Origin of the sequence: Pseudomonas sp. ATCC PTA-122608 (assembly GCF_001952855.1) — a bacterium.
Classification (GTDB): domain Bacteria; phylum Pseudomonadota; class Gammaproteobacteria; order Pseudomonadales; family Pseudomonadaceae; genus Aquipseudomonas.
The window spans coordinates 1-56,446 of the sequence record NZ_LPNO01000005.1 but is presented as its reverse complement, the minus strand read 5'-3'; the positions used below and the strand labels follow the sequence as shown (position 1 = coordinate 56,446).

General features: G+C 59.3%; 51 protein-coding genes and 4 tRNA genes. 37 read left to right on the top strand and 18 right to left on the bottom strand.

The window, feature by feature from the left end; translation table 11 throughout:
* Positions 1-3 precede the first annotated feature (3 nt).
* Positions 4-780 (top strand): ferredoxin--NADP reductase, encoded by a 777-nt coding sequence (locus AU074_RS06565; RefSeq protein WP_076014034.1) that lies wholly within the window; start codon positions 4-6, stop codon positions 778-780.
* 42 nt (positions 781-822) lie between these two features.
* Here the strand turns inward: AU074_RS06565 and mscL are convergent, their stop codons facing one another.
* A complete protein-coding gene (gene mscL, locus AU074_RS06560; protein WP_003215816.1) occupies positions 823-1,239 on the bottom strand; it encodes a large-conductance mechanosensitive channel protein MscL in 417 nt (138 codons plus the stop codon).
* A 286-nt stretch (positions 1,240-1,525) separates the two neighbouring features.
* On the opposite strand from mscL, the gene katB reads away from it, so the two are divergent.
* The 3 genes from katB to radA are packed head-to-tail and all read left to right on the top strand — an operon-like array spanning position 1,526 to position 5,070.
* Positions 1,526-3,067, top strand: a complete 1,542-nt coding sequence (gene katB / locus AU074_RS06555) for a catalase KatB (RefSeq protein ID WP_076014033.1) — start codon at positions 1,526-1,528, stop codon at positions 3,065-3,067.
* Positions 3,068-3,127: 60 nt separating this feature from the next.
* Positions 3,128-3,667 carry an ankyrin repeat domain-containing protein gene (locus tag AU074_RS06550; RefSeq protein ID WP_076014032.1) on the top strand — a complete coding sequence of 180 codons (540 nt, stop codon included), beginning with the start codon at positions 3,128-3,130 and terminating at the stop codon, positions 3,665-3,667.
* Between the two features lie 35 nt (positions 3,668-3,702).
* Positions 3,703-5,070, top strand: a complete 1,368-nt coding sequence (gene radA, locus AU074_RS06545; protein WP_003215821.1) for a DNA repair protein RadA — start codon at positions 3,703-3,705, stop codon at positions 5,068-5,070.
* A gap of 115 nt (positions 5,071-5,185) precedes the next feature.
* Here the strand turns inward: radA and AU074_RS06540 are convergent, their stop codons facing one another.
* Entirely contained in the window at positions 5,186-5,554 is a 369-nt protein-coding gene (locus tag AU074_RS06540; RefSeq protein ID WP_076014031.1) for a PilZ domain-containing protein, read from the bottom strand.
* 173 nt (positions 5,555-5,727) lie between these two features.
* Between AU074_RS06540 and AU074_RS06535 the strand changes: the two genes are divergently transcribed.
* The 3 genes from AU074_RS06535 to yjiA all read left to right on the top strand — a co-directional run bounded on the left by AU074_RS06535 (position 5,728) and on the right by yjiA (position 9,114).
* Positions 5,728-7,794 (top strand): carbon starvation CstA family protein, encoded by a 2,067-nt coding sequence (locus AU074_RS06535; RefSeq protein ID WP_076014030.1) that lies wholly within the window; start codon positions 5,728-5,730, stop codon positions 7,792-7,794.
* A 15-nt stretch (positions 7,795-7,809) separates the two neighbouring features.
* Entirely contained in the window at positions 7,810-8,007 is a 198-nt protein-coding gene (locus tag AU074_RS06530; protein ID WP_003176208.1) for a YbdD/YjiX family protein, read from the top strand.
* Positions 8,008-8,154: 147 nt separating this feature from the next.
* Positions 8,155-9,114 (top strand): GTPase, encoded by a 960-nt coding sequence (gene yjiA / locus AU074_RS06525; RefSeq protein WP_076014029.1) that lies wholly within the window; start codon positions 8,155-8,157, stop codon positions 9,112-9,114.
* Between the two features lie 126 nt (positions 9,115-9,240).
* Here the strand turns inward: yjiA and glyA are convergent, their stop codons facing one another.
* Both glyA and AU074_RS06515 read right to left on the bottom strand, forming a co-directional pair.
* The gene (gene glyA, locus AU074_RS06520) at positions 9,241-10,494 is read right to left on the bottom strand and encodes a serine hydroxymethyltransferase (protein WP_076014028.1); all 1,254 of its coding nucleotides are present in this window, start codon (positions 10,492-10,494) and stop codon (positions 9,241-9,243) included.
* 277 nt (positions 10,495-10,771) lie between these two features.
* A complete protein-coding gene (locus tag AU074_RS06515; RefSeq protein WP_076014027.1) occupies positions 10,772-14,623 on the bottom strand; it encodes an EAL domain-containing protein in 3,852 nt (1,283 codons plus the stop codon).
* 285 nt (positions 14,624-14,908) lie between these two features.
* Here AU074_RS06515 and ettA point away from each other — a divergent pair, with 285 nt between their 5' ends.
* The gene (ettA, locus tag AU074_RS06510) at positions 14,909-16,573 is read left to right on the top strand and encodes an energy-dependent translational throttle protein EttA (protein ID WP_076014026.1); all 1,665 of its coding nucleotides are present in this window, start codon (positions 14,909-14,911) and stop codon (positions 16,571-16,573) included.
* A gap of 349 nt (positions 16,574-16,922) precedes the next feature.
* The gene (gene gdhA / locus AU074_RS06505) at positions 16,923-18,260 is read left to right on the top strand and encodes an NADP-specific glutamate dehydrogenase (protein WP_076014025.1); all 1,338 of its coding nucleotides are present in this window, start codon (positions 16,923-16,925) and stop codon (positions 18,258-18,260) included.
* Here the strand turns inward: gdhA and AU074_RS06500 are convergent.
* Positions 18,257-18,754: a GreA/GreB family elongation factor gene (locus AU074_RS06500; RefSeq protein ID WP_076014024.1), complete on the bottom strand. Its 498-nt coding sequence runs from the start codon at positions 18,752-18,754 to the stop codon at positions 18,257-18,259. The two genes, gdhA and AU074_RS06500, sit on opposite strands and share 4 nt — an antisense overlap.
* A gap of 70 nt (positions 18,755-18,824) precedes the next feature.
* Positions 18,825-19,181 carry a hypothetical protein gene (locus tag AU074_RS06495; RefSeq protein WP_076014023.1) on the bottom strand — a complete coding sequence of 119 codons (357 nt, stop codon included), beginning with the start codon at positions 19,179-19,181 and terminating at the stop codon, positions 18,825-18,827.
* A gap of 428 nt (positions 19,182-19,609) precedes the next feature.
* On the opposite strand from AU074_RS06495, the gene AU074_RS06490 reads away from it, so the two are divergent.
* Positions 19,610-19,900: a DUF3077 domain-containing protein gene (locus tag AU074_RS06490; protein ID WP_076014022.1), complete on the top strand. Its 291-nt coding sequence runs from the start codon at positions 19,610-19,612 to the stop codon at positions 19,898-19,900.
* A gap of 117 nt (positions 19,901-20,017) precedes the next feature.
* On the opposite strand, the gene AU074_RS06485 is transcribed toward AU074_RS06490, so the two are convergent.
* The 4 genes from AU074_RS06485 to AU074_RS06470 form a co-directional block, all read right to left on the bottom strand.
* On the bottom strand, positions 20,018-21,103 hold the full coding sequence (locus AU074_RS06485; RefSeq protein ID WP_076014021.1) for a type I restriction endonuclease: 1,086 nt from the start codon (positions 21,101-21,103) through the stop codon (positions 20,018-20,020).
* A 388-nt stretch (positions 21,104-21,491) separates the two neighbouring features.
* Positions 21,492-21,788 (bottom strand): chorismate mutase, encoded by a 297-nt coding sequence (locus AU074_RS06480; RefSeq protein WP_076014020.1) that lies wholly within the window; start codon positions 21,786-21,788, stop codon positions 21,492-21,494.
* A gap of 149 nt (positions 21,789-21,937) precedes the next feature.
* Complete coding sequence (locus AU074_RS06475) at positions 21,938-23,791, bottom strand: DUF4105 domain-containing protein (protein WP_076014019.1); 1,854 nt, start codon at positions 23,789-23,791, stop codon at positions 21,938-21,940.
* Positions 23,792-23,884: 93 nt separating this feature from the next.
* Positions 23,885-24,373, bottom strand: a complete 489-nt coding sequence (locus AU074_RS06470; protein ID WP_003215845.1) for a DUF3015 domain-containing protein — start codon at positions 24,371-24,373, stop codon at positions 23,885-23,887.
* A 267-nt stretch (positions 24,374-24,640) separates the two neighbouring features.
* On the opposite strand from AU074_RS06470, the gene AU074_RS06465 reads away from it, so the two are divergent.
* Both AU074_RS06465 and AU074_RS06460 read left to right on the top strand, forming a co-directional pair.
* The gene (locus AU074_RS06465; RefSeq protein ID WP_076014018.1) at positions 24,641-27,079 is read left to right on the top strand and encodes a Lon protease family protein; all 2,439 of its coding nucleotides are present in this window, start codon (positions 24,641-24,643) and stop codon (positions 27,077-27,079) included.
* A gap of 301 nt (positions 27,080-27,380) precedes the next feature.
* Entirely contained in the window at positions 27,381-27,707 is a 327-nt protein-coding gene (locus AU074_RS06460; RefSeq protein ID WP_076014017.1) for a hypothetical protein, read from the top strand.
* A gap of 133 nt (positions 27,708-27,840) precedes the next feature.
* On the opposite strand, the gene AU074_RS06455 is transcribed toward AU074_RS06460, so the two are convergent.
* A complete protein-coding gene (locus AU074_RS06455; RefSeq protein ID WP_076014016.1) occupies positions 27,841-29,676 on the bottom strand; it encodes a hypothetical protein in 1,836 nt (611 codons plus the stop codon).
* 166 nt (positions 29,677-29,842) lie between these two features.
* On the opposite strand from AU074_RS06455, the gene AU074_RS06450 reads away from it, so the two are divergent.
* Both AU074_RS06450 and AU074_RS06445 read left to right on the top strand, forming a co-directional pair.
* Positions 29,843-30,331 (top strand): TIGR00645 family protein, encoded by a 489-nt coding sequence (locus AU074_RS06450; protein ID WP_076014015.1) that lies wholly within the window; start codon positions 29,843-29,845, stop codon positions 30,329-30,331.
* Positions 30,332-30,452: 121 nt separating this feature from the next.
* The gene (locus tag AU074_RS06445) at positions 30,453-31,070 is read left to right on the top strand and encodes an FKBP-type peptidyl-prolyl cis-trans isomerase (RefSeq protein ID WP_034115957.1); all 618 of its coding nucleotides are present in this window, start codon (positions 30,453-30,455) and stop codon (positions 31,068-31,070) included.
* Positions 31,071-31,201: 131 nt separating this feature from the next.
* On the opposite strand, the gene AU074_RS06440 is transcribed toward AU074_RS06445, so the two are convergent.
* The 3 genes from AU074_RS06440 to AU074_RS06430 form a co-directional block, all read right to left on the bottom strand.
* The gene (locus tag AU074_RS06440) at positions 31,202-31,459 is read right to left on the bottom strand and encodes a hypothetical protein (protein ID WP_003215856.1); all 258 of its coding nucleotides are present in this window, start codon (positions 31,457-31,459) and stop codon (positions 31,202-31,204) included.
* A 198-nt stretch (positions 31,460-31,657) separates the two neighbouring features.
* Positions 31,658-31,999: a zinc ribbon domain-containing protein YjdM gene (locus AU074_RS06435; protein WP_003215858.1), complete on the bottom strand. Its 342-nt coding sequence runs from the start codon at positions 31,997-31,999 to the stop codon at positions 31,658-31,660.
* Positions 32,000-32,184: 185 nt separating this feature from the next.
* On the bottom strand, positions 32,185-33,153 hold the full coding sequence (locus AU074_RS06430) for a polyprenyl synthetase family protein (RefSeq protein ID WP_003215860.1): 969 nt from the start codon (positions 33,151-33,153) through the stop codon (positions 32,185-32,187).
* Positions 33,154-33,392: 239 nt separating this feature from the next.
* On the opposite strand from AU074_RS06430, the gene rplU reads away from it, so the two are divergent.
* The 5 genes from rplU to AU074_RS06405 all read left to right on the top strand — a co-directional run bounded on the left by rplU (position 33,393) and on the right by AU074_RS06405 (position 37,156).
* Complete coding sequence (rplU, locus tag AU074_RS06425; RefSeq protein ID WP_003176051.1) at positions 33,393-33,707, top strand: 50S ribosomal protein L21; 315 nt, start codon at positions 33,393-33,395, stop codon at positions 33,705-33,707.
* 34 nt (positions 33,708-33,741) lie between these two features.
* Entirely contained in the window at positions 33,742-34,017 is a 276-nt protein-coding gene (rpmA, locus tag AU074_RS06420) for a 50S ribosomal protein L27 (RefSeq protein ID WP_003215862.1), read from the top strand.
* A gap of 194 nt (positions 34,018-34,211) precedes the next feature.
* Positions 34,212-35,435 carry an Obg family GTPase CgtA gene (cgtA, locus tag AU074_RS06415; RefSeq protein WP_076014014.1) on the top strand — a complete coding sequence of 408 codons (1,224 nt, stop codon included), beginning with the start codon at positions 34,212-34,214 and terminating at the stop codon, positions 35,433-35,435.
* Between the two features lie 123 nt (positions 35,436-35,558).
* Positions 35,559-36,677, top strand: coding sequence for a glutamate 5-kinase (gene proB / locus AU074_RS06410; RefSeq protein ID WP_017477809.1), 1,119 nt, complete (start codon positions 35,559-35,561; stop codon positions 36,675-36,677).
* 17 nt (positions 36,678-36,694) lie between these two features.
* Positions 36,695-37,156 carry a CreA family protein gene (locus AU074_RS06405; RefSeq protein WP_076014013.1) on the top strand — a complete coding sequence of 154 codons (462 nt, stop codon included), beginning with the start codon at positions 36,695-36,697 and terminating at the stop codon, positions 37,154-37,156.
* 147 nt (positions 37,157-37,303) lie between these two features.
* Here the strand turns inward: AU074_RS06405 and rpsT are convergent, their stop codons facing one another.
* Positions 37,304-37,582 (bottom strand): 30S ribosomal protein S20, encoded by a 279-nt coding sequence (gene rpsT / locus AU074_RS06400; RefSeq protein WP_003215870.1) that lies wholly within the window; start codon positions 37,580-37,582, stop codon positions 37,304-37,306.
* Between the two features lie 254 nt (positions 37,583-37,836).
* On the opposite strand from rpsT, the gene murJ reads away from it, so the two are divergent.
* From murJ to ispH, 6 genes are all read left to right on the top strand, one after another.
* Positions 37,837-39,375 (top strand): murein biosynthesis integral membrane protein MurJ, encoded by a 1,539-nt coding sequence (gene murJ / locus AU074_RS06395; protein ID WP_076014012.1) that lies wholly within the window; start codon positions 37,837-37,839, stop codon positions 39,373-39,375.
* 118 nt (positions 39,376-39,493) lie between these two features.
* Positions 39,494-40,432: a bifunctional riboflavin kinase/FAD synthetase gene (ribF, locus tag AU074_RS06390; RefSeq protein WP_076014011.1), complete on the top strand. Its 939-nt coding sequence runs from the start codon at positions 39,494-39,496 to the stop codon at positions 40,430-40,432.
* A gap of 13 nt (positions 40,433-40,445) precedes the next feature.
* On the top strand, positions 40,446-43,277 hold the full coding sequence (ileS, locus tag AU074_RS06385) for an isoleucine--tRNA ligase (RefSeq protein WP_076014010.1): 2,832 nt from the start codon (positions 40,446-40,448) through the stop codon (positions 43,275-43,277).
* Positions 43,270-43,779: a signal peptidase II gene (gene lspA / locus AU074_RS06380; protein ID WP_076014009.1), complete on the top strand. Its 510-nt coding sequence runs from the start codon at positions 43,270-43,272 to the stop codon at positions 43,777-43,779. Before ileS ends, lspA begins: the two co-directional genes overlap by 8 nt.
* A 7-nt stretch (positions 43,780-43,786) precedes the next feature.
* Positions 43,787-44,224 carry an FKBP-type peptidyl-prolyl cis-trans isomerase gene (gene fkpB / locus AU074_RS06375; protein WP_003215879.1) on the top strand — a complete coding sequence of 146 codons (438 nt, stop codon included), beginning with the start codon at positions 43,787-43,789 and terminating at the stop codon, positions 44,222-44,224.
* A 203-nt stretch (positions 44,225-44,427) separates the two neighbouring features.
* Positions 44,428-45,375, top strand: coding sequence for a 4-hydroxy-3-methylbut-2-enyl diphosphate reductase (gene ispH / locus AU074_RS06370; RefSeq protein ID WP_048724209.1), 948 nt, complete (start codon positions 44,428-44,430; stop codon positions 45,373-45,375).
* Here the strand turns inward: ispH and AU074_RS06365 are convergent.
* Positions 45,329-45,910 carry a GspH/FimT family pseudopilin gene (locus AU074_RS06365; protein WP_076014008.1) on the bottom strand — a complete coding sequence of 194 codons (582 nt, stop codon included), beginning with the start codon at positions 45,908-45,910 and terminating at the stop codon, positions 45,329-45,331. The genes ispH and AU074_RS06365 overlap by 47 nt on opposite strands.
* Before the next feature lie 219 nt (positions 45,911-46,129).
* Between AU074_RS06365 and pilV the strand changes: the two genes are divergently transcribed.
* The 5 genes from pilV (at position 46,130) to thiO (ending at position 49,428) form a co-directional block, all read left to right on the top strand.
* Positions 46,130-46,606 (top strand): type IV pilus modification protein PilV, encoded by a 477-nt coding sequence (gene pilV / locus AU074_RS06360; protein ID WP_076014122.1) that lies wholly within the window; start codon positions 46,130-46,132, stop codon positions 46,604-46,606.
* A complete protein-coding gene (locus tag AU074_RS06355) occupies positions 46,603-47,310 on the top strand; it encodes a PilW family protein (protein ID WP_076014007.1) in 708 nt (235 codons plus the stop codon). Before pilV ends, AU074_RS06355 begins: the two co-directional genes overlap by 4 nt.
* A gap of 7 nt (positions 47,311-47,317) precedes the next feature.
* On the top strand, positions 47,318-47,845 hold the full coding sequence (locus tag AU074_RS06350; RefSeq protein WP_076014006.1) for a PilX N-terminal domain-containing pilus assembly protein: 528 nt from the start codon (positions 47,318-47,320) through the stop codon (positions 47,843-47,845).
* 9 nt (positions 47,846-47,854) lie between these two features.
* Complete coding sequence (locus tag AU074_RS06345; RefSeq protein ID WP_076014005.1) at positions 47,855-48,256, top strand: type IV pilin protein; 402 nt, start codon at positions 47,855-47,857, stop codon at positions 48,254-48,256.
* A 62-nt stretch (positions 48,257-48,318) separates the two neighbouring features.
* The gene (thiO, locus tag AU074_RS06340; protein ID WP_076014004.1) at positions 48,319-49,428 is read left to right on the top strand and encodes a glycine oxidase ThiO; all 1,110 of its coding nucleotides are present in this window, start codon (positions 48,319-48,321) and stop codon (positions 49,426-49,428) included.
* On the opposite strand, the gene AU074_RS06335 is transcribed toward thiO, so the two are convergent.
* Entirely contained in the window at positions 49,415-49,648 is a 234-nt protein-coding gene (locus AU074_RS06335) for a PP0621 family protein (protein WP_076014003.1), read from the bottom strand. The genes thiO and AU074_RS06335 overlap by 14 nt on opposite strands.
* 124 nt (positions 49,649-49,772) lie before the next feature.
* On the bottom strand, positions 49,773-50,798 hold the full coding sequence (locus AU074_RS06330) for an outer membrane protein assembly factor BamD (RefSeq protein WP_076014002.1): 1,026 nt from the start codon (positions 50,796-50,798) through the stop codon (positions 49,773-49,775).
* A 149-nt stretch (positions 50,799-50,947) separates the two neighbouring features.
* Between AU074_RS06330 and rluD the strand changes: the two genes are divergently transcribed.
* The 7 genes from rluD (at position 50,948) to AU074_RS06295 (ending at position 56,043) form a co-directional block, all read left to right on the top strand.
* A complete protein-coding gene (gene rluD / locus AU074_RS06325) occupies positions 50,948-51,910 on the top strand; it encodes a 23S rRNA pseudouridine(1911/1915/1917) synthase RluD (protein WP_003215899.1) in 963 nt (320 codons plus the stop codon).
* A complete protein-coding gene (pgeF, locus tag AU074_RS06320; RefSeq protein WP_076014001.1) occupies positions 51,907-52,632 on the top strand; it encodes a peptidoglycan editing factor PgeF in 726 nt (241 codons plus the stop codon). The genes rluD and pgeF overlap by 4 nt, the downstream gene beginning before the upstream one ends.
* 131 nt (positions 52,633-52,763) lie before the next feature.
* Positions 52,764-55,328 (top strand): ATP-dependent chaperone ClpB, encoded by a 2,565-nt coding sequence (gene clpB, locus AU074_RS06315; RefSeq protein ID WP_076014000.1) that lies wholly within the window; start codon positions 52,764-52,766, stop codon positions 55,326-55,328.
* 300 nt (positions 55,329-55,628) lie between these two features.
* A tRNA-Asn gene (locus tag AU074_RS06310) sits at positions 55,629-55,704 on the top strand.
* Positions 55,705-55,714: 10 nt separating this feature from the next.
* Positions 55,715-55,791: transfer RNA gene (locus AU074_RS06305), tRNA-Pro, on the top strand.
* Positions 55,792-55,796: 5 nt separating this feature from the next.
* Positions 55,797-55,872 (top strand) — tRNA-Lys (locus tag AU074_RS06300).
* Between the two features lie 94 nt (positions 55,873-55,966).
* A tRNA-Pro gene (locus AU074_RS06295) sits at positions 55,967-56,043 on the top strand.
* Positions 56,044-56,446 lie beyond the last annotated feature (403 nt).

Here is a 56,446-nt window from a genome sequence, read left to right as displayed (position 1 = left end):
CCCATGACGGCCAGTGCTGAAAAATACACCCGCCAGACCCTGCTCGACGTGCAATCGCTGACCCCCAGCCTGTTTACCCTGCGCACTACCCGAGACCCGGGCTTTCGCTTTCGCGCCGGGCAGTTCGTGCGCCTGGGGGTGACCAAGGCCGATGGCAGCATTGTGTGGCGTGCTTATTCGGTGGTGTCCTCGCCCTTTGATGAGTACCTGGATTTCTTCTCCATCGTGGTACCAGGTGGCGAGTTCACCAGTGAGCTGAGTCGCCTGCGGGAGGGCGATACCTTGCTGGTGGAGCGCCAGGCCACGGGCTTTTTGACCCTGGACCGGTTTGTGGATGGTCGTGATCTGTGGCTGTTGGGCACCGGGACCGGTATTGCACCGTTTCTGTCGATCTTGCAGGACTTCGAGGTGTGGGAGAAATTCGAGCGGATTATCCTCGTCTATAGTGCCCGCGAAGCAAGGGAGCTGGCTTACCAGTCGTTGATCCATGAACTGGGCGAACGAGAGTACCTGGCAGAGCACGCCCACAAGCTCACTTACATTCCGATTGTCACCCGTGAGCAACATCCGGGCGCGTTGAACGGTCGGATTACTACCCTGATCGAGAATGGCGAGTTGGAGCGCGCCGCAGGTGTGGAGCTGACCCCTGAGCATTCCAGAGTGATGATTTGCGGTAACCCGCAGATGATCGACGACACGCGTCAGCTGCTGAAACAGCGTGACATGCAACTGAGCCTGACCCGCCGCCCGGGGCAGGTCGCGGTAGAAAACTATTGGTAAAACAAAGGCGCCCTGCAGGCGCCTTTACTTTATTTGCCGAGCTTACTCGGGCTTGCTGTTCTGTGCCTTGAGCAGATCGCGGATCTCCCCCAGCAGCACTTCTTCCTTGGTCGGAACCGGCGGCAGGCTAGGCGCCACGGCCTCTTCACGCTTCAGGCGGTTGATGGCCTTCACGCCCATGAAGATCGCAAACGCGACGATCACAAAGTCGATCACGCTCTGGATGAACTTGCCGTACGCCAGCACCACGGCAGGCGCATCGCCCTGGGCAGCTTTGAGCGTTACAGCCAGGTCGCCGAAGTCGACGCCCCCGATCAACAGGCCGATGGGTGGCATCACTACGTCGCCTACAAAGGAGGAAACGATTTTGCCGAAGGCGGCACCGATGATAATACCGACGGCCATGTCGACCACATTACCTTTGACCGCGAAGGCCTTGAACTCACTTAACACGCCCATAGGTTATTCCTTGTTACAGATGAGGAGGTAGAAGCCAGTGTAAGACAGTGTGGCGAGGCTTGCTCGACACAACTGCTAACAGTGTCCGTTTTTATCGACACATTAAATCGCAAATAGTTTGCAAAGTGCCACCAATCGCGCGCGGAATACCCGCTATTTCATGGGGTTACCACACTATTTTTTTAATCGGGTTGGTACGGCTTTTCTATTTATCTTCTGACTCGCAGGTCACTAGCCTCTGGAAAGCACAACTCAATGTGCACTAAAAAAACCAGAGGAAACCTCGATGAAAAACCCTATTAGCCGCGGGCCTATTTCTGCGCGACGGGTGTTGCTCGTAGTGAGCGCCAGTCTTCTTTCGCTGTCCGTACACGCCGCCAACCTCACGCGCGACAATGGCGCGGCGGTCGGTGACAATCAGAACTCGCAAACCGCCGGTGCGAATGGCCCGGTCCTGTTGCAAGACGTGCAACTGATCCAGAAATTGCAGCGCTTTGATCGCGAGCGGATTCCGGAGCGTGTTGTGCACGCTCGCGGCACCGGTGCCCACGGTACCTTCACCGTCACCGACAACCTCAGCGACCTGACCAAGGCCAAGGTATTTGCCGCCGGTGAAGCCACGCCGGTATTTGTGCGTTTTTCTGCGGTAGTTCACGGTAACCATTCGCCGGAAACCCTGCGTGACCCGCGCGGCTTTGCCACCAAGTTCTACACCGCCGAAGGTAATTGGGACCTGGTCGGTAATAACTTCCCGACGTTCTTCATTCGCGATGCGATCAAGTTCCCGGACATGGTTCACGCTTTTAAACCAGACCCGCGCACTAACCTGGATGATGATTCCCGTCGCTTTGACTTCTTCTCCCATGTTCCGGAGTCCACTCGTACGTTGACCGAGTTGTACTCGGACTCCGGTACTCCAGCCAGTTACCGGGAAATGGACGGTAACGGTGTACACGCCTACAAGTTGATTAACGCCAAGGGCGAAGTGCACTACGTCAAGTTCCACTGGAAGAGCCTGCAAGGCATCAAGAACCTTGACCCTAAACAAGTAGCTGAAGTACAGGGCCGTGACTACAGCCATATGACCAATGATTTGGTCACGCACATCAATAAAGGCGACTTCCCCAAGTGGGACCTGTATGTGCAAGTGCTGAAGCCTGAAGACTTGGCCAAGTTTGATTTCGACCCACTGGACGCCACCAAGATCTGGCCAAACGTGCCTGAACGCAAAGTCGGGCAGATGGTGCTGAACCGAAACCCGGCCAACGTCTTCCAGGAAACCGAGCAAGTGGCCATGGCGCCGGCCAACCTGGTGCCGGGCATCGAGCCGTCGGAAGACCGCCTGCTGCAAGGCCGAGTGTTTTCCTATGCCGATACGCAAATGTACCGCCTGGGGCCAAACGCCCTGCAACTGCCGATCAACGCACCCCGGGTGACCGTCAACAACGGTAACCAGGACGGCGCGATGAACTTCGGCAAGACCACCACTGGCGTGAACTACCAGCCAAGCCGCCTGCTGCCACGGGAAGAGCCGCAAACCGCGCGGTACAGCCAGTCGGCCCTGTCGGGCAGTACCCAGCAAGCGAAGATCCAGCGTGAGCAGAACTTCAAGCAGGCCGGCGACCTGTACCGCTCGTTCAACAAGAAAGAGCGTCAGGACTTGATCGACAACTTCGGCGGCTCCCTGGCCACCACCGATGACGAGAGCAAGCACATCATCCTGTCGTTCCTCTACAAGGCGGATCCGGAGTACGGCACCGGCGTGACCAAAGTCGCCAAGGGTGACCTGGCCCGCGTCAAGGCATTGGCTGAGAAGCTGACTGACTGACTGATTGGTTGGCCCTGTCGGTGCTCGAAAGGGCGCCGACACCTGGCAGGAGGAAACCCTATGCGTATCTACATCGCTTTATTCACAGCCTTTCTGGCTTTTACCGCGCATGCCGAGTCACCCGACCCGCAAGCGGTGAAGACACAACTGCAGGATTACTACTTCGACGCCGCCCGCCGTGGCGACGTGGAAATGCTCAACACCTTCATCGACTCCGGCTATTCGCTGAACACCCAGGATGAAAAAGGCTACACGGCACTGATTCTCGCCGCCTATCACGGCGAAAGTGCCTATGTGGACCGATTGCTCGCCGCCGGCGCCGATGCCTGTGTGCAGGACAAGCGCGGCAACACCGCCTTGATGGGCGCGATCTTCAAGGGTGAGCTGAAAATCGCCCAGCGCCTGCTGGCCACCGACTGCAACCCCGACCAGCGCAACGGCGCCGGACAAACGGCGGCCATGTATGCCGGGCTGTTCAAACGCGTGGAACTGCTGGACGAACTGAAAGCCAAGGGCGCCGATCTGAATGCCGAAGACCCGATCGGTAACAGCGCTTCACGTTTGGCCAGCGGTGAAATCCGTACCCCGGCGCCGCGCTGAGCTATCATCGCGGTTTTTCGGTTGGAGGTTCTCAAATGGCAAAGGCCAAGCGCATGTATGGCTGCACCGAGTGCGGCGCGACCTTTCCCAAGTGGGCCGGCCAGTGCACGGAATGCGGTGCGTGGAACACCCTGACCGAAACCATGATCGAGAGCGGCGGCGCCGTGGCCCCCAGCGGTCGGTCCGGCTGGACCGGGCAACAAACCCAGATCAAGACCCTGGCCGAAGTCAGCGTCGAAGAAATCCCGCGTTTCTCCACCGCTTCCGGTGAACTGGACCGGGTGCTGGGCGGCGGCCTGGTGGACGGCTCTGTGGTGCTGATTGGCGGTGACCCGGGCATCGGTAAATCCACGATCTTGCTGCAAACCCTGTGCAGCATCGCCAGCCGCATGCCGGCGCTGTATGTCACCGGCGAAGAATCCCAGCAGCAGGTGGCCATGCGTGCGCGCCGCCTGGGCTTGCCCCAGGACCAACTGCGGGTGATGACCGAAACCTGCATCGAAAGCATCATCGCCACCGCGCGCCTGGAAAAACCCAAGGTGATGGTGATCGACTCGATCCAGACGATTTTCACCGAACAACTGCAATCGGCGCCGGGTGGCGTGTCCCAGGTGCGGGAAAGTGCTGCGCTGCTGGTGCGCTATGCGAAACAGAGCGGCACGGCGATTTTCCTGGTGGGCCACGTGACCAAAGAAGGCGCGCTGGCCGGCCCACGGGTGCTGGAACACATGGTCGACACCGTGCTGTATTTCGAAGGCGAGTCCGACGGCCGCTTGCGCTTGCTGCGGGCGGTGAAGAACCGGTTTGGCGCGGTCAACGAGCTGGGTGTGTTCGCCATGACTGACCGCGGCTTGAAAGAAGTCTCCAACCCGTCAGCGATTTTCCTGACCCGCGCCCAGGAAGAAGTCCCAGGCAGTGTGGTGATGGCAACGTGGGAAGGCACCCGGCCGATGCTGGTGGAAGTGCAGGCGCTGGTGGACGACAGCCACCTGGCCAACCCGCGCCGCGTCACCCTGGGCCTGGATCAGAACCGCCTGGCGATGTTGCTGGCGGTGCTGCACCGCCACGGCGGCATTCCCACCCATGACCAGGACGTGTTCCTGAACGTGGTGGGCGGGGTCAAGGTATTGGAAACCGCATCTGACCTGGCGTTGATGGCGGCGGTGATGTCCAGCCTGCGCAACCGGCCGTTGCCCCATGACTTGCTGGTGTTCGGCGAAGTGGGTCTGTCGGGTGAAGTGCGCCCGGTGCCCAGTGGCCAGGAGCGCCTGAAGGAAGCGGCCAAGCACGGCTTCAAGCGCGCCATCGTGCCCAAGGGCAATGCGCCGAAAGAAATGCCACCGGGGCTGCAAGTGATCGGGGTGACGCGCCTGGAGCAGGCGCTGGATGCCCTGTTCGAATAGTCGCCAGCCACCCATCACCCCTGTAGGAGCCGGGCTTGCCCACGATGGCGGTGTATCAGCTGATTGATATGCAAACTGACACACCGCCATCGCAGGCAAGCCAGCTCCCACATGTTCAGGTCTCCAGCAAGGCGGCGAATTCCCGCTCCAGCTCTGCCTGATCACCGAGGTTCAGCTCGATTATCCGCCGCAGGTGGCTGATGGAGTCGAGGTCGATGTGCTCGCACACAAAGCCGAGCTGCCCATGATCATCATGGGTCAGCCGCACCTGCATCTTTACGTTGGTCTCGGCGTCCAGATGAATGTCCACGTCGAACGACTCATAGCGATGGCCGTGCCAGTCTTGCGGCCGTTGCACCAGCAAGCCCTTGAGCGATAAATCTACCAATTGCACCGACCAGACATGGCCGTCTTGCGTGAGCTCGGTCCTGGCATCGAAGGCAATGCGTCGGAAACGGCGTCGGTCTGAAGGCTGTTCGCTCATGGTGAAACCCTCTGTGGATAAAAGAATTGTAGCCGTGCGCCATCATGGGACGGTTTTTTCTGCTTTTTTCGCTCCGGCAAGGCTCTAGACCAACGTAGGGGGGTGGCCTTTAAGGCCAGTAGCGCTAAACTCGGGATGGCTGTCTTTCTGTCCACCCTGGCTGGAATATAAAAATGAAAAATAATAATAGCCTGCTACGCCATCTACCCTGGCTGCTGCTGGCAATCGTAGGAGCGTGCGCCCTGGGCGTAGTGGCCTTGCGCCGCGGCGAGGCGATCAACGCCTTGTGGATTGTGGTCGCAGCAGTGGCCATTTATCTGGTTGCTTACCGTTACTACAGTCTGTTCATCGCTAACCATGTGATGCAGCTCGATCCACTGCGGGCTACCCCCGCCGTGCTCAACAACGATGGTCTGGACTATGTGCCGACCAACAAACACATTCTTTTCGGTCACCACTTCGCGGCAATCGCCGGCGCCGGGCCTTTGGTCGGCCCGGTACTGGCAGCGCAGATGGGCTACCTGCCCGGCACCTTGTGGCTGATAGCCGGTGTGGTGCTGGCGGGCGCGGTGCAGGATTTCATGATCCTGTTCCTCTCCACCCGTCGCAACGGCCGTTCCCTGGGGGACATGGTCCGCGAAGAAATGGGCCGCATTCCCGGGACCATCGCGCTGTTTGGCTGCTTCCTGATCATGATCATCATCCTCGCGGTGCTGGCGCTGATCGTGGTCAAGGCCCTGGCCGAAAGCCCGTGGGGCATCTTCACGGTGATGGCGACCATCCCGATCGCGATGTTCATGGGCATCTACATGCGCTACATCCGCCCGGGCCGTATCGGCGAAATCTCGATTGTCGGCGTGCTGTTGCTGCTGGGCTCGATCTGGCTGGGCGGGCAGATTGCCGCTGACCCGGTGTGGGCCAAGGCGTTCAGCTTCACCGGGATCCAGATCACCTGGATGCTGGTGGGTTATGGCTTTGTCGCCGCCGTGTTGCCGGTGTGGCTGATCCTCGCGCCACGTGACTACCTGTCTACTTTCCTGAAAATCGGCACCATCATCGCCCTGGCGATTGGCATCCTGGTGACCATGCCCGACCTGAAAATGCCGGCGCTGACCCAGTTCATCGATGGCACCGGCCCGGTGTGGAAGGGCGGTCTGTTCCCGTTCCTGTTCATCACCATTGCCTGTGGCGCGGTCTCGGGTTTCCACGCACTGATCTCCTCGGGCACCACGCCCAAGTTGCTGGCCAATGAAGGGCACGCCCGTTACATCGGTTACGGCGGCATGTTGATGGAGTCGTTCGTGGCCATCATGGCGATGGTTGCCGCTTCGGTGATCGAGCCAGGCGTGTACTTCGCCATGAACAGCCCGGCCGCCATTGTCGGCGCTGACGTGGTGACCGTTGCGCAAACTGTCAGCAGCTGGGGTTTTGCGATTACCCCGGAAGCGTTGCAGGCGGTGGCGCATGACATCGGTGAAACCACCATCCTGGCCCGTGCCGGTGGTGCGCCGACCCTGGCGGTCGGTATCGCGCAGATCTTGCACAGCGTCCTGCCGGGTGAAAACACCATGGCGTTCTGGTACCACTTTGCGATCCTGTTCGAAGCGCTGTTCATCCTGACCGCAGTCGACGCCGGTACCCGTGCCGGTCGCTTCATGCTTCAGGATTTGCTCGGTTCCTTCGTGCCGGCGCTCAAGCGTACCGAGTCCTGGACCGCCAACCTGATCGCTACCGCAGGTTGTGTGGCGATGTGGGGTTACCTGTTGTACCAAGGCGTGATCGACCCACTGGGCGGCATCAACACCTTGTGGCCGCTGTTCGGTATCTCCAACCAGATGCTGGCGGGTATCGCGCTGATGCTCGCTACCGTTGTGCTGATCAAAATGAAACGCCAACGCTACATCTGGGTGACCATGCTGCCGGCTGTCTGGCTGCTGATCTGCACCGTGACCGCAGGCTTCATCAAGCTGTTCGACGCCAACCCGGCGATCGGCTTCCTGTCCCTGGCCAAGAAATACAGCGACGCCCTGGCCGGCGGCCAGATCCTCGCACCGGCCAAGAGCATCGACCAGATGCAACACGTGATCTGGAACGCCTACACCAACGCAACGCTGACGGCGCTGTTCCTGTTCGTGGTCTTCAGCATCCTGTTCTATGCGCTCAAAGTCGGCATTGCCGCCTGGGGCAAAAAGGAACGTACGGATAAAGAAGCTCCATACCAGGCCATCCCGGACGCTTGATAGAGGATTGCAATCATGTTCAATGACATCAGTCGCCTCGGTAAATACCTCGGTCAGGCCGCGCGCCTGATGGTCGGCATGCCCGACTACGACACTTACGTCGAGCATATGCAAACCAAGCACCCCGACAAGCCGATGATGGACTACAAGGCGTTCTTCCGGGAACGCCAGGAAGCCCGTTACGGCGGCAAGGGTGGGCCCAAGTGCTGTTGAGTCGTTAGGTCCCTTGTAGGAGCGAGCTTGCTCGCGAAAAACGTCAAGACACCGCGTTCTTCCTGAATGCACGCGGTGTCCTTGGGTTCTTCGCGAGCAAGCTCGCTCCTACAATTGTTTTTGCGTTCCTATTTCAAGGAGAATTCTTTGTCCTCTCCCATCCCCGTTACCATCCTCAGCGGCTTTCTCGGCGCGGGTAAAACCACGCTGCTGCGCCACCTGCTCAAGGCCGAGCACGGCTTGAAAATCGCCGTGATCGAAAACGAATTCAGCGACGCCGGTATCGACACCCAACTGCTGGGCAGCGAGCCGGTGCAAGTCATGACCCTGTCCAATGGCTGCGTGTGCTGCACCATCCACACCGACCTGACCAAGGCCCTGTACCTGCTGCTGGAACGCCTGGACAGCGGCGAAATCGCCTTCGACCGCCTGGTGATCGAGTGCACCGGCCTGGCCGATCCTGCCCCGGTGGCCCAGACCTTTTTCATCGATGAAGAACTGCGCGAGCGCTACATCCTCGACGGCATCATCACCCTGGTGGACGCGGCCCACGCCGAGCACCACCTGACCCAGACCATCGCCCAGGCGCAGATCGGTTTTGCCGACCGCCTGCTGGTGAGCAAGCGCGACCTGGTGGACGACGCCACCTTCGACGCCCTCAGCGAGCGCCTGACCCGCATCAACCGCCGCGCACCGATTCGCGTGGTGGAGCACGGCAAGATCGACCTCGCCGAACTGCTGGATGTGCGTGGCTTCAACCTCAATGCCGGCATGACCTTGCGCCCGGTAAGCCAGGCGCCGTCCATCGACCGTATCTCCAGCCTGGTGCTGCGCACCGACCAGCCGCTGGATATCGACAAACTCAGCGAGTTCATGAACGAGCTGCTGGAAGACCACGGCAAGCAATTGCTGCGTTACAAAGGCGTGCTGAACATTGCCGGGGAAGACCGGCGGATGGTGTTCCAGGGCGTGCTGAAGCTCTACGGTTTCGATTGGGACACCGAATGGGCCGAAGGCGAGACGCGGGAAAGTGTGATTGTGTTTATTGCCGACGAGTTGCCGGAAGAAAAGATTCGCGAGGGTTTCCAGCGCATCTATCAGGCATAAAAAAGCCCACATGTAGGAGCGAGCTTGCTCGCGAAGAACTTATAGGCACCGCGTGCATCCAGGATGCACGCGTTATCGTTGACGTTCTTCGCGAGCAAGCTCGCTCCTACAGCGGGCTTTTTGCTATTAAGCGCCGTATACCGGCAGCTTCTTGCAGATGGCCTTGACCTTCTCACGAACAGAATCAATCACTGCTTCGTTGTTCAGGTCAGCCAGGATGTCGCAGATCCAGCCAGCCAGTTCCTTGCACTCTGCTTCCTTGAAGCCACGAGTCGTCACAGCCGGAGTGCCGAAGCGCAGGCCGGAGGTGACGAACGGCGAACGTGGGTCGTTCGGTACCGAGTTCTTGTTCACGGTTATGAAGGCTTTGCCCAGAGCGGCGTCAGCGTCTTTACCGGAGATGTCTTGCTTGATCAGCGAGAGCAGGAACAGGTGGTTCTCAGTACCGCCGGACACCACGTCAAAACCACGCTCGATGAACACGCCGGCCATGGCCTTGGCGTTTTTCACCACTTGCTGCTGGTAGGTCTTGAACTCAGGCTGCAGGGCTTCCTTGAAGCAGATCGCTTTGGCGGCGATCACGTGCTCCAGCGGGCCACCCTGGCCGCCTGGGAATACGGCGGAGTTCAGCTTCTTCTCGATCTCGGCGTTGGCGCGAGCCAGGATCAGGCCGCCACGTGGACCGCGCAGGGTCTTGTGGGTGGTGGTGGTCACCACGTCAGCGAATGGCACCGGGTTCGGGTAGACGCCAGCAGCGACCAAACCGGCCACGTGGGCCATGTCGACGAACAGGTAGGCGCCCACCTTGTCGGCGATTTCGCGAAAGCGTGGGAAATCCAGGATCTGCGAGTAGGCAGAGAAACCCGCCACGATCATTTTTGGCTTGTGCTCAACCGCCAGGCGCTCGACTTCGTCGTAGTCGATCAGGCCGTTGCCGTCGATGCCGTACTGAACGGCGTTGTACAGCTTGCCGGAGGAGGAAACGCTGGCGCCGTGGGTCAGGTGACCGCCGTGGGCCAGGCTCATGCCCAGGATGGTGTCGCCCGCTTGCAGCAGGGCCAGGTACACGGCGCTGTTGGCTTGGGAACCGGCGTGTGGCTGGACGTTGGCGTAATCGGCGCCGAACAGTTCCTTGGCGCGGTCGATGGCCAGCTGCTCAACGATGTCGACGTACTCGCAACCACCGTAGTAACGCTTGCCCGGGTAGCCTTCGGCGTACTTGTTGGTCAGAACCGAACCTTGAGCCTCCATAACCGCAGGGCTGGTGTAGTTTTCCGAAGCGATCAGCTCAATGTGCTCTTCCTGGCGCACGGCTTCTTGCTCCATGGCGGCAAAGAGATCGGCGTCGTACTTGGCAATGGTCAAATCACGGCTGAACATGGCGGTCCTCAAGGATCGGGGGCAGAAAAGAAGCGCATTCTAACCTAATGGGTTTTGGATGGCATATGAAAGGACATCATGTCGCGGACAAGCGGGATTCACTTAGGGATGAGCGGTGCCCTTGTGGCGAGGGGGCTTGTCCCCCGTTGGGCTGCGCAGCAGCCCCATTCAGGGCTCACGCGTTTCTTCAGGTAGATCGAGGTGCCAGGTTTTGGGGCCGCTTCGCAGCCCAACGGGGGACAAGCCCCCTCGCAACAAAAAGCGGCATCACACGCTCTCAGTCGAACATGAACAGCGCGTCATTACTGAACTGCGCCTCAAACCGGTTCGCCGGCATCGGCCGTCCGAACAGGTAGCCCTGCACCTCGTCACAACCGTGCTCCCGCAGGAAGTCCAGCTGCTCATGGGTTTCCACACCCTCGGCGATCACCGCCAGGTTCAGGCTGTGGGCCATGGCGATAATCGCCCGGGCGATCTGCGCGTCCTGCTCACCCGACGGCAGGCCGTCGACAAAGGTGCGGTCGATCTTCAGCACGTCGATGGGGAACTGCTTGAGGTAGTTCAGCGATGAATAACCGGTGCCGAAGTCATCTACCGCAATGCTCAGGCCGAGGTTTTTCAGGCTGGCGAGGATCTGCATCGCCTCGTTGACCTCGCGCATCAGGATACTTTCGGTCAGCTCCAGCTCGAGGCACGCCGGCGGCAGGCCGGTGTCCTTGAGGATGGTCGCGATGCGCTCGCCCAGTTGCCCGTCGGAGAACTGCCGGGCCGAGATGTTCACCGAGACCTTGGGCACCCGCACCTTGTTCTGGTGCCAGGTCTTGAGTTGGCGGCAGGCTGCGCTGATTACCCAGTCGCCCACGTCCACCACCAGCCCCAATTCCTCCAGCACCGGGATAAAGTCCCCCGGTGGCACCAGCCCGCGACGGGGATGGCGCCAGCGCAGCAGGGCTTCGGCGCCGGTCAGGCGTTTGCCGTCGCCGCTGAACTGCGGCTGGTAATACAGCACGAATTCGTTCTGTTCCAGGGCGTGGCGCAGGTCGCTTTCCAGCTCCAGACGCTCCAGGGCGCTGGCGTTCATGTCGGCCTGGTAGAACTGGAAGTTGTTCTTTCCGCGCTCCTTGGCGTGGTACATCGCCGTGTCGGCGTTCTTCATCAACTGGCTGAGTTCGTTGCCGTCCTGCGGGCTCAGGGCGATGCCGATACTGGCGGTCACAAAGAACTCGCGGCCCTCAAGCACAAACGGTTTCACCAGGCTGGCCAGAATCTGCTCGGCCACATTGATCGCCCGGTTCAACGCCATTTCGCGGCTGGCTCGCGGTTGCAGGAGCAAGGTGAACTCGTCGCCGCCCATGCGCGCCACGGTGTCGTCTTCGGCCACGCAGCCCAGCAAGCGGGTGGCCATTTCCTTGAGCATGCGATCGCCGGCGGCGTGGCCCAGGGAATCGTTGATCGGCTTGAAGCGGTCGAGGTCGAGGAACATCAGCACCACCCACGACTTCTGCCGTTCCGCCGACTGCAACGCGGTGTGCAGGCGGTCCTGGAACAGCGTGCGGTTGGGCAGGTGGGTCAGGGCGTCGTAGTAGGCCAGGCGGTGGATCCGCTGTTCGCTGGCCTTGCGCTCGCTGATGTCACTGAAGAAGCACACGTAGCTGGCCAGGTCGCCTTCGTCATCGAATACGGCGGTAATCCCGACCCAGGCCGGGTAATGCTCGCCGTTGCGGCGCTTGAGCCACACTTCGCCTTCCCAGGTGCTGTGCTGATGCAATTGCTTGAGCACGTAGCGCAGGTGGGCTTCCTGCTGTTCGTCGACGGTGAGCATGTTTGGTAACTGGTCGAGCACGTCCGCCACCGCGTAGCCACTCACCCGGCTGAACGCCTCGTTGGCCTGCACGATATAGCCGGCAGGGTCGGTGATCAGGATCGCCGAAGTCGAGTGTTCAAATACCGTGGCCGCCATGCGCAGGTCTTTTTCCGCACGGCGTTGCTGGCTGATGTCGCGACCCACGCCGAGGATGCCTTCGAACGCACCGTGTTCGTCCCACACCAGCACCAGGCGCAGTTCGATCGGGATCTTGCGCCCGTCGGCCCGCAGGCAGTCGAACAGGAACAGCTGGGTCTGCACGTCGTTGCGCAACGCCGCGAGGGAGTCGGGTTGGTCCAGGGCGCGGCTGACTTGCTCCACCAGGGAGTAAATTCCAGTCAGTTGTTGCGGGTTGGCGATAGTCGATTGCCAGCCGTTTTCGAAGATCCAGTCCACGTCATAGCCCAGCACGCCGTTCACCGACGGGCTGACGTAGTTCAGGGCCAGCTTGCTGTCGGTGGAGAAGATCACGTCGCTGATGCTTTCAGCCAGCATGCGGTAGCGCTGTTCGCTGTCACGCAGGGATTCGCTGGCCTCGATCTGGTCGGTGATGTCCTTGGCCACGCCGATGATGCGCGTGACCTGGTCGGTCTTGTCCCGGGCCAGGGCCTGTTCGCGGATGTCGAAGCGCCGCCATTGGTTGTTGCGGTGGCGAAAGCGCAGCTGGCACTGCAGTTGGCTCAGGTAGCCGGCCTGGCGCTGTTGCAGGCGCAGGTCGTGGTAACGCTCGGCGTCTTCGGGGTGCAGCAGGATTTCCCAGAAATACTCGCCCATTTGCTGCAACTCGGGCTTGTTGTAGCCCAAGGTGTGGCCCAGGTGATGGTTGCTGAAAATCATCCGCTGGCTGATCACGTCCTGCACATACAGGTGATCGGGCACGGTGCGTACCACGTCCGACCAGAAACCCTCGCGCTCCACCAGCGACAGCTCGATCAGCTTCCGGCTGGTGATGTCGCTGATGCTCAGGATCACCGCCTTGAAGTCGTCCTGTTGTTCCGGCAGGCGCATCACCAGCCACAGGTATTGGTCGTTGCCTTCGACATCGCTGAGCTGGATTTCCAGTTCGAGCTGCTTCTGTTGGGTCAGTACCGCGTCGATCACCTGGTTGCCGATGGCGGTAGGGCTCGACGGGCAAGCGTCGATCAGGCGCTCCCAGGCTTGCTCGCAGGAAGCGACATTCAGCAGGCGCACCGCCACCTGGTTGACCTCGGTGACGCGCAATTCCTTGAGCAGTTGTTGGCGTTGCTCCGGGCTGTCTTGCAGCAACTGCTGCAGTTGCTCGCGGGTCTGCAGTTGAGCTTTGTCGAAGAATGCGCGCAGGCCGGACAGGTCCAGCACACACAGCGCCACGCCGGTGCCTTCGAAAATATCCTGGTAGCGGCGGCGGCCTTCATGCACCTGGCGCTGGCGGCGGCGCATGTTCAGCAGCACGATCACCGGGATCAGCGAGAAGGCCAGGCCCAGCAGGCATTTGCCGATAAAGGCCGGCAGCAGTTGCTCCAGCACGGCGGCACGGTCGAACAGGCCGCGCAGTTGCCAGTCGCTTTTGCTCAGGGGCGTGACCAGTACACTTTTGTTCAATTCGTCCGGGGTCAACGCCGAGGCCCACTGGGCCGGCATGCCGCTGTCACGGCTGACTACGCGGTGGTTGAGGCGGTTTTCGATCACCCACATTGGGCGCTGGCCCTGGCCGTCCTGGCGTGTCAGGTTGGCCAGGAAGTTGGGCGCCAGGCGCAAGGCCCAGTACATCTTGGTGCCGCCACTGGGCTGATGCAGCAGCAGGTAGATGACGGTGCCGTCGTTGTTGTTGCTCAAGTAATAGGACTGGGCGTGGCTGCGCTTGACCAGCTCTTCGAGCCAGGCGCTGTCCTGGCTGTCGCCGGCGCTGTCGCTGATCATCGCGCCGCTGGGGGCGAGCAGGGCGACGCTGCGCAGCTCCGGCAGGGAGCGTTGCAGGGTGCGCATCAGGATTTGTTGCTGTTCAGTGTCCCGTGGCGGCTCGACGATCGGCAGCAGGTTCAGCGCGATCTGCGCACTGAGGGCCATGTTCAGGCTGATTTGTTCGGCCAGGTCGGCGCTGTAGTCGATGGTGTATTGCTGCTGGTTTTTCTGGTTTTGCTGCAACTGGTCCAGCAGTTGCCAGAATAATAAGGCGAGCAGCAGCAGGACCAGCGTCGCCAGAGCGCCCTTGAGGGTTCCGTGCAGGGGCGCTCCCGGCGCTATATGAGCGGCGCGCAGGGGAGTTGGCGGGGTGACGTTGGACAAACTGTGATCCTGCGGTTTGGCTGGACTGGCGCGCGACGTGCACTATAAGCCGGACGCCCGGAGGGCGGCTAGCATGCCTTGTGTTGTGGCAAAGTGCCAGCCCCGCTTGGCTGGACTGCCCATGCGCATTCAGGTAGCTTTGCCGGTTACGCGAGGGCGTTCCAGCCCCAGACAATCAGGCTTCTACCGCACGCAGGCATTGATCATGGTCAACGGCCCGCGCCGCGCATGGCCTGGCACGGGTTTCGCCCGCTTAATTCATCAGTCACTGACGCTAGGTTCACCATGGCTCAATACGTCTTCACCATGCATCGGCTGGGAAAAGTTGTTCCGCCGAAGCGGGAAATCCTGAAAAACATTTCTCTGTCCTTCTTCCCGGGCGCCAAGATCGGCGTGCTCGGCCTCAACGGTTCGGGTAAATCCACCCTGTTGAAAATCATGGCCGGCGTCGACACCGAGTTCGACGGCGAAGCCCGCCCGATGCCCGAACTGAACATCGGCTACCTGCCGCAAGAGCCAATCCTGGACCCGACCAAGACCGTGCGTGAAGTGGTCGAGGAAGCGGTCAGCGTGATCAAGAACGCCCAGGCCCGCCTGGACGAGGTCTATGCAGCCTACGCCGAAGAAGATGCTGACTTCGACAAACTGGCGGCAGAACAGGCCAAGCTCGAAGCCATCCTGCAAGCCAGTGACGGTCACAACCTGGACCGCCAGCTGGAAGTTGCCGCCGATGCGCTGCGCCTGCCGGCGTGGGACGCCAAGATTGAGCACCTGTCCGGTGGTGAAAAGCGGCGTGTGGCCCTGTGCCGCCTGCTGCTGTCGGCCCCCGACATGCTGCTGCTCGACGAACCCACCAACCACTTGGACGCCGATTCCGTCGCCTGGCTGGAGCGCTTCCTCCACGACTTCCCGGGCACCGTGGTTGCGATCACGCACGACCGGTACTTCCTGGACAACGTGGCCGGCTGGATTCTCGAACTCGACCGTGGCGCCGGTATCCCTTACGAGGGCAACTACTCCGGTTGGCTGGAAGCCAAGTCCGACCGTCTGGCGGCCGAATCCAAGCAGCAGTCGGCCCATGAAAAGGCCATGAAAGACGAGTTGGAATGGGTGCGTAAAGGCGCCAAGGCACGTCAGTCGAAATCCAAGGCCCGTCTGGCGCGTTTCGAAGAAATGCAGTCCCAGGAATTCCAGAAGCGTTCCGAGACCAACGAAATCTACATCCCGGCCGGTCCGCGCCTGGGTGACAAGGTCATCGAGTTCAAGAACGTCTGCAAGGGCTACGGCGATCGCGTGTTGATCGACAACCTGTCGTTCTCCATGCCGAAAGGCGCCATCGTTGGCGTGATCGGCGGTAACGGTGCGGGTAAATCCACCCTGTTCCGCATGCTGATGGGCAAGGAACAACCGGACTCGGGCACCATCGAAGTCGGCGAAACCGTGCAACTGGCCTGTGTGGACCAGAGCCGCGACGACCTCGACGGCAGCAAGACGGTGTTCCAGCAGATTTCCGACGGTTCCGACCAGATCCGTATCGGTAACTATGAAATCCCGTCGCGCACCTATGTGGGCCGTTTCAACTTCAAGGGCGGCGACCAGCAAAAGTTCGTCAAGGACCTGTCCGGTGGTGAGCGCGGTCGCTTGCACCTGGCCCTGACCTTGAAAGAAGGCGGCAACGTCTTGCTGCTCGACGAACCGTCAAACGACCTCGACGTTGAAACCCTGCGTTCCCTGGAAGAAGCCCTGCTGGACTTCCCGGGCGCCGCCATTGTGATCTCTCACGATCGGTGGTTCCTTGACCGTGTGGCCACTCACATCCTGGCGTACGAAGACGATTCCCAAGCGGTGTTCTTCGAAGGCAACTACACCGAATACGAAGCCGATCGCAAGAAACGCCTCGGCGAAGCCGCTGCCCAGCCGCATCGTGTACGGCATAAAAAACTGGCCTGATTCGGGTTGGTGGTTTGAAAAAGCGGAGCCTTCGGGCTCCGCTTTTTTTTGCGTGTTTTTTTGTAAGACCGAGTTGGATTCATTCGCGAGCAAGTCGAATCGTCGCACCGCCGCTCCCACCTTGAAATGCATTCCAAATGTGGGAGCGGGCTTGCTCGCGAAGACGGTTTAACTATTGGTGCAAAACTCGACTTTAAATCCTCATTAAGGTGCAAAAACCGCCTGTATTTATATCTAATGCACCATTTAAATTCACAAAAGCGACATTTCGCCCTGTCGCGGTGCGACATGAATTGATAAAGTCCGGGACAAATCTCCTTTAACGACAATAAATTTGCCGAGACTTTTCATGATCGAATCCGTTGAATCCTTCCTTGCCCGCCTCAAGAAACGCGATCCCGACCAGCCGGAATTCCACCAGGCCGTGGAAGAAGTCCTGCGCAGCTTGTGGCCGTTTCTTGAAGCCAATCCCCATTACCTGACCTCGGGCATCCTGGAGCGCATCTGCGAGCCGGAGCGTGCGATTGTGTTCCGGGTGTCGTGGGAAGATGACCAAGGCAAGGTACGAGTCAACCGCGGGTTCCGGATCCAGATGAACAGCGCCATCGGCCCGTATAAGGGCGGCCTGCGCTTCCACCCATCGGTAAACCTGGGCGTGCTGAAATTCCTCGCCTTCGAACAGACCTTCAAGAACTCCCTGACCTCGCTGCCCATGGGCGGCGGCAAGGGCGGCTCGGACTTCGATCCCAAGGGCAAGAGCGACGCCGAGGTGATGCGCTTCTGCCAGGCATTCATGAGCGAGCTGTATCGCCATATCGGTTCCGACGTGGATGTGCCCGCCGGTGATATCGGCGTGGGCGCCCGGGAGATCGGCTTCCTGTTCGGCCAGTACAAGCGCCTGAGCAACCAGTTCACCTCGGTACTGACCGGCAAGGGCATGAGCTACGGCGGCAGCCTGATCCGCCCGGAAGCCACCGGTTTTGGCTGCGTGTACTTCGCTGAAGAAATGCTCAAGCGCAACGGCCAGCGTGTCGAAGGCAAGCGCGTGGCCATCTCCGGTTCCGGCAACGTCGCCCAATACGCGGCGCGAAAAGTCATGGACCTGGGCGGCAAGGTGATTTCCCTGTCCGACTCCGAAGGCACCCTGTACTGCGAAAGCGGTTTGACCGAGGAACAATGGTCGGCGCTGCTGGAGCTGAAAAACGTCCAGCGCGGGCGCATCAGCGAACTGGCTCCACGTTTCGGCCTGGAATTCCGCGCCGGCCAAGCACCTTGGGAACTGGCCTGCGACATCGCACTGCCCTGCGCCACCCAGAACGAACTGGACGCCGACGCGGCGCGCACCCTGTTGCGCAATGGCTGCGCATGCGTGGCCGAAGGCGCCAACATGCCCACCACTCTGGAGGCTGTGGATATCTTTATCGACGCCGGCATCCTCTTCGCACCGGGCAAGGCCTCCAATGCCGGCGGCGTGGCGGTGAGCGGGCTGGAGATGTCGCAGAACGCCATGCGCCTGCTGTGGAGCGCTGGCGAAGTGGACAGCAAACTGCACAACATCATGCAGTCGATCCACCATGCCTGCGTGCATTACGGCGAAGAAAACGGTCGGGTCAACTACGTGAAGGGCGCGAATATCGCAGGCTTCGTGAAAGTCGCGGACGCAATGCTGGCTCAAGGCATCGTCTAAGCCTCGGGCTCGATGCGCAGGATCTCGATCAACTGATCGCCGACGGGGCGCTTCCACAGCACCTCGTCACCCACCTGAGCACCCAGCAGCGCCCGGCCCAGGGGCGAACCCCAGTTGATCAGGCCTACCGTGGCGTCGGCCTGGTCTTCGCCCACCAGTTGAATCCGCTGCTCTTCGTCCTGTTCATTGGCAAACGTTACCCAACTGCCGATCTGCACCTTCTCCGTGGAGGTCGCTGGCGCCACCACCTGAGCGCTTTGCAGGCGCTGGTTGAAGTAACGCAAATCCCGCTCAAGGTCGGCCTGGCGCTGTTTATCGGCCTGCTCACCCTTGGCGGACTCTCCGCTGTGTTCGCTTTGCAACTGCGCCACCTTGGCCTGCAACTGCGCAAGCCCGCGGGCAGTGAGGTGATTGGGTTGCTCGCTGACCTGGCGTTCCACCGGTTGGCTGGCCTGGGCAGCGGCGTTGTCTTCGTTGACGAAAGCTCGACTCATGGCGTTCTCCTGCTATGGAGTTTGGGCCATGGTCGCAGGGGATAAGTTTCGCCGGATGTCTGAAAGCGACCTATGGCGAACGAAAGGCTCGGGCGGCGTCGCGGTCCTTTTCCTGTTGCCAGGCGCGTTCGCGGTCGTCCCAATGACGGTTCTTGTAGTCGTTCAGATCTTCATTCTCGCGCATGGCCTTGCACTGGCGGAAGCCATCTTCCCAGCCTTCGGCGTAGGTGCGGTCTTTCAGGTAGCGGGGGACATTCTTGCGAAATTCCCCAGTGATCACCCCGGCGGCTTGGCGGCCGCTGCTGCAACCATCGTCGTAGCCGTCGGCGAACGCGGGCGGGTAACCCTTGGCCAGCAAGTCTTCATGGGTTGATTGGCAACCCGACAGCAGGGCCAACAGGCCCAGCATTACAGCGTACCGCCACATCGCTTGCTCCCTGGCCGTTGAACGGCTGATAGGGGAAGTGTAGGAGTGGATTCGTTGGATAGATGTGAAAGGGACGTGAGAAAGGTGTTGAGTTGAAAGGCCATCAACGACGATTCCCTTTAAATTGCAGGACAATTCCTAGAGAATCTCAACCCTATTGCGCCTTAGTGTTTGGGTCACTAGCCTCCCGACTTCGCTGTGAAAACAGTGAACGGGTTTAGCGGCCCGAACCACCAAGACGCAACCTCTTTACATACTTGGCAGGCGGTTTTTTTGCCGGCCGTATCGTGCTATGGCGGCTGTGCGCGGGAGATCTTCGGATCTGCCGGGTGTCTAGGTGACCGGTTCGCTAACCTGCGTACAGCAGCCACCCTTTCATGTTTAGCGACGTGTCGCGGTGGTCCCCTTTTTCACTTAGAAGAGACATCATGGCTAAAATTGTCCCCGATCCACCGCTGTCCTCGATCATTACCGTCGGTGTAGTCACCTTCGGTGACTATGGCGAAAACGAGAAGCCTCTGTTCCGCGTGAACGCAGGCATGCCGATTAGTGAAGCGCTGGAGCATGTATCCACACTGCTTCACTACTCCAAGACACTCGCAATGGAAGCCGCCATGGATGTGCGAGGTGAGCAATATGCGTGGGCGGCGCATTATCTATGCGAGATGGGCAAGGCAGTTGTAGACGACCTTACCCAAGCGATGACGCCTGTCACCTAGAGACAAGCAATTGCCCCCTGTGGTGAGCGGGCTTGCCCCGCGTTGGGCTGCGTAGCAGCCCTCACTACATGACATAGACGGGCTTATAAGAGTATTAAGACCTCTACCATCTAGCATTTAGTCGTAGTAACCCACCGTTTTTTTCAGGTGATCTGAGTATTCGTAAATCTCGTCAATTGATGAAATTGCATGTCGTGTTTCATTTTTCTCTGCGTCAAAAATCCCGATGTATTTCTGGCTGCGGTTGAAGTGCAGGCGGCAAATCGGCTTGCGATTGTTGTCGTCCAGCAATATCCCAAAATAGCTCTGCGTATCTCGCTGCACGATGCGTTTGGCATCGACCACAGAGCGTACGACAGCTCTTACTATGTGATATCCCTCAAGTTCTTCCAGAGTGGTGATTATTTTGTCTTCTGACTCGTCACGCTCTATAACTTCGGTATTAGCGGAGAGAGAAGTGGGTAGTGAGGCTTGAGCCGGCTGAATGGAACCACTCATAGCTGACTTAAGGCGATCATTGATCTGATCGTTGAGGAACTGGCTTAACGCCTTTCGGGTTAACTCAAAAAACTGCTCTCGAACTTTCTGTGTGATAACCCCTTCGTACACACGTGAAGCGAAAACTTTTACGAAGTCATCGTCTGGCTTGCTGATCTGCGCGGCGATAACTTTTTTGATTTGGCTGACATATTTCAATTCGCCAGCAGCGCTGATAATCGAATCTACATCGAATGCAGATTTTGTCAGCTTGATCAGTTCCGGGACTGAATACTCATCAATGTCTAGTAAATCCAGCTCTAAAAATGGCTTTTCATCCATTTTGTTGGGTGCGTCCAAATCCGTAAAAAACCGATAGACCTGGCCGTTGGTGAGAATCGAAATTCTTGCGCTTGTGACATGGAAATAGCGAAACAGCTGGGACGCGTGATTGATGCTGAGCGACTCACCGATTTTTTTGCATTCGATGAGCATCTGGACTTCCCCATTTTTCATGATGGCGTAATCAATCTTTTCACCTTTTTTCGTCCCGATGTCGCAGACAAATTCCGGTGTTACTTCCTGAGGATCAAATACGTCGTAGCCCAACACCATATTTATAAAGGGCATGACAAAAGCATTTTTTGTGGCTTCTTCCGTTTGAATTGCGGGGCCCTGCAGGCGGACTTTGGCCGCCAGGCTGGTGAGCTTTTCAAAGAATTCCATACGAGCCTCTTATCTATTCAGATCCGTGTATAGAGATGGTGGCAATTTGATTGCCATCCGATACTAGTCATAAATGCTGATAAAGAGAATGGACTTAGAGCTGATTTACATCGAATGAAAATAGCTAAAAAATCGTACGAAATTTCATGTCTATTTATCAATGAGTTGAGACGGGCATGAAAATTTCTGTCCGGAAATGGGTTTGTCCGTGGATGGCTAGTTCAGTCGGGCGCTGAACCAGTGGTGAGAGGGCCTGTCCCCCGCTGGGGCGCGACTCGGCCCCTGTTCAGGGTATTGAGATATTCCAGAAAGGGTGAGGTGTCTGGTTTTGGGGCTGCTGCGCAGCCCAGCGGGAGCAAGCTCCCTCGCCACAAGGTTATTGTGTGGTTCAGTCTGGTGTCAGGGCGGCGTGCTCTGCGAGTTCTTGCTGGATGAACGCTGCAATCATCGCCCGATAGACTTGCTCTGTGACGTCCGGATTGGCGCCAGCGGTATCAGCGAGATCGCGAACCTTGGCAATCACCTGCTCAACCCGCTGCGGGGCTTTCACGCCGTCACTGTCTTTTTTGAAGCGCGCAGCCTGTGAGACAAAGCCGCCCCGTTCGGCCAGCAGCGTAACGATCTGGCGATCAAGACGGTCGATGTTTTCCCGGACTTGCTCGAGGCTGGTGCAATTAACGGCCATGTTGGTTGAAGCTCCTTTTAGTGATCGTTCCCACGCTCTGCGTGGGCATGCCGCCCTGGACGCTCTGCGTCCGCTTTTAAAGGTCGTGACGCGGAGCGTCACAGGATGCATTCCCACGCGGAGCGTGGGAATGATCTACGGCTCAGGGATTAATAGTGATACCACTTCACCTCTAGCATCACCTCATTCACCGGTGTCGCCAAGTGGCTGTATTCCCGCTGCGCACTCAGCCTCAAGCCCAGGTTGCGCGACAATTCCCACTGTTGATTCAAGCTGATACTGCGCCGTACTTCGCCATTGGTGAAGAAATCACCCTTGGCTTCCAGGCTCAGGTTGCCCAGCGGGTTTCGCCACAGCACGCCGGTGTTGAAGCCGGCCGCCGGGGAGATGGCTTCGCCAAAGTCGCTGTTGTGTTCCACGCGCACTGTGCCCAGGGCGAAGCCGAGCATGTCGTCGCGCAGTTGCCAGGTTCCGCCGGCGCCGCCGTTAACGTGGCTGACGAGGGTCTCGTCGTCATGCTTGCCCGGTACGCGCTCAAGGCCGCCGGTGACTTGCCACGACCAGGGTTGCAGCAGCTCGTTGCGCGGGGTCAGTGAGCGAATGGTCGCCAGGTCCAGTTGCTGCAACTGCCAGTGGTTGCCTTCGTACTGGCGCAGTTTCATTTGCAGGATTTCGATCTGCGCGCCCAAGGGGAAGCCTTCGGCGTTGTCATTCAGGTCGTGGTAGGCCATGCGCAGGCCGTATTCGCCGAAGGCCTTGTCGCCCCGGGTGCCGATGCCGGCTTGCCAGGTGCGGGATTCGTGGCCGTCTTCGGGCAGGCCGGGGCGTTCGATTTTCAGGTCTGGTGCCGGGTTCTGGTTGATCGCCCGCAGCAGTTCGAAGCTGCGTTGGGAGCGTTCGGTGTCACGCTCCAGGCCGTTGGCGCGGTAGCGGCCGAGGCGATAGGCGGCGTCGATTATCAGGGCCTGGCGGTCTTTGGCGATGGCCTTGAAGGTCGGCTCTTGCAGTTGTTTCTGGTCGTCGCTGATCTTCAGCACCCATTGCTGCTCGTCACTGTCCAGCGGTTTGGCGCGCTCCAGCAGTTCCCGTTCACGGGACGGGCGATAGTCGATTTTTTCTACCAGGCCGGCTTCTTTCACGGCTTTTACCGTGTCGGTAGGAATGGCGGTCAGCGGAAATTGCTCGGTCAGCCGCAGGCTTGGGCGGGCCACTTGCAGCAGTTCCAGCAGGCGATAGGAGCAGTTTTCGTCGAAGAAGAAGTAGTCGAACTGGATCTGCTTCAGCTCCCACACGTGCTCAACCATGCGCTCGGTCTCGACCTGGGTCAGGTTCAGGCGGTATTCCCACAGGTCGCGGTTCTCCAGGCTACGGTATTCCGAGAGCTTTTCCTGGTAGGGCACCAGTGCAAACAGGCCGGGATAACCGCCCATCAGGCCTTTCCAGGCGTAGAGGATGCTGTTGTCCGAGCCTTCGATATAGGCGCCAAAGTTGATCGCGTAGCTGAGCAGGGCGGTGTTGTTGCTCTGCACGTCAGCCTGGTCGATGCGCAGCAGGGTGTGGCCGAACATTGACGACGGGCTGTTGAGGTAAGCCGCCGGGAAGATCATCACCGCACTGTGGGGCGCAACGTCCTTGAACCATTGCTTGAATTCCTTGCAGTCCAGCGTTGGCAAGTCAGTCAGGTGCAACTGGTCCTTGAGCCAACGGGTACGTGCGGGATAAACGCATTGGACGTGTTTTTCGCCGAGGCTGGCCGGGGCATACAGTGCCTCCACCGTGGCCTTCAGCTCCTGGTCCGGATGGTGGGCGCCATCGGGGGCGAGGAAGAATTTCTTGTCGCTGACATAACTGCGCCAGCCTTCGAATTTGCCGGATTCGTAATGCCCCAGCGAGAGCCAGAACGGCTCGTTGGCCAACTGCTGCAAACGTTGATCATCAAGGTGCGGCGCCGCATACAGCGGGGCGCAGGCGAAGAGTGCCAGGTAGGCAAGGCGTTTGAGCATGTGGGCAACTTAAGTCGAGATAAAAAGACCCAAAGGGGAGGCAGGTCCAAAAATAACAAAACCCGTGCCTCGAAAGGCACGGGCGGGTCGAGCTTAAGCCTGGGTAGCGTATTTCGCCAGACGGGTGTCGCTTTTCAGTACAGCCAGGGTGTTGTTGTGCACGTCATCAGCGGTTACGTCAGCCTTGCTGAAGATTTGCTGGAAGTGCTCGTGAGTCACAGCGGCAAAGTGCTCGCGGTCTTCAGGAGCAACGCCCAGTACTACAGCGTAGGTAGTCAGCGCTTCGCCGTTACCCTTGGCCATGTCTTCGGACAGCTCGTTCATCATGCCATTCATGGCAATCCACGATTTGCCACCGTAGGTCAGTGCGCTGTTGGTGCTACAGCCGTTGGTGCCCGAGGTCATGCCGAATGTGGCGTTACCGGAGGTACCGTTGGTGGTGGAGGCCAGGAAGTGAGCCGGAGTGCCGCGTTGGCCTTCGAACAACATGTTGCCCCAACCGCAGTTCGGGCCACCTGGCGCTTCAGCCATTGCATTGAGGGAGACGACGGTGAAGAGAGTACCGAGAAGGATCCGTTTCATAGCTTTGTTCTCTTTGTGTGCAAACCAATGGACAAGGGTTCAGGTGCCTGACAGCACCCTAGGGGTCGGTTATTAGTCCAACCCGCAGCAGGTTGGAGTTTAGGCATGATCCAAGGGTTCCGTGACTTTTTATGAAACAAGCCGGAAACACTCGGTTTTTTTACAGCCTCAAACCTGGGTCTATGCTTTCCCTAAGCCGTCCTTGCCAGCCGGCCCAACCCGGCGCCAGAATGCCGTCATCTGCCCCGCCTGATGTAAGGAAGCCCGATGCCTGATCCTGTTGCTGCCAGCTTGCGTCTAGCGCCCGAAGCGCTGACTCGTCCTTTTTCCGCTGAACAGTTCAGCTTCTCGACCACCAATGATTTGGAGCCCTTTCGCGGTGTGCTTGGCCAGGAACGTGCGGTCGAAGCCTTGCAGTTCGGTGTGGCCATGCCACGCCCCGGTTACAACGTATTTGTCATGGGCGAGCCCGGTACCGGCCGCTTTTCGTTCGTCAAACGCTACCTCAAGGCCGAAGGCAAGCGCCTGCAGACCCCGGCCGACTGGGTCTACGTCAATAATTTCGACGAGCCTCGCGAACCCCGCGCGCTGGAACTGCCTGCGGGCGGTGCTGCCGCGTTCATCTCCGATATCAACGGCTTGATCGATAACCTGGTCGCGACCTTTCCGGCCGTGTTTGAACACCCGACTTATCAACAGCGCAAAAGCGCCATCGACCGTGCTTTCAACCAGCGCTACGACCGTGCTCTTGACGTCATCGAGCGCCTGGCTCTGGAAAAGGACGTGGCGCTGTACCGTGACAGCACCAACATTGCGTTCACCCCGATGCTCGATGGCAAGGCTCTGGATGAGGCTGAATTCTCGCAGTTGCCGGAAGCTGACCGCGAGCGTTTCCACACTGATATTTCCGAACTGGAAGAACGCCTCAACGAAGAACTCGCCAGCCTGCCCCAGTGGAAGCGCGAGTCTAACAACCAGATGCGCCAGTTCAACGAAGAAACCATCACGTTGGCCTTGCAGCCACTGCTGTCGCCGCTGTCCGAGAAGTATGCGGAGAACGCGGCAGTCTGCGGCTACCTGCAGGCAATGCAGGTCTACCTGCTGAAAACCGTGGTCGAGCAACTGGTGGACGACGCGAAAACCGATGCCCAGGCCCGCAAGTTGCTGGAGGAGCAGTACTGCCCGAGTCTGGTGGTAGGCCATCCGGTCAACGGTGGCGCGCCGGTGGTATTCGAGCCGCATCCGACCTACGACAACCTGTTCGGCCGTATTGAATACAGCACCGACCAGGGCGCGCTTTACACGACTTACCGCCAGTTGCGGCCGGGTGCGCTGCACCGTGCCAATGGTGGTTTCCTGATCCTCGAAGCCGAGAAAATGCTCAGCGAGCCGTTTGTGTGGGACGCCCTCAAGCGTGCCCTGCAATCGCGCAAGCTGAAAATGGAGTCACCGTTGGGCGAACTGGGCCGCCTGGCCACGGTGACCCTCAACCCGCAAGTGATCCCGTTGCAGCTCAAGGTCATCATCATTGGCTCCCGCCAGCTGTACTACGCGTTGCAGGACGCAGATCCGGACTTCCAGGAGATGTTCCGGGTGCTGGTGGACTTTGACGAAGACATTCCGATGGTGGATGAAAGCCTGGAGCAGTTCGCCCAGTTGCTGAAAACCCGCACCTCGGAAGAAGGCATGGCGCCGTTGACCTCGGATGCCGTGGCACGGCTGGCGACCTACAGCGCGCGGCTGGCGGAGAACCAGGGGCGCTTGTCGGCGCGTATCGGTGATTTGTTCCAGTTGGTCAGCGAGGCGGACTTCATTCGTCACCTGGCGGGTGATGAACGCACCGACGCTGGGCACATCGAGCGTGCGCTCAAGGCCAAGGCCACGCGCACCGGGCGGGTGTCGGCGCGGATTCTCGACGACATGCTCGCCGGGGTGATCCTGATCGACACCGCCGGTGCAGCGGTGGGCAAGTGCAACGGGCTGACGGTGCTGGAGGTGGGTGACTCGGCGTTTGGTGTACCGGCGCGGATCTCTGCCTCGGTGTACCCGGGCGGCAGCGGCATCGTGGATATCGAGCGTGAAGTTAACCTCGGCCAGCCGATCCACTCCAAGGGCGTGATGATCCTCACCGGTTACCTGGGCAGCCGTTATGCCCAGGAATTCCCGTTGGCGATCTCGGCGAGTATCGCCCTGGAGCAGTCCTACGGTTATGTCGACGGCGACAGCGCCTCCTTGGGCGAGGCCTGCACCTTGATTTCGGCGCTGTCGAAAACGCCGCTCAAGCAGTGCTTTGCCATCACCGGCTCCATCAACCAGTTTGGTGAAGTGCAGGCGGTGGGCGGGGTCAACGAGAAGATTGAAGGCTTCTTCCGCCTCTGTGAAGCCCGCGGGCTGACCGGCGAGCAGGGGGCGATCATTCCCCAGGCCAACGTCGCGACGCTGATGCTCGATGAGAAGGTGCTGCAGGCTGTACGCGACGGGCAGTTCCACGTCTATGCCGTGCGTCAGGCCGACGAGGCCTTGAGCCTGCTAGTGGGTGAGCCTGCGGGTTCGCCAGACGAGGAGGGGCAATTCCCGGAAGGCAGCGTCAATGCACGGGTGGTGGAGCGTTTGCGGGCGATTGCCGAGATGATCAGTGAAGATGATTTGAAGGAAGCCGAGAAGGAGCTGGCGCAGGAGGCGTTGGCAGAAGCCAAACCGGTGTGATTTTGATCGGATGAAGGGCGCGCTTTGTGGCGAGGGGGCTTGTCCCCCGTTGGGCTGCGAAGCGGCCCCAAATCCAGGCACTGCGTTTAACCTGTTAGAGCACGTTTATCCTATTGGGGCTGCTACGCAGCCCAACGGGGGACAAGCCCCCTCGCCACGGGGCAGTCGTCCGTTGGTCCCCCGGCCTTGGTTTGTACCGGGTTTCTTCTATTCTCAGCTCAAGGGATATCCACAGGAGTCGCTGGATAGAAACAGTCTTGCCCTGCGAGGCTGAATACCGGATCTACCGAGGGTCGCCGCCATGTCGCGCAACCTCTGCCTCACCCGCCAGTGCCTGGGCCTGGTTACTCGTATCGAATGTTCCATTCGCCCTCTCGCCGGGGATACCGGGATGTGGACCTTGTTGTTTGCCGCCGGAATGACGGGTGAACAGCCTTCCACCATCAAATCCCAAGGCCCGTTTCATGGACCTTTCGTGGCACAAACCATCCTTGATTCGATTGTCGAAAGCCTGACCCTGCACGGGTACGAGCTGGCCGACGACCCGCAAATCTGGTGCCTGCACCTGCAGGCGCACTTGCGACAGCTCAATGGCGGGCGGCAGACCGCGCTGAGCGATATCCGCTGAGTACCGAAAGCCAAATGTGGGAGCGGGCTTGCTCGCGAATGCGCTGTGTCAGTCAATATATCTGTGACTGATGCACTGCATTCGCGAGCAAGCCCGCTCTCACATTCGATCTTCAGCGCCAGTGGAGCTGATGTTATGGCTTGAGCGCTGGGGTCGCTTCGGGTTTGTCCAGCTTCACCTCAAACCCATACTGCACCGTGTCCAGACCGGTGCGCTGGTAAGTCTCCAATGTAGTCGGCTGGCCGTAGAAGTAATGCACGTCGAACAGCGCCGTGCCGTATTCCTCGGCGCGGTGGCTGACCCCGAGAATCTCTTTCAGGTAGTTGCCGCTGGCGTCCTTGGCGTAGAACCGCCAGCTGTCGGCGGGGAAAAGTTTCTGGTCGACAATTAGCGCGTTGTCTTTCAGCTCCAGACCTTTGGGCAACTGCCCAGCCGTGAGGCTGCCTTTTTCGATGGTGGCCAGGAACAGTGGCATTGATCCCACGGCAAACCCCGGATTCTCGGGGAACAGGTTCAGGTCATAGGTGATGGTGCCGCGCCCTGGGTCGACTTCGTAGGCTTCGGCGGGCAGTTCGATCGGCTCGCCGAGCTTGCCTTCGTCGTTGGCAGTGAGGAAGGTCACGGGAGCGTCACCACCGCCGCGGTCGTCGCCCAGCAGGTCGTCGTTGAAGGTGTAGGGGTGATCGAATTCGACGTGCGCCGCACTGGCGTCATCCACCGATTGGTTGATGGTGACACTTTTCTTTAGCTGGTCTTCGGACAGGGTGGCGTCCTTGAGCCAGTCCGCGGCTTGGTCGTCATACACGGTGACCGGCATCGGCAGGGGCTGTACGGTTTTCTCCAGGCTGTTTTTGTCGAAGCGCCTTACGGGCAGGTCCAGGTCCTTGCGGGTCACGGTGGCCTGGGAAAAGTCGAGCACGCTGACTTGCACATTGTCGATCAAGCCATTGAAGTACACCTTGGTGTAGTGGCTGCCCTGCTTGAGTTCGAAGGCTTTCTGCTCGTCTTCCAGCTGCTTCTCGAAGGCGTCGGACCAGGCCGTCTGCTTTTGCATCTCCGCCAGTTGCTTCTCGTAGAACGCCAGTTGCGCGGCGTTCTCGTTGATTGAGCCTGAGCGCGAGAGAAATTGCCCGGTAGTGTCGCGAGCCTGCACCAGCAGCGGGTTAGGCGATTCGTCCGCGACTTCCGGCGCCAGCGGGGCGCTGTTGGTCAGTTCGATCTCGGCGTAGTTCTTTTCTAGGGTCAGCAGGGTGACTGTGACGTTTTCTTCAATGCGCTTGCGGCCCACGTCCTTCTTCGACAGGTCGAAGGTGAAGACTTTACGCGGCGCGATCACTTCCACCTTGCCCTTGAGGGTGACGGGCTGCGGCTGGCTTTTGTTTTCAGTCTCGATGCCTTCGACGAACGGGTAAGTCACCGTCAGGTCATCGGGGTTGGTCAGATTGGAGCTGGTAGGGCTCAACTGGATGCCCGGGTCGGTTTCCGACCACTCCGGCTGGAAGGGGATGACCTTGTTGTTGCTCAAGGTGACCGACTGCCATTCCAGGCCATGGGGGAAGGGGAACTGGTCGGGCATGTTGAAGTTGAACGGGAAGATCGGTTGCAGGTCCGTCAGGTAGTCCGAATGGGATGCCTTGCGCAGGACAAACAGGCCGTTGATGTAGGTATCAACCAACGCCTGGGGCGTGGGGTAGTGCTTGAGCAGTGCCAGGGCGTCTTCGCTGTACTCGGCCTCGATAGGCTTGCTGGCCAGCTTGGCCCGTGCCCGTTCCAGCAGCAACAGCGAGCCACCGAGCTCGGACACGGCGTCCTTGAGCTTGGGATCCTGGATGGCGTCCAGGGACTGTTCGAACTTGGCGGTTTTCTCTTCGAGGCTGGCTTGCTTGTGTTCATCGCTTGGGGAGCAACCGCTGCCCATCAGCAACGCCGCGCACAGGCCAATGCTGGCCAAAGGGGATCGCACATCCATTATCTGAGTTTTCCTGTCCGACATCATCGAGCCGAGTTGATGAGCCCGACACTAGCAGAAAAATTCTTTTACAGATGCCGTACAGATCAGTTTTCTCGACGGTTTCTGGCGTTTGTGTGCGGCTGATATACTCGGCGCCATTTTTAGCCACGCTGTGTGAGATTCAATGGAACGCTTTATCGAAAATGCAATGTATGCCTCACGCTGGCTGTTGGCACCGATCTATTTCGGGTTGTCCCTTGGGCTGTTGGCGCTGGGGCTGAAGTTCTTCCAGGAAGTGTTCCATGTGATTCCCATGGTGTTTTCCATGAGCGAGTCGGATGTGATCCTGGTGCTGCTGTCGTTGATCGACATGGCACTGGTGGGCGGCTTGCTGGTGATGGTGATGATCAGCGGCTACGAGAACTTCGTTTCCCAGTTGGACATCGACGAAAGCAAAGAGAAGCTCAACTGGCTGGGGACCATGGATTCCTCGTCGCTGAAGATGAAGGTCGCGGCGTCCATCGTGGCGATTTCGTCGATCCATTTGCTGCGGGTGTTCATGGACGCCAAGAACGTCGATCCCGAGCATTTGAAGTGGTACGTGATTATTCACATGACCTTCGTGGTGTCTGCGTTTGCCATGGGTTATCTGGACAAGTTGACCAAACATTGATCAGCGCCCGTCGGGTGTGCGCCTGAGGCTCCAGGGCTCATCAAGAGCGGGGCTTGTGTGCTAGTCTGCTCGCCCTTTTAGTTTGGACGACACGTGTGTCGTCCTACAGCGGAGCCTTTCCATGTCCGAAGTTAATCTGTCCACCGACGAAACCCGCGTGAGCTACGGCATTGGCCGTCAGTTGGGCGACCAACTGCGCGACAACCCGCCACCGGGCGTGAGCCTGGACGCGATCCTGGCTGGCCTGACCGACGCTTTCGCCGGCAAGCCTAGCCGTGTGGACCAAGAGCAAATGGCCGCCAGCTTCAAGGTCATCCGCGAAATCATGCAAGCCGAAGCCGCTGCAAAGGCTGAAGCTGCTGCTGGCGAAGGCCTGGCTTTCCTGGCTGAAAACGCCAAGCGTGACGGCATCACCACCCTGGCTTCCGGCCTGCAATTTGAAGTGCTGACTGCCGGAACCGGCGCCAAGCCGACCCGTGAAGACCAAGTGCGTACTCACTACCACGGCACCCTGATCGACGGCACTGTGTTCGACAGCTCCTACGAGCGCGGTCAGCCTGCAGAGTTTCCGGTTGGTGGCGTAATTGCCGGCTGGACCGAAGCCCTGCAACTGATGAATGCCGGCAGCAAATGGCGCCTGTACGTGCCGAGCGAACTGGCTTACGGCGCTCAAGGCGTTGGCAGCATCCCGCCGCACAGCGTTCTGGTGTTCGACGTCGAGCTGCTCGACGTTCTGTAAGACCGCTGACTAGGTTGTAGGAGCGAGCTTGCTCGCGATGAACGTCAACGATGACGCGCCCATGCTGAATGAACGCGGTGTCTTTGAGTTCTTCGCGAGCAAGCTCGCTCCTACACGGTTTTGCAGGTTGCTCATGGATGAAACTTGCCATTGAGATCCGTCACCGGGCGCAACGCCCGGGCATAGCAGAACAGAAACAGATTTCTCACCACTTCCTTCAGCACCCCAGGTTCACTGGAACTCAGGCCATTGACGTCCAGGTCGCCCTGATCCTGCAGTTCGCTTAACGCTTCTTCTTCCAGTACTGCGCAGACTTCCCCGGTTTCCCGATGGAGGATCCGCAGGTAAGGGTGTGGACGGTCCAGCCAGGCATCGATCAAATAAGTCATGGGAAGCATCTCCTTGATGGGTTTCAATGAGAATAATTCTTATTCAAGGAATAGCAAGTCCCTATTGGCGATTTCCGGACTTTTCTGTGTGGATATTGTTTTTGATCAAAAGGCCTGGCCTTTTGCCGCTAGTGCGGAAGTGACGCGGGGGAGGGTGAAGCGCCATCCCGTGCCGGGCACGAGATGGAGGCAGCCGGTTCAGACCTTGCGGACGAACTCGGACTTGAGTTTCATCGGGCCGATACCGTCGATCTTGCAGTCGATATCGTGGTCGCCATCGCACAGGCGGATGTTCTTGACCTTGGTGCCGACTTTGACCACCAGCGACGTGCCCTTGACCTTGAGGTCCTTGATCACGGTGATGGTGTCGCCGTCCTGCAGGACGTTGCCCACAGAGTCTTTCTTGACGGATTCATCGCTGGCAGCCTCGGCTTCGCCACCGACGGCCCACTCATGGGCGCATTCCGGGCAAATCAGCTGGGCGCCGTCTTCGTAGGTGTATTCGGAATTGCATTTCGGGCAGGGTGGCAACGTGCTCACTAAAGCTCCTTTGGTTTCAGGATGGCTAAAAAGCGCACATTATATAGGGTTTTAGCGGGGGGAGGGGGCACCGTCCCTTGTAGGAGCGAGCTTGCTCGCGAAAAACTCAAGGACGCCGCGTGTAATCAGGTGTACGCGTTATCGTTGTAGACCTTCGCGAGCAAGCTCGTTTCTACAGGAATTGCTTAGTGAGTGCGGGCGACCGCGAACTCACTCAGCTCAACCAGGGCGTCCCGGTATTCGCTGGCTGGAAGGGCTTCCAAGCATTGGATGGCGCGAGCGACGTAGTCACGGGCCAGTTGCGCGGTGTATTCGAGGGAGCCCGAGGCTTCCACGGCTTCGCGGATGCTTTCCAGGTCTTCGATCCCGCCTTTCTGGATCGCCTTACGCACCAGGGCGGCCTGTTCAGGCGTGCCTTCGCGCATGGTGTAGATCAGCGGCAAGGTCGGCTTGCCCTCGGCCAGGTCGTCACCGACGTTCTTGCCCAGGGTTTCGGCGTCGCCGCGATAATCCAGCAGGTCGTCCACCAACTGGAAGGCTACGCCCAGGTGATCGCCGAAGGTGCGCAGGGCTTCGCTCTGCTCGGGCGTCGCTTCGCACAAGGCGGCAGCGCTGTGAGTCGAGGCTTCGAAGAGCATCGCGGTTTTGCCGCGAATCACTTCCATGTAGGTTTCTTCGGTAGTGCTGGCGTCGCGAACCTTCGACAGTTGCAACACTTCGCCTTCGGCGATGATGCGCGTGGCCTGTGAAAGAATCTTCATCACCGGCATCGAGCCCAGCTCGACCATCATTTCGAACGAGCGCGAATAAAGGAAGTCGCCCACCAGCACGCTCGGCGCGTTGCCCCACATCGCGTTGGCCGTCTCGCGACCACGGCGCATGCCGGACATATCGACCACGTCGTCATGCAGCAGGGTGGCGGTGTGCAGGAACTCGATGGTCGCGGCCAGCAGGCGCAGGTCATCGCCTTCGCGGCCGAGGGCCTTGCCACACAGCAACACTAATAAAGGACGCAGGCGTTTACCGCCGGCCGACGTAATGTAGTCGCCAATTTTGGAGACCAGCGGCACTTTAGAAGTCAGCTGCTTCTTGATGATGCCGTCGACGGCGCTAAAATCGTCCGCCACCGCGCGGTAGAAAGCTTGGGGTTGCATCAGCGACAGTCGCTCCAGAAGGGTTGCGCGGCATGCTAGGACCCACGCCCCGTAGTGTCAAGGCGCGATAGACGGCCACTTGCAACGCCTCCTTAGCTTGCGTACAATCGCGCACCCTGAACTTCCTGGGCAGCACCTGCCTTACGCAATTGCATTCGGGACGTCCATCCCATGCAGCCATGCCAGCCAATACCTCTTCTTATAAAGCGCTGGGTGAGCAGGATTATCGGAGAAATACCATGTCGTACGCAGTAATTGTTACTGGTGGCAAGCAATACAAGGTCGCCCCAGGTGAATACCTGAAGATCGAGAAGCTGGAAATCGCTACTGGCGAATCCGTTACTTTTGATCGCGTTCTGTTGGTCGCCAATGGCGATGACGTGAACATCGGCGCTCCAGTTGTTGCAGGCGCTACCGTTGTGGCTGAAGTGATCTCCCAAGGTCGTCACGATAAAGTCCGCATCATCAAGTTCCGTCGTCGTAAGCACCACATGAAGCGTATGGGCCACCGCCAGTGGTACACCGAGATCAAAATCACCGGTATTCAGGCTTAATTTCAGCCTAATTCCTCACTAGGAGAATTGACTCATGGCACACAAAAAAGCTGGTGGTAGTACCCGTAACGGTCGCGACTCAGAAGCCAAACGCCTTGGCGTGAAGATGTATGGCGGCCAGGTTATCATTCCGGGCAACATCATCGTGCGTCAGCGCGGCACCCAATTCCACGCCGGTTACGGTGTTGGCATGGGTAAAGATCACACTCTGTTCGCTAAAATCGACGGCGTGATCAAGTTTGAAGTAAAAGGCGCTTTCAACCGCCGTTACGTGAGCATTGTCCCGAAGACTGAAGTCGTCGCGGCATAATTACGTAGTTGCTGGAAAAGCCCTGTCTCGCGACGGGGCTTTTTCGTTTGTGGGGTGAGTCTCTTGCAAAGCTGTTTGTGATGGGCGAAAGCAGCTGGATTTGCGGTCGTTGCTTGAGGTCGCTGCGCTCATTTTTGCAAGAGTCTTATGTCTTGGTTTCTTAAGCTCGTCCGTGTGGCGAGAGGCGTTTTGTTATGAAGTTTGTTGATGAAGTTTCGATCCGAGTAAAAGCTGGCGACGGCGGTAACGGTTGCATGAGTTTCCGTCGGGAAAAATTCATCGAAAACGGTGGTCCTAACGGCGGTGATGGCGGTGATGGCGGCTCGGTCTACATGATCGCCGACGAAAACCTCAACACCCTGGTGGACTACCGTTACACCCGGCACTTTGATGCCGAGCGTGGCTCCAACGGCGGCAGCACTGACTGCACCGGTAAAAAAGGCGAAGAGCTGGTTCTGCGGGTTCCGGTCGGCACTACCGTGATCGACTCCGCTACCCAGGAAATCATCGGCGACCTGACCAAGGCCGGTCAGCGCCTGCTGGTGGCTCATGGTGGCTGGCACGGTCTGGGTAACACCCGTTTCAAGTCCAGTACCAACCGTGCGCCACGCCAGACCACGCCGGGCAAGCCTGGCGAGCAGCGTGACCTCAAGCTGGAAATGAAGGTGCTGGCTGACGTAGGTCTGCTGGGCCTGCCGAACGCCGGCAAAAGTACGTTCATTCGCTCGGTGTCTGCTGCCAAGCCGAAAGTTGCCGATTACCCGTTCACTACCTTGGTGCCAAACCTGGGTGTGGTCAGCGTTGATCGCTGGAAGAGCTTCGTGGTTGCGGACATTCCGGGCCTGATCGAAGGGGCTTCCGACGGCGCGGGCCTGGGGATTCGTTTCCTCAAGCACTTGTCCCGTACCCGTTTGCTGTTGCACCTCGTCGACATGGCGCCGCTGGATGACACCAGCGCACCAGACGCTGCTGAAGTGATTGTCAGCGAGCTGACCAAGTTCAGCCCGTCCCTGGCTGAGCGTGATCGTTGGTTGGTACTGAACAAGTGCGACCAGATTCTCGAGGAAGAGCACGAAGAGCGCGTCAAGGAAATCGTTGATCGCCTGGAATGGACTGGTCCGGTCTACGTGATCTCGGCCATTGCCAAAGAAGGCACTGAGCGCCTGACGCGCGACATTATGCGTTACCTCGAAGATCGTGCCGACCGCCTGGCTGCCGACCCTGTCTACAAGGCAGAGCTGGCTGAGCTGGATCAGCGCATCGAAGACGAAGCTCGTGCCCAGTTGCAGGCGCTGGATGACCAGCGTGCCCTGCGTCGCAGTGGCGTCAAGTCGGTCCATGACATCGGTGACGATGATTGGGACGAAGAAGACGTGGATGATGAAGATGGTCCGGAAATCATTTACGTGCGCGACTGATTCGTTGCAGTAAACTTAAGCGCCGCTCAATCGAGCGGCGTTTTGGTATCTGGAAATCGGTAGTCACGAATAACGTTATGGGCGGCGCTGGGTCGCGCGGCCCTCTATCTAAGGTTGAAGATGATGCGGAGCAAGGTGACAGGTGCGCAGCGTTGGGTCGTTAAGATCGGTAGCGCGCTGCTGACGGCGGATGGCAAGGGGCTGGATCGTGCGGCCATGAGCGTCTGGGTGGACCAGATGGTGGCTTTGCATGAGGCCGGTGTCGAGTTGGTGCTTGTGTCGTCCGGGGCGGTTGCCGCGGGCATGAGTCGCCTTGGCTGGACCGCGCGACCCAGCGCGATGCACGAGCTGCAAGCCGCTGCCGCCATTGGTCAGATGGGGCTGGTGCAGGCTTGGGAGTCCAGCTTTGCCGAGCATGGTCGCCACACTGCGCAGATTCTGCTGACCCATGACGACTTGTCCGACCGCAAGCGCTACCTGAATGCCCGCAGCACCCTGCGTGCCCTGGTTGAACTCAAGGTGATCCCGGTGATCAACGAGAACGACACGGTGGTGACCGACGAAATTCGTTTCGGCGATAACGACACCCTGGCGGCCCTGGTGGCTAACCTGGTTGAAGCCGATTTGCTGGTGATTCTCACGGATCGCGACGGCATGTTCGACGCTGATCCGCGCAATAACCCTGAGGCGCAGCTGATTTACGAGGCGCGTGCCGATGATCCGGCGCTGGACGCGGTGGCTGGGAGTGTCGGTGGTGCCCTGGGGCGTGGCGGTATGCAGACCAAGCTACGTGCGGCGCGGCTGGCGGCGCGTTCCGGCGCGCATACCATCATCGTTGGCGGCCGGATTGAACGGGTGCTGGATCGTCTCAAGGCGGGCGAGCGCATCGGTACGCTGCTGTCGCCTGAGCGCGGCATGCTGGCGGCGCGCAAGCAGTGGCTGGCGGGGCATCTTCAGACGCGCGGTACCTTGGTGTTGGATGCTGGGGCTGTGTCGGCGTTGTCCCAGGGCAACAAAAGCCTGCTGCCGGTGGGCGTAAAATTGGTCCAGGGCAGCTTCCGCCGTGGCGAGATGGTGGTGTGCGTGGCGCCGGACGGTCGCGAGATTGCCCGTGGCCTGGCCAACTACAGTGCCCTTGAGGCGCAGAAAATCATTGGGCAATCGTCTGATGCGATTGTCGGTCTGTTGGGTTACATGGCTGAACCGGAGCTGGTTCACCGGGATAACCTGATTCTGGTTTAAGTAAAAAGGAATTCTCGATGCGCGTGATGAAGGGGTTGCTCGGTGTACTGCTGGCGATGCCGTTGCTGGCATCGGCCGAAGAGATTGGCCAGGTGTCGACGGTGTTCAAGTTTGTCGGCCCCAATGACCGGATTGTGGTCGAGGCCTTTGATGACCCGAAGGTCGATGGCGTGACCTGCTACCTGTCCCGCGCCAAGACGGGTGGGGTGAAAGGTGGTCTGGGGTTGGCTGAGGATCGCGCTGAGGCGTCTATTGCCTGTCGTCAGGTGGGCGCGATTCACTTTAAGGGTGAGCTGAAGGACGGGGATGAAGTGTTCAAGGAGCGCACGTCCCTGGTGTTCAAGACCATGCAGGTGGTGCGTTTCCTCGACAAGAAGCGCAATACCCTGGTGTATCTGGTCTACAGCGACCGCTTGATCGAAGGCAGTCCGCAGAATGCGGTGACGGCGATTCCGATCTTGCCATGGCCTGCCCAGTAGGCGCGAGCTCACTCGCGAAAAGCCAGAGGGCGCCGCGTTTATTCAGGCGGCGCACATAATCGTTAACCACCATCGCGAGCAAGCTTGCTCCAACAGGCAGGCAATAAAAAACCGACCCTAGGGTCGGTTTTTTAACAAGCTTATCGCTTAGGCTGCAGCAGCAAGGTTCAGAGCCTTGATGTGGCCATTCAGACGACCTTTATGGCGAGCAGCTTTGTTCTTGTGGATGATGCCTTTATCGGCCATACGGTCGATAACTGGCACAGCCAGAACGTAAGCAGCTTGAGCTTTTTCAGCGTCTTTTGCGTCAATGGCTTTAACTACATTCTTGATGTAGGTACGAACCATGGAACGCAGGCTGGCGTTGTGGCTGCGACGCTTCTCAGCCTGTTTTGCACGTTTTTTGGCGGAAGGTGTGTTGGCCACCGTCGAGCTCCTCGAAAGACTTTTTAGGAAATAGCAAACAAAATAGGCCGCGAATCATGCCGATGAGTTGAAGTCTTGTCAAGGGCGGGTGATGCGAACTGCTGAGTGGTCGATCTTAAGAGGCGGGTGATTTATTTCCGGCGCTTGACCTGTAAACTCGCGAGCTTTGGCTCTGTGCTTGTTGCAGGCGCGGAGTATCGCATATGTGGGCCGTTTGTTCGCCTGCTCTTTATCTATAGGCAAAAACTCTTTCAATGAATCTGCTCAAATCGTTGGCCGCCGTCAGCTCTATCACGATGATTTCCCGGGTTCTAGGGTTTGTACGTGACACGCTGCTGGCACGTATTTTTGGCGCCAGCATGGCCACGGATGCCTTCTTTATAGCCTTTAAACTGCCCAACCTGCTGCGGCGGATCTTCGCCGAAGGGGCTTTTTCCCAGGCTTTCGTACCGATTTTGGCGGAATACAAGGCCCAGCAAGGCGAGGAGGCGACCCGCACCTTTATTGCCTATGTGTCGGGCTTGCTGACGTTGGTGCTGACGTTGGTGACGATCGCCGGGATGCTCGCCGCGCCCTGGGTGATCTGGGCCACGGCCCCCGGTTTTGCCAATACGCCCGAAAAATTCGCCCTGACCACTGATCTGTTGCGGGTGACCTTTCCTTATATATTGCTGATTTCCCTGTCGTCCCTGGCCGGGGCGATCCTCAATACCTGGAACCGCTTCTCGGTGCCGGCCTTCGTGCCGACCCTGCTTAACGTCAGCATGATTATTTTTGCGCTGTTCCTGACGCCGTACTTCGATCCGCCCGTGATGGCTTTAGGCTGGGCGGTGTTGGCCGGTGGCCTGGCACAACTGCTGTACCAACTGCCGCACCTGAAGAAGATCGGTATGCTCGTGCTGCCGCGCCTGAACCTCAAGGACACCGGCGTGTGGCGCGTTATGCGCAACATGCTGCCGGCAATCCTCGGGGTTTCCGTCAGCCAGATCTCGCTGATCATCAATACCGCCTTTGCCTCGTTGCTGGTCTCGGGCTCCGTATCGTGGATGTACTACGCCGACCGTCTGATGGAGTTGCCGTCCGGCGTGCTGGGCGTGGCGCTCGGCACCATCCTGCTGCCGACGCTGTCCCGCACATACGCCAGCAAGGACCGTCACGAATACTCGCGAATCCTCGATTGGGGGCTGCGCCTGTGCTTCGTCCTGGTATTGCCGTGCTCCCTGGCGCTGGGGATCCTGGCGGAGCCATTGACCGTTTCTCTGTTTCAGTACGGCCAGTTCAGTGCGTTTGATGCCTCGATGACCCAGCGTGCGCTGATCGCCTATTCCGTCGGGCTGCTGGGCATTATCGTGATCAAGGTCCTGGCGCCCGGCTTTTATGCCCAGCAAAACATCCGTACCCCGGTGAAGATTGCGATCTTCACCCTGGTGGTCACGCAACTGCTCAACCTGGTGTTTATCGGCCCGCTGGCTCATGCCGGCCTGGCGTTGGCCATTAGTGTCGGCGCCTGCATCAACGCCGGCCTGCTGTTCTATCAACTGCGTAAACAGAAAATGTTCCAGCCGCAGCCGGGCTGGGGCATGTTCGCGCTCAAGTTGCTTGTGGCGGTGGCGATGATGTCTGCGGTGTTGCTGGGGCTGATGCACTTTATGCCTGCCTGGGATCAGGGCCATATGCTGGAGCGCTTCATGCGCCTTGGTGCGTTGGTAGTGGCTGGCGTGGTGGTGTACTTCGGCATGTTGCTGCTGATGGGCTTCCGCTTGCGGGATTTCAATCGCAAGTCGCTGAGCTAGAGACTTTTCGTCGATAAGACGGTTGTTTTATCGATTCGCGCAAATGGCCTGCGCTGTTGCCTGTCGTCCGGGGCTGGGTGTGGTTATAATCGACCACTTTATGAGCAAGAAGCGCGTTATGCAGCTGGTTCGAGGTCTCCACAACCTGCGCCCCCAGCATCGGGGCTGCGTCGCCACTATTGGCAACTTTGACGGTGTTCACCGTGGCCACCAGGCTATCCTGGCCCGCCTGCGTGAGCGTGCGGTTGAGTTGGGCGTGCCCAGCTGTGTGGTGATTTTTGAACCACAGCCGCGCGAATTCTTTACCCCGGAGACGGCGCCGGCGCGTCTGGCCCGTCTGCGGGACAAGCTGCAACTGCTGGCTGAAGAAGGCGTGGACCGCGTCCTCTGCCTGGCTTTCAACCAGCGTTTGCGCAGCCTCAGCGCCGCCGAGTTCGTCGACCGTATCCTGGTGGACGGCCTGGGCGTGCAGCACCTGGAGGTCGGCGACGACTTCCGTTTCGGTTGCGACCGGGTAGGGGATTTCGATTTCCTGCAACAGGCCGGCGTCACCCAGGGTTTTACCGTCGAAGCCGCGCAAACCGTCGAACTGGACGGCCTGCGCGTGAGCAGTACCCAGGTGCGTAACGCCTTGGCCGCTGCCGACTTCGCCTTGGCCGAGCGCTTGCTCGGTCGCCCGTTCCGGATTGCCGGGCGGGTGCTGCACGGCCAGAAGCTGGCGCGCCAACTGGGCACGCCAACCGCCAACGTGCAGCTCAAGCGCCGTCGTGTGCCACTGACCGGGGTTTACCTGGTGAGTGTCGACATCGACGGCCAATCGTGGCCCGGAGTCGCCAACATAGGCGTCAGGCCCACGGTTGCAGGTGATGGCAAAGCCCACCTGGAAGTTCACCTTTTGGATTTTGCCGGTGATTTGTATGACCGGCGTTTGACGGTGGCTTTCCACCAAAAGCTGCGTGAAGAGCAGCGTTTCGCCTCCCTGGAGGCGTTGAAAACGGCGATCAATGCGGATGTCGCCGCCGCCCGTGCACTAGCCGCACCTAGCGCCCATCGCTAATGAAGAGCCTTAAATGACCGACTATAAAGCCACGCTAAACCTTCCGGACACCGCCTTCCCAATGAAGGCCGGCCTGCCACAGCGCGAACCGCAGATCCTGCAGCGCTGGGACAGTATTGGCCTGTACGGAAAGTTGCGCGAGATTGGCAAGGATCGTCCGAAATTCGTCCTGCACGACGGCCCTCCTTATGCCAACGGCACGATTCACATCGGTCACGCACTGAACAAGATTCTCAAAGACATGATCATCCGCTCGAAAACCCTTTCGGGTTTCGACGCGCCTTATGTCCCGGGCTGGGACTGCCACGGCCTGCCGATCGAACACAAAGTCGAAGTGACCTACGGCAAGAACCTGGGCGCGGATAAAACCCGCGAACTGTGCCGTGCCTACGCCACCGAGCAGATCGAAGGGCAGAAGTCCGAATTCATCCGCCTGGGTGTATTGGGCGACTGGGCCAACCCTTACAAGACCATGGACTTCAAGAACGAGGCCGGTGAAATCCGCGCCTTGGCCGAAATCGTCAAGGGCGGTTTCGTGTTCAAGGGCCTCAAGCCCGTGAACTGGTGCTTCGATTGCGGCTCGGCCCTGGCTGAAGCAGAAGTCGAGTACGAAGACAAAAAGTCCTCGACCATCGACGTCGCCTTCCCGATCGCCGACGAAGCCAAACTGGCTGAAGCCTTCGGTCTCGCGAGCCTGGCCAAGCCAGCCTCCATCGTGATCTGGACCACCACCCCGTGGACCATCCCGGCCAACCAGGCGCTGAACGTGCACCCGGAATTCACCTACGCCCTGGTGGACGTCGGTGACAAGCTGCTGGTGCTGGCTGAAGAGCTGGTCGAGGCGTGCCTTGCCCGCTACAACCTGCAAGGCTCGGTAATCGCGACCACCACCGGCTCCGCGCTGGAGCTGATCAACTTCCGTCACCCGTTCTACGACCGCCTGTCGCCAATCTACCTGGCCGAGTACGTTGAACTGGGCGCCGGCACCGGCGTGGTTCACTGCTCGCCTGCCTATGGTGTAGACGACTTCGTGATCTGCAAGCAGTACGGCCTGGTCAACGACGACATCATCAACCCAGTGCAAAGCAACGGCGTGTACGCGCCGTCCCTGGAATTCTTCGGTGGCCAGTTCATCTTCAAGGCCAACCCGGCGATCGTCGACAAGCTGGCTGAAGTCGGTGCGCTGCTGCACACCGAAACCATCACCCACAGCTACATGCACTGCTGGCGTCACAAGACCCCGCTGATCTACCGCGCCACCGCGCAGTGGTTTATCGGCATGGACAAAGAGCCGACCAGCGGCGACACCCTGCGTAACCGCGCGATCAAGGCGATCGAAGACACCAAGTTCGTTCCGGCCTGGGGTCAGGCGCGCCTGCACTCGATGATCGCCAACCGTCCGGACTGGTGCATCTCCCGCCAGCGCAACTGGGGCGTACCGATCCCGTTCTTCCTGAACAAGGAAAGCGGCGAGCTGCACCCACGTACCGTCGAACTGATGGAAGTGGTTGCCCAGCGTGTTGAGCAAGAAGGCATCGAAGCCTGGTTCAAGCTGGACGCCGCCGAGCTGCTGGGCGAAGAAGCGCCGCTGTACGACAAGATCAGCGACACCCTGGACGTCTGGTTCGACTCCGGTACCACTCACTGGCATGTATTGCGCGGTTCGCACCCGATGGGTCACGAGACTGGCCCGCGTGCCGATCTGTACCTGGAAGGTTCCGACCAACACCGTGGCTGGTTCCACTCCTCGTTGCTGACCGGCTGCGCGATCGACGATCACGCCCCGTACCGCGAGCTGCTGACCCACGGCTTCACTGTCGACGAGAACGGTCGCAAGATGTCCAAGTCCCTGGGCAACGTGATCGCGCCGCAAAAGGTCAACGACACCCTGGGCGCGGACATCATGCGCCTGTGGGTTGCCTCTACCGATTATTCGGGCGAGATGGCCGTGTCCGAGCAGATCCTGCAGCGCAGTGCCGATGCCTACCGCCGGATCCGTAATACCGCACGCTTCATGCTATCGAACCTGACCGGTTTCAACCCCGCCACCGACATCCTGCCGGCCGAGGAAATGCTCGCCCTGGACCGTTGGGCCGTGGACCGTACCCTGTTGCTGCAGCGCGAGCTGCAAGAGCACTACGGTGAATACCGCTTCTGGAACGTCTATTCGAAGATCCACAACTTCTGCGTGCAGGAGCTGGGTGGTTTCTACCTCGACATCATCAAGGACCGCCAGTACACCACCGGTGCCAACAGCAAGGCCCGCCGTTCGGCGCAGACCGCGCTGTACCATATCTCTGAAGCGCTGGTGCGCTGGATCGCCCCGATCCTGGCTTTCACCGCCGACGAGTTCTGGGAATACCTGCCGGGCGAGCGTAACGAGTCCGTCATGCTCAACACCTGGTACGAAGGCCTGACCGAATTGCCGGCCGACTTCGAGCTGGGCCGCGAGTACTGGGAAGGCGTGATGGCCGTCAAGGTTGCCGTGAACAAGGAACTGGAAGTGCAGCGCGCGGCGAAGGCCGTTGGCGGCAACTTGCAGGCCGAAGTCACGCTGTTTGCCGAGGAAGGCCTGACCGCTGACCTGGCGAAGCTGAGCAACGAACTGCGCTTCGTCTTGATCACCTCGACCGCCAGCCTGGCGCCGTTTGCCCAGGCACCTGCGGATGCCGTCGCGACCGAAGTCCCGGGCCTCAAGCTCAAAGTGGTCAAGTCGTCCTTCGCCAAGTGCGCCCGTTGCTGGCACTGCCGTGAAGATGTCGGCGTGAACCCTGAGCATCCGGAAATCTGCGGTCGTTGCGTCGACAACATCTCTGGCGCTGGCGAGGTCCGTCACTATGCCTGAAGCCAGTCGTTTTGGACGCCTGGGCTTGCTCGTATTGAGCGTGCTGGTGCTGGTCATTGACCAGCTCAGCAAGGCTCACTTCGAAGGCGCCCTGGAGATGTACCAGCAGATCGTGGTGATTCCCGACTACTTCAGCTGGACCCTGGCCTATAACACCGGTGCTGCGTTCAGCTTCCTGGCTGACAGCTCCGGCTGGCAGCGCTGGCTGTTTGCCCTGATCGCCGTGGTGGTCAGTGCCGTGCTGGTGGTCTGGCTCAAACGCCTGGGGCGCGATGACACCTGGCTGGCCGTGGCACTTGCCCTGGTGCTCGGTGGTGCATTGGGCAACTTGTACGACCGCATTGCCCTGGGCCATGTGATCGACTTTATTCTGGTGCATTGGCAGAACCGCTGGTACTTCCCGGCGTTCAACTTTGCCGACAGCGCCATCACCGTCGGTGCAATCATGCTGGCGTTGGATATGTTCAAAAGTAAGAAAACCGGAGAGACCGTTCATGACTGAACAGGTATTGGCTGAGCAACGCATCGGCCAGAACACGGAAGTCACCTTGCATTTCGCATTGCGCCTGGAGAATGGCGACACGGTCGACAGCACGTTCGACAAGGCCCCGGCGACCTTTAAGGTCGGCGACGGCAACCTGCTGCCGGGTTTCGAAGCGGCACTGTTCGGCTTCAAGGCCGGCGACAAGCGCAACCTGCAGATCCTGCCGGAAAACGCCTTTGGCCAGCCCAACCCGCAAAACGTACAGATCATCCCGCGTTCGCAGTTCCAGGACATGGAACTGTCGGAAGGCTTGCTGGTGATCTTCAATGATGCGGCGAACACCGAACTGCCGGGTGTGGTGAAAGCTTTTGATGACGCGCAAGTGACCATCGACTTCAACCACCCGTTGGCCGGGAAAACCTTGACCTTTGATGTCGAAATCATCGACGTTAAAGCGCTGTAACTAACGAAATCGGCCTACTGTAGGAGCGAGCTTGTTGTGGCGAGGGAGCTTGCTCCCGTTGGAGTGCGTAGCACTCCCAAACTGTTCATCGAGATACACCTGATGTGTCTCGATTGCCCAGGTTGGGGCTGCTTCGCAGCCCAGCGGGAGCAAGCTCCCTCGCCACACAAGCTCGCTCCTCAGGGCAAGACACGAGGCACAGCATGCAAATCAAACTCGCCAACCCCCGTGGCTTCTGCGCCGGCGTGGACCGGGCGATTGAAATCGTCAACCGCGCCCTGGAAGTCTTCGGGCCGCCGATTTACGTGCGCCATGAAGTCGTCCACAACAAATTCGTGGTCGAAGACCTGCGCAGCCGCGGGGCCATCTTCGTTGAAGAACTTGACCAGGTGCCGGACGACGTTATCGTTATCTTCAGCGCCCACGGCGTTTCCCAGGCCGTGCGCACTGAAGCAGCAGGCCGTGGCCTGAAAGTGTTCGACGCCACCTGCCCGCTGGTGACCAAGGTGCACATCGAGGTCGCGCGCTACAGCCGTGATGGTCGTGAATGCATCCTGATTGGCCACGCCGGTCACCCGGAAGTCGAAGGCACCATGGGCCAGTACGACGCCAGCAATGGCGGCGCGATCTACCTGGTAGAAGACGAAAAAGACGTCGCCGCGTTGCAGGTGCACAACCCTGAAAAGCTGGCCTTCGTTACCCAGACCACCCTGTCCATGGACGACACCAGCCGCGTCATCGATGCGTTGCGTACGCGCTTCCCCGCGATTGGCGGGCCACGCAAGGACGACATCTGCTACGCCACGCAAAACCGTCAGGATGCGGTCAAGCAATTGGCCGACGAATGCGACGTGGTGCTGGTGGTGGGTAGCCCTAACAGCTCCAACTCCAACCGTTTGCGTGAACTGGCCGAGCGCATGGCCACTCCGGCCTATTTGATCGATGGTGCCGAAGACATGCAGCGCAGCTGGTTCGATGGCGTCGAGCGCATCGGCATCACGGCGGGTGCCTCGGCCCCGGAAGTGCTGGTTCGCGGCGTTATTCAGCAACTGCAGGCCTGGGGCGCCACAGGCGCTGATGAGCTGGCGGGCCGTGAAGAGAACATCACTTTCTCCATGCCCAAGGAGCTGCGGGTTCGCTCGCTGCTCTGAGTCCCAAGGTGCCGGCATAGCCCCGGCACAGCGCCTGCTCGGTTTTGTTACTGCGCAGGCTAATGCGCCCGCTGGCGGCCAGCACTACTTGATACAGGCTCAGTTGCTGGTCCGTCGCGCACACGTGAACGGTGCCGGCGCTGAAAGCCCCTGCTGACAGCAGCGGTTCGCCCAAGCCGCTGAAGCGTATCTGGGTTCGCACTGGCGTATTGCCCACAATGGGTATCTGGCCACTGTCCTGGCGCTCCAGCAGCACCGGGTTTTTGTCGTCCAGATGGCCGCGGCCGTTCAGGTCCAGTACCACCCTCCATCCCCGGCTCCAGTCATCCTCCAGTGCATGGATAACCACCGTGCGATTACGCGCGATGGCTTCCGTGCGGGCGTAACGCACCCCGCCGGCGAGTGATTCTGCGGCGCTCTGGCGACGTTGCGATTCAAGCAGCCCCTTGAGACTCGGCACTGCCAGATTGGCCAGGATGCCGCTCAGGAACAGACCCAGAACTAGCTCAATCAGAGAGAAACCTCGTTGTTTCATGTGCCGTCCCTCCGTGGACGCGGTGTGCTTTTTCAGTGGATGCCGAATGGCAGACTTAGTTATAGCGGCCAGTCCGGCGTGGCGAATGATGGCCATCCTGTCCAAAGTATTTCGCTTTGTTCCGGGGTGCAGCGCTCAGGCAAGACCGGCGCTAGTCTTGCATCGCACGGCAGATTTTCCGCTGCTTTTTGATGACCTTCGACATGGATGACGATGGTAATGATCGCTTTCCCCGTAACGAATCACCCTCAATTGACCCAGGCCGGGATGACCCTGATCGAGGTCCTGGTATCTGTGTTGATCCTCGCCGTCGGCCTGCTGGGGGCTGCGGTGATTCAGCTCAATGCCTTGAAGTACACCGACAGTTCCAGGATGACCAGCCAGGCCAGTTTTATTGCGTACGACATGCTTGACCGCATCCGCGCCAACTCGGGCGCTGATTACTCATGGGGGCAGAGCGAGCGCGCGCCCTCCAGCACTTCGGTCGCGAGTGTCCGTGATCTGGACCTGCACGATTTCGAAGCCAACATCGCGGGATTTGCGGGGGAGAGCGCCAAGGGTTCGGTTGCGGTCAATCAGCGAGAGGTGACCATCAGCATCAGTTGGGATGACTCCCGTGGGGCGAAGGCTCAAGGCGCCCGGGAAACGTTCACCCTGACCAGCCGGGTTGCTGTTGACCCGAGGGGGTTGCCATGAGCGGCCCCGCTCGCGGTTTTAGCCTGGTGGAGCTGTTGCTGGCGTTGGCGCTAGGATTGTTGTTGATCATGGGTGTGACCCAGATCGCGCTCAGCTCCCGAGCCACCCGTGACAACCAAAGTGCAGCTTCGCTGTTGCAGGATGATGCACGGTTCGTCTTGGGCAAGCTGGTTCAGGAAATACGCCAGGCAGGCATGTTTGGTTGCCTGTCCACTGCATCAATCAGCAACGCTCCCGCAGGGTTCGACCGCCCCATCGGCTGGAGTGCCACCGGCAACTCCCGGTCGCTGACGCTGGTAACTGCTGACGTCGGAGAGGGTGGCAGCAAGCCTGACTGGACAGTGCTTTCCGATTGCACCGGATCTGCCTACGCCTACGCGGGAAGCCCACCGACACCAGCGCCCGGGCAGATCCACTTTCCATTGCGCAAGCTGACCTACACCTTCGAGGGCGGGCAGTTAAAGCTCAGCACGTTGGCAGCCCCGAGCAAGGCAGTGCTGGTGGATAACGTGGGGGCTTTTGATATCAGTTTCGGGGTGGCCGGGAAGGCGGGCTCAACGATTGTCACCCGATACGACCCCAACCCCGGTGATGAGTCGCTGATACGCAGCGTGCGGATTCTGCTGACGCTTCAGGATCCAAATGGGCGAGTGAAAGACCAGACCTACAGCGTTGTGGCGGCGCTACGTAATCGTCTGGAGTAGCTTGCCCATGGGTTATTACCGCTCTCGTTCGAGGCAGGCCGGTATGGTTTTGCTGATCAGCCTGGTATTCCTGCTGTTGTTGGCGCTCCTCGGGTTGTCTTCGATGCAGGGGGCAATCTCGCAAGAAAAAATGACCGGCAGCGTTCGGCAGCGCAACCAGTCGTTTCAGCTGGCTGAAAGCGGCCTCAGGCTTGGAGAGTCTGTGGTGCAGGCACCTGGTTTTGGCTTGCGTCCTTGTCAATCGACTGTTGCGTGTGCGCCACCTCCCGAGTCGGTTTCGGTAGTAGGGCCTGGGACGAACCCTGTGTCGGCTGTCACTTGGGTGGGGATGAAAGATGGCGTCTACGGTATTCAGAATCTTGGGCCGGGAATGGGCTTGGCTCACCTTCCGGCAGAGACCCAAGCCACCCTCTATCGAGTGACTTCGGTGGGAATCAGCGGTCATTCGCGTTCCGTCCTGGAGACGGTGTATGCGCGCGTGGGCAGCGGCGCCGGTGAGCGTTTTCGACGAATCATGTGGCGACAACTTCAATAGGTAAGCGGGATGAGCAAGGATTGCACTGGTTTCACCCTGATCGAATTATTGATCGCCGTGGCGATCATCGGCCTTCTGGTTGGCGTCGCCTATCCCGGCTATACGAACCATATGAAAAAGGTCTATCGCGCCGAAATTGCCGGGTTGCTGACCGAGCAAGCTCAGCACCTGGAGCGTTATTACGCGAGGAACGGCACTTTTATTGATGCGACTGGCGTCATCGCCGGCAATGATCGCTATAGAATCACCCCTGCATTGAACCCTCAGGATTTCGTTCTGCTTGCCACGCCCGCAGCTGATTCGGTGATGGCGAGCGATCCCTGTGCAGCCTTCAGCCTGACCAGTGCCGGTGCGCGAAGCAATCCGGGCGCCGTGCCTGACATGACGCGCAAGGCGTGCTGGGGGCAATGATGAGGAAGCTGGACGATTGGGCGCCGGGCGTGCCTTTTTCTTTTTATCGGCTGGATCGAACAATGGCTAAGCAACAGCAAGTAGTGGTTGTGGGTGGCGGGGTAATTGGCTTGTTGACGGCGTTCAACCTGGCGACCCAGGGGCAGACGGTGGTGTTGCTGGATCGCTCGGCGGTCGGGCAGGAGTCTTCCTGGGCTGGTGGCGGCATTGTTTCCCCGCTGTACCCATGGCGCTATAGCCCGGCGGTGACGGCACTGGCGCACTGGTCCCAGGATTTTTACCCGCAACTGGCAGAGCGTTTGTTCGCCGCTACAGGCGTTGACCCGGAAGTTCACACCACGGGCCTGTATTGGCTGGACCTTGACGATGAGGCCGAGGCGCTTGCCTGGGCGGCGCGCGAAGGGCGCCCGCTGAGCAAGGTGGATGTTTCAGCGGCCCATGACGCTGTGCCGGTGCTGGGTGCCGGGTTTTCCCAGGCGATCTATATGGCGGATGTGGCCAATGTGCGTAATCCGCGGTTGGTCAAATCCCTCAAGGCAGCCTTGTTGGCCCTGCCGGGCGTGACGATTCACGAGCAGTGCGCGGTTGAAGGGTTTATTCAGGAGGGCGGCAAGGTTGTCGGGGTGAATACAGCTCTTGGGCCGATCCGTGGCGATCAGGTAGTGCTCGCTGCCGGGGCCTGGAGCGGTGAGTTGCTGGGTAGCCTGGGGCTGGCATTGCCTGTTGAGCCGGTCAAGGGGCAGATGATCTTGTACAAATGCGCGTCGGACTTCCTATCGTGCATGGTCCTGGCCAAGGGGCGTTATGCGATTCCGCGGCGAGACGGTCACATCCTGATCGGCAGTACGCTGGAGCATGAGGGGTTCGACAAGACGCCCACCGATTCCGCCCTGGAAAGCCTGAAAGCCTCTGCCGTCGAGTTGATTCCGGCCCTCGCCGATGCCGAGGTGGTGGGGCATTGGGCCGGCTTGCGGCCAGGATCGCCGGAAGGCATTCCCTATATCGGCAAGGTGCCAGGGTTTGACGGGCTATGGCTCAATTGCGGGCATTACCGCAATGGCCTGGTGCTGGCGCCGGCGTCCTGTCAGTTGTTTGCCGATTTGTTGCTGGAGCATAAGCCGATCATTGATCCGACGCCCTACGCGCCGGCAGGCCGGATCAACGCTGGATAGCCTTCGGACCCTGCTCCAGATGCGCCTGGGTGCAATACCACTCCTGGCGCAGGCTCAAGGCTCGATCCTGCGGCAGATGAAGGCCGCAGTGAGCGCAACGAACCATCTGGATCGTGCCTTGCTCGCTGGGCCGCTGCTGTTTGGCGGCCGGGCTTTTGAATTTGCGCCAAATCCATACCGCGGCAGCAATAACGGCAATCCAGAACAGTAGACGAACCATGGTGGGCAGCTTCTCGACAAGTAATGCGCCAGTTTAGCCAAGGACGTGATGGGCGCACAGCGCAATTATGCAGCGCAATAAAAAAGGGAGCTCAAGAGCTCCCTTTTTGCATCGCGGCGAACAATCAGTCAAAGACACCGAAGGTCATGTAGCTGAACCACGAGCGATCTTCGTTGTTGCCCAGGGCTTGAGGCCCTTGCTCTTCGATGATGTCGCCGTTTTCGTCACGCGGCTTGAGGTCCGACGGGATCGAATCCTTGGCGTCCTGGTATTGCTTGATGATGTCCTGGTTGGCGCGGGTTTCACCCGGCGGCAGCGGTGGACGGGACTCGATCAGGCCCAGGGTGTATTTGCTCAACCACGAACGGTTGTCGGCTTCGGCAACCTGCGGTACGAACTGGCCGTCCTTCAGGCTTGGGTGGTCCGGGTAGTTGAGCTTCAGGGTTTCCAGGCTGGTGGCCGCCAGGGCGTCCAGGTGCAGGCGCTGGTAAGCCTCGGTCATCACGGCCAGGCCGTCACCCACGGATGGGGTTTCCTGGAAGTTTTCCACTACATAGCGGCCACGGTTCGCGGCAGCAACGTACGCCTGACGGGTCAGGTAGTAGTGGGCTACGTGGATCTCGTAGGAGGCCAGCAGGTTGCGCAGGTAGATCATGCGCTGCTTGGCGTCCGGCGCGTAGCGGCTGTTCGGGTAGCGACTGGTCAGCTGGGCGAACTCGTTGTAGGAGTCGCGGGCAGCACCCGGGTCACGCTGGGTCATGTCCAGCGGCAGGAAGCGCGCCAGCAGGCCAACGTCCTGGTCAAACGAGGTCAGGCCCTTGAGGTAGTAGGCGTAGTCCACGTTCGGATGTTGTGGGTGCAGGCGAATAAAACGCTCGGCGGCGGACTTGGCAGCTTCCGGCTCGGCGTTCTTGTAGTTGGCGTAGATCAGCTCGAGCTGGGCCTGGTCGGCGTAGCGCCCGAACGGATACCGCGACTCCAGTGCCTTCAGCTTTGCCGTGGCGCTGGTGTAGCTGTGGTTGTTCAGGTCGGTCTGAGCTTGTTGGTACAGCTCGACCTCGCTCAGGTTTTCGTCGACGACTTCCTTTGTTGACGAGCAAGCAGCAGTCATGGCGAGGATGGCGATCAGCAGCAGGTGTTTCACTTGCATGGCGGCTTGCGTCCCTATGACGGCCGCTGTCTTGGGCGGGGCCGTCCTGTTATGATGAGCGCCCCTTGGAAAGCCTCGGGGCAAAAGACGCCGTATTTAACCACAAGCGCGCAGCCGAAACCAAAGGCTGTGCCACGCCTAGTCTGAGCATGTCCGATAAAATTGAACTTCGCGCAGAGGTGCCGTCCGAATTGGGCGGCCAACGCCTCGATCAAGTCGCCGCACAATTATTCGCTGAGCACTCGCGCTCGCGCCTTTCCGCCTGGATCAAAGACGGCCGCCTGACTGTGGATGGAGCGGTTATCCGCCCGCGAGACATAGTTCATGGTGGTGCGATTCTTGAGCTGACTGCCGAGCAGGAAGCCCAGGGAGAATGGATCGCCCAGGACATTGAACTGGACATCGTCTATGAAGACGACGACATCCTGGTGATCAATAAACCCGCAGGCCTGGTGGTTCACCCGGCTGCCGGGCACGCTGATGGCACCCTGCTCAATGCCTTGCTGCACCACGTGCCGGACATCATCAATGTTCCGCGCTGCGGCATCGTGCACCGTCTGGACAAGGACACCACCGGCCTTATGGTGGTGGCCAAGACCATTCAGGCGCAGACGCAGCTGGTCACACAACTGCAGAGCCGCAGCGTCAGCCGCATCTATGAATGCATCGTGATCGGCGTGGTAACCGCAGGTGGCAAAATCAATGCCCCGATCGGTCGCCACGGCCAGCAGCGCCAGCGCATGGCGGTAATGGAAGGTGGCAAACAAGCTGTCAGCCACTACCGCGTGCTCGAGCGTTTCCGCTCCCACACCCACGTGCGGGTCAAGCTGGAAACCGGTCGTACCCACCAGATTCGGGTGCACATGGCGCACATCAACTTCCCGTTGGTCGGAGATCCGGCCTACGGTGGCCGCTTCCGTATTCCGCCGGCGGCCAGTGCAACCATGGTTGATTCGTTGAAAACCTTCCCGCGCCAGGCACTGCATGCACGCTTCCTGGAACTGGATCATCCGACGAGCGGTAAGCGGATGAGCTGGGAATCGCCACTTCCAGACGATTTTGTCTGGTTGTTGTCGCTGCTCAAGCAGGATCGCGAGGCGTTCATCGGATGAGTGACTGGCTGATTCCTGACTGGCCTGCGCCGGCCGGGGTGAAAGCCTGCGTTACCACCCGTGCGGGCGGCGTCAGTCTGGCGCCGTTCGACAGCCTCAATCTCGGCGATCACGTTGAGGATAGCCTCGAAGCCGTCCTCGAAAATCGTCGTCGCCTCACCGATGCCCTCAATATTCAGCCAGCCTGGCTGCGTCAGGTTCACGGTGTGGTTGTGGTTGAGGCGGACCCCGGTCGTACTGCCGAGGCAGATGGCAGTTGGACCAGCACCCCAGGCGTCGCCTGCACATCGATGACGGCTGACTGCTTGCCTGCCTTGTTTTGCAATCGCGCCGGCACCCGCGTCGCTGCTGCCCATGCCGGTTGGCGTGGCCTGGCTGCGGGAGTTCTGGAAGCCGCTTTCGAAAGCCTGGATGCCGAACCTGGCGAAGTGCTGGTTTGGCTGGGCCCGGCCATCGGCCCGCAAGCCTTCGAAGTGGGGCCGGAAGTGCGTGAAGCCTTTATGCAGCAACTTCCGGAAACGATTGAGGCGTTCGTCCCCAGTCAGAACCCGGGCAAGTTCATGGCGGACATTTACCAACTGGCCCGCCTGCGGCTCGCAGCCCGCGGCGTCACGGCTGTGTACGGTGGCGGCTTGTGTACCGTGACCGATCCCCGCTTCTATTCCTACCGTCGCAGCCCGCGCACCGGTCGGTTTGCCTCCCTTATCTGGCTTGAACGCTAGACTCTCCTGACCTGCGTCAACTATTGGCAGCTTGAATCTCCCAGAATCGACCACATCTATAGGGGTATCTGGCAGGTTTCTTCATTCAGGATGTGTTTATAGCTCCGGCCTGCTCAAAAGGAAGGTGACTAATGCGTATTGATCGTTTAACCAGCAAATTGCAGTTGGCATTATCTGATTCTCAATCCCTGGCGGTTGGCCTTGACCATCCGGCCATCGAGCCTGCGCACTTGATGCAAGCGCTCCTGGAGCAACAAGGCGGTTCCATCAAGCCGTTGCTGATGCAGGTGGGCTTCGACGTCAACAGCCTGCGCAAGGAGTTGAGCAAAGAGCTCGACCAACTGCCGAAAATCCAAAATCCTACCGGCGACGTGAACATGTCCCAGGACTTAGCGCGCTTGTTGAATCAGGCAGACCGCCTGGCCCAGCAGAAGGGTGACCAGTTCATCTCCAGCGAACTGGTGCTGCTCGCCGCCATGGACGACAACAGCAAACTTGGCAAATTGTTGCTGGGCCAGGGCGTGAGCAAAAAAGCCCTGGAAAATGCCATCAACAACCTGCGTGGCGGCGAAGCGGTAAATGATCCTAACCACGAGGAGTCGCGCCAAGCCCTGGACAAATACACCGTCGACCTGACCAAGCGCGCCGAAGAAGGCAAGCTCGATCCGGTGATCGGTCGTGACGATGAGATTCGTCGCACCATCCAGGTCCTGCAGCGTCGCACCAAGAACAACCCGGTGCTGATCGGCGAACCTGGCGTGGGTAAAACTGCGATTGCCGAAGGCCTGGCCCAGCGCATCATTAATGGCGAAGTGCCGGACGGCCTTAAAGGCAAGCGCCTGCTGTCCCTGGACATGGGGTCGCTGATTGCCGGCGCCAAGTTCCGCGGCGAGTTCGAAGAGCGCCTGAAGTCCCTGCTGAATGAACTGTCGAAGCAGGAAGGGCAGATCATTCTGTTTATCGACGAACTGCATACCATGGTCGGCGCCGGTAAAGGCGAAGGTTCGATGGATGCGGGCAACATGCTCAAGCCAGCCCTGGCGCGTGGTGAGTTGCATTGCGTCGGTGCAACCACGCTGAACGAATATCGCCAGTACATCGAGAAGGATGCGGCCCTTGAGCGTCGCTTCCAGAAAGTACTGGTGGAAGAACCGAGCGAAGAAGACACCATCGCGATCCTGCGGGGCCTGAAAGAGCGGTATGAGGTCCACCATAAAGTCGCGATCACCGACGGCGCGATCATTGCGGCGGCGAAGTTGAGCCATCGCTACATCACTGACCGTCAGTTGCCGGACAAGGCCATCGACCTGATCGACGAAGCGGCCAGCCGTATTCGGATGGAGATCGATTCGAAGCCTGAAGTGCTGGACCGTCTGGATCGGCGCCTGATTCAGCTGAAAGTTGAATCTCAGGCCCTGAAGAAAGAAGAGGACGAGCCGGCGAAGAAACGCCTGGAAAAACTCCAGGAAGAAATTGTTCGCCTTGAGCGCGAGTATTCGGACCTCGAAGAAATCTGGACCTCGGAAAAAGCCGAAGTGCAGGGTTCTGCGCAGATCCAGCAAAAGATCGAACAGTCCCGCCAGGAGCTGGAAGCAGCGCGCCGTAAAGGCGACCTGAACCGCATGGCCGAGTTGCAGTACGGGGTGATCCCGGACCTGGAGCGCAGCCTGCAGATGGTCGACCAGCACGGCAAGCCTGAGAACCAGTTGCTGCGCAGCAAGGTGACCGAGGAAGAAATCGCCGAAGTTGTCTCGAAGTGGACCGGTATTCCTGTGTCGAAAATGCTCGAAGGCGAGCGCGACAAGCTGCTGAAGATGGAAAGCCTGTTGCACCAGCGCGTTATCGGCCAGGACGAGGCAGTGATCGCGGTATCCAACGCGGTGCGGCGTTCCCGGGCCGGGTTGTCCGACCCGAACCGTCCGAGCGGCTCGTTCATGTTCCTCGGCCCGACCGGCGTGGGTAAGACCGAGCTGTGCAAGGCTTTGGCCGAGTTCCTCTTTGATACCGAAGAGGCCATGGTGCGGATCGATATGTCCGAGTTCATGGAGAAACATTCCGTGGCTCGCCTGATCGGGGCGCCACCTGGCTATGTAGGGTACGAGGAGGGCGGTTACCTGACCGAGGCCGTACGGCGCAAGCCTTACTCGGTGATCCTTCTGGACGAGGTCGAGAAGGCCCACCCGGATGTGTTCAACGTGTTGCTGCAAGTGCTGGAAGATGGCCGCCTGACGGACAGTCACGGACGTACCGTGGATTTCCGCAATACGGTGATCGTGATGACCTCCAACCTGGGTTCGGTACAGATCCAGGAACTGGTGGGTGATCGTGAAGCCCAGCGCGCAGCCGTGATGGACGCGCTGACCAGCCACTTCCGGCCGGAGTTCATCAACCGGGTCGATGAAGTAGTGATCTTCGAGCCTCTGGCACGAGATCAGATCGCGGGCATCACCGAGATCCAGTTGGGCCGCCTGCGTAGCCGTCTGGCGGAACGTGAGTTGTCCCTGGACCTGAGCCGCGAGGCGTTGGACAAGCTGATCGCTGTCGGTTACGACCCGGTGTATGGCGCACGGCCGTTGAAGCGTGCGATCCAGCGCTGGATCGAGAACCCGTTGGCACAGTTGATCCTGTCGGGCAGCTTTATGCCGGGCACCAGCGTCGAGGCGACGGTGGAGAACGACGAAATCGTCTTCCACTAAGCTCGAGTGGTACTGCTATAAGAAGAGGCCCCGCATTGCGGGGCCTTTTTTTTCGATAGGGCGTTGAACTGTAAGGCAAAGGCTTGTAAAGTGCGCCCCGCAGCAACGTCAGCCCAACGGTTTCTTCTCCCCAAGGAGAAATCAGAAAGAAGCGCAAATCATTGTCTTAAAAGCAATTTAAAGGGTTGACAGGGGTTTTTAAGATTGTAGAATAGCGCGCCTCAGAGACACTAACGTAGCGATACGGAAGCATCGAAGAGAAGGTAACAAGCAACAACGTAACACTTTGAAATATGTAGTTCCGTGATAGCTCAGTCGGTAGAGCAAATGACTGTTAATCATTGGGTCCCAGGTTCGAGTCCTGGTCACGGAGCCAATTTCAAAACCGGGGTATAGCGCAGTCCGGTAGCGCGCCTGCTTTGGGAGCAGGATGTCAGGAGTTCGAATCCCCTTACCCCGACCATATTTGGGTCGTTAGCTCAGTTGGTAGAGCAGTTGGCTTTTAACCAATTGGTCGTAGGTTCGAATCCCACACGACCCACCATTTTTGAGACCAGTTAACGCTGGAATCGAATCTTAAGATCAGAGGCCAAAAGCGCTGATCGAAGAAGGCGACTGAGAGGTCGCCTTTTTTTTACCGGGGTATAGCGCAGTCCGGTAGCGCGCCTGCTTTGGGAGCAGGATGTCAGGAGTTCGAATCCCCTTACCCCGACCATATTAAAAATCCTCGTATCGGAAGATACGGGGATTTTTTTTGTGCGCGGAATCCTGGCCACACCACAAAACAAATGTGGGAGCGGGCTTGCTCGCGAAAGCGGTGTGTCAGTCAGTACATCTGGCACTGAACCACCGCTTTCGCGAGCAAGCCCGCTTGTATGGTTAGACTTGTAGGGGTGGTGGGACTAAAAGCCAGCATCTGACTCTAGCCAGTACAGACCGTGGGAGACTTCGCCCCACCCCTTCACCAAAGCGCCGATAAGGAATGCATCGGCCATGACCGACGATAGAAGCAAGCCAGCGCAACGGTGAAGCCCCGACAAGCCCATAAACCCTAACCCGGAGCGTTTTTCATGGCAATGACTGTCTTGCAATCAATCATCGGCGTGGATGTCGCTAAG

What these genes read in the sequence shown, in the direction of transcription:
- AU074_RS06440 (WP_003215856.1), bottom strand. Translation starts at nt 31,459, where the DNA reads ATGACTTATTTGATCGATGCCTGGCTGGACCGTCCACACCCTTACCTG.
- mscL (WP_003215816.1), bottom strand. Translation starts at nt 1,239, where the DNA reads ATGGGCGTGTTAAGTGAGTTCAAGGCCTTCGCGGTCAAAGGTAATGTG.
- clpB (WP_076014000.1), top strand. Translation starts at nt 52,764, where the DNA reads ATGCGTATTGATCGTTTAACCAGCAAATTGCAGTTGGCATTATCTGAT.
- rluD (WP_003215899.1), top strand. Translation starts at nt 50,948, where the DNA reads ATGTCCGATAAAATTGAACTTCGCGCAGAGGTGCCGTCCGAATTGGGC.
- rplU (WP_003176051.1), top strand. Translation starts at nt 33,393, where the DNA reads ATGTCGTACGCAGTAATTGTTACTGGTGGCAAGCAATACAAGGTCGCC.
- AU074_RS06450 (WP_076014015.1), top strand. Translation starts at nt 29,843, where the DNA reads ATGGAACGCTTTATCGAAAATGCAATGTATGCCTCACGCTGGCTGTTG.
- rpmA (WP_003215862.1), top strand. Translation starts at nt 33,742, where the DNA reads ATGGCACACAAAAAAGCTGGTGGTAGTACCCGTAACGGTCGCGACTCA.
- AU074_RS06530 (WP_003176208.1), top strand. Translation starts at nt 7,810, where the DNA reads ATGTTCAATGACATCAGTCGCCTCGGTAAATACCTCGGTCAGGCCGCG.
- AU074_RS06335 (WP_076014003.1), bottom strand. Translation starts at nt 49,648, where the DNA reads ATGGTTCGTCTACTGTTCTGGATTGCCGTTATTGCTGCCGCGGTATGG.
- gdhA (WP_076014025.1), top strand. Translation starts at nt 16,923, where the DNA reads ATGATCGAATCCGTTGAATCCTTCCTTGCCCGCCTCAAGAAACGCGAT.
- AU074_RS06480 (WP_076014020.1), bottom strand. Translation starts at nt 21,788, where the DNA reads ATGGCCGTTAATTGCACCAGCCTCGAGCAAGTCCGGGAAAACATCGAC.
- AU074_RS06355 (WP_076014007.1), top strand. Translation starts at nt 46,603, where the DNA reads ATGAGCGGCCCCGCTCGCGGTTTTAGCCTGGTGGAGCTGTTGCTGGCG.
- AU074_RS06445 (WP_034115957.1), top strand. Translation starts at nt 30,453, where the DNA reads ATGTCCGAAGTTAATCTGTCCACCGACGAAACCCGCGTGAGCTACGGC.
- AU074_RS06460 (WP_076014017.1), top strand. Translation starts at nt 27,381, where the DNA reads ATGTCGCGCAACCTCTGCCTCACCCGCCAGTGCCTGGGCCTGGTTACT.
- AU074_RS06430 (WP_003215860.1), bottom strand. Translation starts at nt 33,153, where the DNA reads ATGCAACCCCAAGCTTTCTACCGCGCGGTGGCGGACGATTTTAGCGCC.
- glyA (WP_076014028.1), bottom strand. Translation starts at nt 10,494, where the DNA reads ATGTTCAGCCGTGATTTGACCATTGCCAAGTACGACGCCGATCTCTTT.
- ispH (WP_048724209.1), top strand. Translation starts at nt 44,428, where the DNA reads ATGCAAATCAAACTCGCCAACCCCCGTGGCTTCTGCGCCGGCGTGGAC.
- pgeF (WP_076014001.1), top strand. Translation starts at nt 51,907, where the DNA reads ATGAGTGACTGGCTGATTCCTGACTGGCCTGCGCCGGCCGGGGTGAAA.
- AU074_RS06470 (WP_003215845.1), bottom strand. Translation starts at nt 24,373, where the DNA reads ATGAAACGGATCCTTCTCGGTACTCTCTTCACCGTCGTCTCCCTCAAT.
- AU074_RS06345 (WP_076014005.1), top strand. Translation starts at nt 47,855, where the DNA reads ATGAGCAAGGATTGCACTGGTTTCACCCTGATCGAATTATTGATCGCC.
- lspA (WP_076014009.1), top strand. Translation starts at nt 43,270, where the DNA reads ATGCCTGAAGCCAGTCGTTTTGGACGCCTGGGCTTGCTCGTATTGAGC.
- proB (WP_017477809.1), top strand. Translation starts at nt 35,559, where the DNA reads ATGCGGAGCAAGGTGACAGGTGCGCAGCGTTGGGTCGTTAAGATCGGT.
- AU074_RS06465 (WP_076014018.1), top strand. Translation starts at nt 24,641, where the DNA reads ATGCCTGATCCTGTTGCTGCCAGCTTGCGTCTAGCGCCCGAAGCGCTG.
- murJ (WP_076014012.1), top strand. Translation starts at nt 37,837, where the DNA reads ATGAATCTGCTCAAATCGTTGGCCGCCGTCAGCTCTATCACGATGATT.
- AU074_RS06500 (WP_076014024.1), bottom strand. Translation starts at nt 18,754, where the DNA reads ATGAGTCGAGCTTTCGTCAACGAAGACAACGCCGCTGCCCAGGCCAGC.
- AU074_RS06535 (WP_076014030.1), top strand. Translation starts at nt 5,728, where the DNA reads ATGAAAAATAATAATAGCCTGCTACGCCATCTACCCTGGCTGCTGCTG.
- katB (WP_076014033.1), top strand. Translation starts at nt 1,526, where the DNA reads ATGAAAAACCCTATTAGCCGCGGGCCTATTTCTGCGCGACGGGTGTTG.
- AU074_RS06330 (WP_076014002.1), bottom strand. Translation starts at nt 50,798, where the DNA reads ATGCAAGTGAAACACCTGCTGCTGATCGCCATCCTCGCCATGACTGCT.
- AU074_RS06475 (WP_076014019.1), bottom strand. Translation starts at nt 23,791, where the DNA reads ATGCTCAAACGCCTTGCCTACCTGGCACTCTTCGCCTGCGCCCCGCTG.
- AU074_RS06350 (WP_076014006.1), top strand. Translation starts at nt 47,318, where the DNA reads ATGGGTTATTACCGCTCTCGTTCGAGGCAGGCCGGTATGGTTTTGCTG.
- pilV (WP_076014122.1), top strand. Translation starts at nt 46,130, where the DNA reads ATGATCGCTTTCCCCGTAACGAATCACCCTCAATTGACCCAGGCCGGG.
- radA (WP_003215821.1), top strand. Translation starts at nt 3,703, where the DNA reads ATGGCAAAGGCCAAGCGCATGTATGGCTGCACCGAGTGCGGCGCGACC.
- AU074_RS06490 (WP_076014022.1), top strand. Translation starts at nt 19,610, where the DNA reads ATGGCTAAAATTGTCCCCGATCCACCGCTGTCCTCGATCATTACCGTC.
- AU074_RS06455 (WP_076014016.1), bottom strand. Translation starts at nt 29,676, where the DNA reads ATGGATGTGCGATCCCCTTTGGCCAGCATTGGCCTGTGCGCGGCGTTG.
- AU074_RS06540 (WP_076014031.1), bottom strand. Translation starts at nt 5,554, where the DNA reads ATGAGCGAACAGCCTTCAGACCGACGCCGTTTCCGACGCATTGCCTTC.
- AU074_RS06365 (WP_076014008.1), bottom strand. Translation starts at nt 45,910, where the DNA reads ATGAAACAACGAGGTTTCTCTCTGATTGAGCTAGTTCTGGGTCTGTTC.
- AU074_RS06495 (WP_076014023.1), bottom strand. Translation starts at nt 19,181, where the DNA reads ATGTGGCGGTACGCTGTAATGCTGGGCCTGTTGGCCCTGCTGTCGGGT.
- AU074_RS06405 (WP_076014013.1), top strand. Translation starts at nt 36,695, where the DNA reads ATGCGCGTGATGAAGGGGTTGCTCGGTGTACTGCTGGCGATGCCGTTG.
- thiO (WP_076014004.1), top strand. Translation starts at nt 48,319, where the DNA reads ATGGCTAAGCAACAGCAAGTAGTGGTTGTGGGTGGCGGGGTAATTGGC.
- ileS (WP_076014010.1), top strand. Translation starts at nt 40,446, where the DNA reads ATGACCGACTATAAAGCCACGCTAAACCTTCCGGACACCGCCTTCCCA.
- ribF (WP_076014011.1), top strand. Translation starts at nt 39,494, where the DNA reads ATGCAGCTGGTTCGAGGTCTCCACAACCTGCGCCCCCAGCATCGGGGC.
- ettA (WP_076014026.1), top strand. Translation starts at nt 14,909, where the DNA reads ATGGCTCAATACGTCTTCACCATGCATCGGCTGGGAAAAGTTGTTCCG.
- cgtA (WP_076014014.1), top strand. Translation starts at nt 34,212, where the DNA reads ATGAAGTTTGTTGATGAAGTTTCGATCCGAGTAAAAGCTGGCGACGGC.
- AU074_RS06550 (WP_076014032.1), top strand. Translation starts at nt 3,128, where the DNA reads ATGCGTATCTACATCGCTTTATTCACAGCCTTTCTGGCTTTTACCGCG.
- AU074_RS06485 (WP_076014021.1), bottom strand. Translation starts at nt 21,103, where the DNA reads ATGGAATTCTTTGAAAAGCTCACCAGCCTGGCGGCCAAAGTCCGCCTG.
- AU074_RS06565 (WP_076014034.1), top strand. Translation starts at nt 4, where the DNA reads ATGACGGCCAGTGCTGAAAAATACACCCGCCAGACCCTGCTCGACGTG.